Here is a 57,671-nt window from a genome sequence, read left to right as displayed (position 1 = left end):
AACTGCTCCAAAATGAAGAATCAAATTCTCTTGCGGAGATAACTCGGGAAGCTCAAATTCCCGTTTATACCAGATAATGTCATGTCGATCTTGACAGTTAATACCGCTTAGTTCACTCTCATACACAAAAGGTACATTTATTTTCCTATCAAAAGGCTGGTTTGAAAGATACCAGCGTTGCTGCAATCCTTTATCTTCGTCATCAAAGCAGAAGTTCCAAACACCATTTAGGTTTATCCAGTTTTCTCTTTCAAATTGCGGACGAGGGTATTCATTGCGTAAGTAGTTCAAGGGATTTCTCCTATTTATTTAATGCCGCTAGTCATATGCAGCGCTTCCATAAAATATTTCTGAGCAAAAATGAATATGCCTAGCATTGGTAGCAGGGCTACCAATGCTCCAGCAGTAGAGATTCCCGGATAGGTCTCATATTGTCCTTGCAATAGCTGTAACCCAGGGGTTATAGCCATACTCTCTACATCAGTAAGCACGATTGATGGCCATAAAAAGTCATTCCAAGCTGCCGTAAAAGTAAATAATGCCACTACTGTTAGCGCAGGTTTTAATAGCGGCATGATTACATGCCAATAAACTTGCAGATGATTTGCTCCATCTATCCTAGCGGCCTCATCGAGCTCATCAGGTATCGCTTTGGCAAACTGGTGAACAAGAAAAACGTTATATACGCCTGCTGCACCTGGCAATATCACGGCCAGAGGAGAATTCAACAGTCCTAAAGTGTCTACAATTTTATAATTGGGAATTAAGCTAAGGACGGACGGAAACATCATAGTCGATAGCAAGAATAAGAAAAGTACATCCCTACCTTTAAAATTAACTCGAGTATAACCGTAAGCAGCCAACGAAACTACTATTAATACCAAGAGAGTTTGACCCACTGAGATTATTAATGAATTGACGAACCAAGTTAATACAGGAGTCTGCTCATTGGAACCTAGTAGCTCGATATAGTTAGCAAGAGTAAATTTATTTGGAATCAGACTAAAACCACTAGAAATAATTTCATTTTTTGATTTAAATGAAGTAAAAAATGCCCAAACTACAGGAATAATCCATAGGACAGAAAGAGCTAGAAGCACAACTCCCGCGAAGAGTTTTTCAACGGTTTTAAACTTCATGATTTACCTACTTTTGACAGAGTCTTAAAATGATGAGCTCGACTGCGGAAACCAGGATAATAACTAGACCTAATATCGTTGCCATCGCTGATGCCATTCCTGCAACCGGCACTCCGGATCCAAACGCATTCTGTTGAATGCTCATAAGTAGAACCTTCGTGGATTCATTCGGACCACCATTTGTCAGCATTAGAGGTTGACCGTATACATTAAACTGCAGAACGGTGGTCGTGATAACTGTGAAAAGCATTGGTAGCTGGATACTGGGAAGTTGAATTTGGCGAAGTATACGTAGATTTGATGCTCCATCAATTCTAGCCGCATCAATTTGTTCTTGCGACACTCCACCTAGAGCAGCAATGTAAATTATCAGGTTTTGCCCTATACACCACCATACAGTAACTAATATCAATACAATCCAAGCGTAAGGCTGTGTTTGAGTAACATTAACATCAACACCAAACCATTGGGAGAGCGGGCCATAAGAACGACTTAACAAGAATGCAAAAATTAGCATGACAGCTGATACTGCAAACATGGAGGGAATATAGAAAACTGCTTGAAAAATCTTTTTTAATCTTTTTTGTGTTTGCAGCATAAACGCAAGCATCAGAGGAACTACTATGCAAAGCGGCACTGTAAATATAACGAAAACTAGCGTAGCGGATAGCCCCTTAACCAGTTGTTCGTGAAATATAGAATTACTATCGAATAGGAGCTCTTTATAGTTAGCAATTCCCGCCCAGCTGGGATTATCAAACAGAGACCAGTCAGTAAATGACGCGTAGATTCCATATAGGACCGGAATCAAAAAGAATAATATAAATAAAATGCTATGTGGTCCTACGAACAGAGCCGCCCATAGTCCATTAAGCATATTGCTCTTACACCTGCTTAGTTCGGATTTCATAAATATAAACCTATTTATCTATTGACCTGTTTTATTGCTTGTTTGTCGGGTGAGCTTACTTGAAGTCCACCCGACAAACAGGTATAAGCGTCATTTCTTCATCTTTTGCTCAGCAATTTTCTGTATTTGCTGCATTGTTTGTTTAATCTCGGCTTTACCGGTAATCATGTCCCATGCTCTCGCATCAATCTCGGTGTTTACGTAGCTGAGTCCAGGAGTATTGATTACCTGCACAGCTTTGGCAATTTTCTCCTGTTTTAGCAAGAAAGATTGCGGCATACTTGCATATTCCGGATTATCTAACATGGCTTTGGCCGAGGGATTGGCCCCTGACTTAAGCATTTCTAGTTGGTTAGACTGCAACCATTCCATAAAAGCGACCATGCCCTTTTGTTTCTGTTCTGATCGTCCATTTTTATTTTTAACGATCACGTATTGGTCAGCGCCTGAACATTGAACCAGGTTCTCTGGATTCCACTGGGGAACGGTTGTTTCTCCCCAATCGAAGCTAGCATCTTTAACTGTGGAGAGTTGCCATGTACCCTCTGGCATAAAAATCAGCTTACCGTTCATGAATAGCTTGATTGCTTCTTTACCGTTTGGAACCATATAACCCACTTCATTAAGCTTTTTTAGCTCCTCAAAAACTTTGGTGGAAGTCTGGTTATCAACCGAGATGCTGCCGCTACCATCTGTCCATTTACCGCCCATTTGGAGATAAAGATTGTCGTAGTTTTGGAATGGCCAGGAGTTAGAGTATGAATAAATACCATCCGCTTTTGCGGCAGCACCAGCTTTTTCAATTTCTTCAAAAGTGGCAATACCGTCATCCATTGCCCCTGGTACATATTTTTTAACTAAATCCTTGTTGTAATACATAACCCAGGTTCCCATGGTTCCCGGAATGCCATATTGGGAGTTCTCAACCTGACCTGCTTTCCAGGCGGCAGGCAAGTAAGCATCATTTCTTAGTTTTGTACCTTTAATGAGCTCATCCCAAGTTTCCAAAATACCCTGACTCTGCCAGGAAGGAACTTCCTCGGAAGCCACCCAAGCTATATCAGGAACATCCTTTCCGCTACGAGCGGTAGTAGCTAGCTTCGCGTTAAAGGTGTCTTTCTTCATCGTTAGCATCTTTACTTTTACGCGCGGATTAGTCTTGTTATAAGCGTCGAAAGTAGTTTTTGCCGCCTTCGCATCGGGGCCAGTAACCTGACTCCATACAAGTATCTCTGAATCATTGCCTTTTGAGGTACTACCCCCACTGCTACATCCACTTAACCCGCCTACGGTTAGAGCTAGTGCACAAACTGTTGCAAGTTTCGCTATCTTTTTCATCATCACTCCTTAGTGATTAGGTTTTTCCAATGCCACGTCGCATTCACCGTCATTTTCGCATCAATCTGCTAAGAAATAACTCAGTTTCGAGCCATATTAGGTGCGATTTTTTGCAATTATCTTTCTTAAAACACACAGATTTAATACGATAGTTTGCTTTTCATACAACTAGATAGAAGATAATTCTTGATTCTGAGACAATCGGAAGCTAATCGTGACGGCGCGAAATCTCTACCGGAAATCCTTAGGCTTTAAGATATAGAAGATTTCCTACCTGTTATCATCACTGAAAACACCAAAGAGATCGTTTAAGTAGTCGAGATTTAGAAAATTTGGGGCTAATACCCATTCTGACATTAGCCCCAAATCTGCAGTACCTTAGAATCCCAAATCATTGGTATCTTCAAACACTACAAGCGTAGAAGAAATAAATTTTTCCGGGGTTGATAGAAAGTATTCCTATCAACCCCGGAAAAGATAGAGAACGGGACTATATTTGCTGTTTATAGTCCTTCAATTTTATCTGGACCTGCCTGCCAAGCACTCCAGGCAGATTCAAGAATCTCCTTGACTCCGTATTCTGCTTTCCAATCCAAATCAACGCGAATCCGGGTAGTATCCCCGATTAGCTGAGCAGGATCCCCGGCGCGGCGAGGCTGCTCATCGGCTTGGAAATCAATCCCGGTAACCTGTCGCAATCCCTCTACAATTTCTTTTACGGAAGTACCTTGCCCAGTCCCCACATTGAAAGTATGGTGTTCCATCTCTTGACCGGAAGCGACATAATCAAGAGCATGTAAATGTGCTTCAGCCAGGTCTTTTACGTGGATATAGTCGCGCACGCACGTACCATCAGGAGTGTCATAATCACTACCAAAGATAGCTGGGTGTTTGCCCTTTGCCAGGCGTTCAAGCACCATCGGGATTAGGTTAAGTCGGGCAGGATCGCCCAAATCGTCCCAGCCAGATCCAGCAACATTAAAGTAACGCAAACCAATCCAACGCAGCCCCCAGGCGCGTTCACAGTCCGCCATCATCCATTCCCCAATCAATTTGGTTTCCCCATAGGGATTGATTGGTTTACCGGCAAGTTCTTCCGGTACCACTGGCACATCTGGCTGCCCATAGACTGCCGCTGAGGAGGAGAAAATCATTTGCCGAACTCCGGCATCACGCATAGCGGACATCATATTGGCCAGTCCCCCAACGTTCTGCTGGTAGTACCACATGGGTTTTTCTACCGATTCCCCCACCTGTTTACGCGCAGCAAAATGGATAACTGCCGTGACGTCCTCGTCAATGAGAGTTTGGAATAAAACCTTACGAGCCCCGGAACTGGCTACATCAAGTTGCACCAGTTTCGCGTCCCCAATCCGGGTAGGACTACCGTAGGAGAGGTCATCAACAACTACTACCTTTTCTCCACGTTGCTGTAAGAGACGAACCACATGGGCGCCAATATAACCGGCACCTCCCGTAACTAAAATACTCATAGCTACAGGTTACCGCAGATGACCTTAGCCGTTACCAAAACACAAAAGTTTGCCACAAACAAGAAAAGATTATCCAGATTTCAGACTTTAAAGTTCGTTAATAATAAGTTAGAATATACTCAGGTTAGTTGGATTATACCTGCGGTAGGGCAGGAGGTGATTTCGGATGCGCGATGCCACGTCTAAGCGCCGTATTGCAGTACAGGTAGCCTTAGCCGTACTGGCAGTGCTAATCATCCTGGGAGCATTAATTATTTCTCCCACCACCTCAATTGCGGGATCGACCAAACCTACCTATGAACTAACCTTGACACCGGTGAACCCGCAACCTACTACTACCACTACCACCACCGATTCCTCCTCCGAATATGAACCGTTAATGCCCGGTCCTTCTCCTACTCCTACCTTTAACGGACCGCGAATTATCCTTTCTCTCCGCCCGGTTCAACCCGGACCGTCCCCAGTTCCAACGTTTAACCCCACCCAATCCCCCTCCGACACCGTACAACCAGTGGGGGTTGCACAAGATTTACGGCGAGCCTCTGCTTCAGGTTCCTTTGCCTGCGGGCTGCGCACTGATGGCACGGCACGCTGTTGGGGGGTTAATGAATCTGGTCAGCTAGGTATTCCAATCACGCGCCAACCCGCTATTATTCCGCAAACAATAGCGAATCAGCCAGTGAAGTTCACGCAGATTGCCACGGGCAGGGAGCACACCTGTGCTCTTGGCACTGACAGCTATGTTTACTGCTGGGGCGATAATGCTTATGGACAACTAGGACAAGTTCGTCCCCGAAATGAACTTTCTGGTTCTTTTAATCCTCTCCGAGTTAGCTCCTTACCCGCAGATACGGCACAAATTTCTGTGGGAGGACGCCACACCTGCGCTCTTTCCAACTCCGGGGTACTGACCTGCTGGGGAGCTAATGACATGGCTCAGATTGGCAACAGTACCAACATCGGCAACCAGCTCAAACCGGTCGCGGTAATGACCGACGTGAAAGAGGTTGCTACCGGCAATGATCACACCTGCGCCCTCAGGCAAGATTCCACCGTGTATTGCTGGGGGGTCAATTCCCGTTTTGATGCTCGCAATGATCTCCTAACTCTTGGCTATCAGCTGCGCCCCACTCGGGTATCAGATATGAAGTTCACCTCCCTGCGGGCAGCCGGTGATTACTCCTGCGCTATCGCCGAGAGTAAACGGCTTTATTGTTGGGGGGTAAATACTGATGGACAGGCTGGCAAACCCGGAAACCTCATGGCGAGAGGTGCGGTTTCACAGCCGGAACTGGTAAGCGCTCTACCCCAGGTAGGACAAGTTTACTTAGGGAATTACGGGGCTTGTGCGGTTACTACCAGTGGCAGCACCTACTGTTGGGGACGCAACGATTTTGGGCAACTTGGGTCAAACATTCCGCTAACTTCCCGCGTAGGTCTAACTGACACTCAGCCCATTGGAGCTGCTCCTCGTATCAGCGGATTAGATTCTTATCTGAAACCGGGTGAGCGTTCCACCTTGTTTATGGGCAGCACTTTCACCTGTATGCTGAACAAACAAAACGATATGCGGTGTCTTGGCAACTGGGCGCAGGGTCAGTTAGCTGACGGTCGCCGCACAGACAGACTTTCAAACCAGCGTACCGCTCAGCTAACTCCGGTTTATTCCCGCCTGTAACTTTTAGTTGTGCAAAAAATAATAAGCTATTTTCGCGCCCCTGGTCGCCTGGTTCGTATTATTAAATTCTGCCTGGTTGGGGGAATGAACTATCTGGTGGATATTTCAATATTCAACCTGTTGATGCTAGGTATTTTTTCTTCCCATCCTCTCACCTCTAAAATTCTAGCTGCCGGTGCGGCTACCGTTTTCTCTTGGATAGTGAATCGGTACTGGACGTTCCGCCATAAACGCACAAAAAATCCGGTACAAGAGTTCATAGGTTTCTTAGTAGTGAACGGTTTAGGGATGCTTCCCGCCGTTATCTGCTTGGGGGTAAGCCACTATCTACTAGGCTTTACCTCTCTGTTGGCAGACAATATCTCTGCCAACATAATCGGTCTGGTGCTAGGCACAATCCTGCGTTTTTTCCTTTACGAACATACTGTTTTTACCGGCAGCAACAAGTAGGGTCATTTCCTACCGCGATAACTCCGCTAGACAGTTGAAACCACAAAACTACCGGGCTAATACCCGAACTATCGGTGTCCTAGCCCAAGGAATACCCACTACACCTTGCAATATTTAAGCGCGACACTATCTGCATCTTTGTTCTGACATTTATTCATTGATGGTGGCAGATAGCACCCTAAAGCGCTAGGGTGTAATCATAAGTCTACTTGGCTTGACCGACCGCGCGGTCGGTAGATAACAACCTCTCTTCAAAGGAGAATCACATGGCAGAATGTTGCTGCAAAAAACCTGTTACCGTAACCGTTACTGGTGCTGCCGGTAACATTGGCTACGCCCTCCTATTCCGTATTGCTTCTGGCGCGATGCTCGGCCCCGATCAGCCGGTAAAACTAAACCTGCTAGAAATCCCACAGGCAGTTAAAGCTGCCGAGGGAACCGCAATGGAACTAAACGATGCCGCCTTCCCGCTGCTTGCTGGGGTAGATATTTACGACGATGCCAATAAAGCTTTTGAGGGATGCTCCTATGGTTTGTTAGTTGGAGCTCGTCCGCGCGGTAAAGGTATGGAACGCGCTGACCTTTTGGCCGCTAATGGCGGTATTTTCGGTCCGCAAGGTAAAGCTATTAACGACCATGCAGCTGATGACATTCGGGTATTAGTAGTAGGAAATCCGGCGAACACCAACGCCTATATTGCTTGCAAATCCGCTCCGGACGTACCGGCAGAGCGTTTCACCGCTATGATGCGCCTAGATCACAACCGCGCTATCTCCCAGCTAGCCGAAAAGACTGGCGCGGCAGTCAAAAACATCAAGAAGATGATCGTGTGGGGTAATCACTCTGCTGACCAATACCCCGACCTCACATTCGCTACCGTTGATGGCAAGCCGGCTCCGGAACTGGTTGATGAGGCTTGGTTGGACGACTACTTCGTACCTACCGTAGCTAAGCGGGGTGCTGCCATTATCGAGGCGCGGGGTGCTTCTTCGGCGGCTTCGGCGGCTTCGGCGGCTATCGACCATATGCATTCTTGGGCTTTGGGAACGCCAGAGGGCGACTGGACCACTATTGCCGGTCCTTCTCACGGCGAATACGGGGTTCCTGAAGGCCTCATCTACGGTATGCCCGTCATTTGCAAAGACGGACAGTACCAGGTAGTGGAAGGTCTGGAGCTCCCCGAAAAGACCAAGCAGCATATCGTAGCAAACGCGAAGGCAGCTGAAGAGGAAATCGCTACCGTTAAGGAACTGGGAATCCTCTAGACCTCTTTTTGCTTACCAAACCCTTTGAGGTCGGGTAGAGCCAAAATAGTGGGGGGGTTGGGCACTTTGCCCAACCCCCCCACTATTATTTTTCAGGACAACTGATTAAGACCAGGAATAACCGCCCAGCTCCGGACGGCTAGATTTTCTCCATGGGCGCTAGACGCAGCAGTAACCGTTTAGTTACGCCCCCCGAAAACTCCACTTTTGCGCTCTTGGAACGCCCGCTTCCCTCAATCGAAATCACAACGCCTTCCCCAAACTTGTCATGGCGGACGCTATCTCCAGTGCTCACTCCCACAGCTTTCCCAATTGAGGCATTCGCATCGGTACGTGCCCCCAGCTCGGTTCCCAAGCGCTTCACCTTCCCCGTCTGCCTACGAGTAACCTTGCCGACACCTCCCGCTCCAAAAGCCGGGCTACTAGCTTCGTCCTCGCGATACCTGGAAGCTCCTTGCTGCTTAGCATAGTTGCTGCCACGATTGCCATAACTACCGCTGCGTCCTCGGGAAGTATTACCCCAACTATCACCCAACCCCCAGGCAGAACTGGCTGAGGAGAAATCAAACTGAGAATTGTTCTTAGTTAGCTGCTCCGGCTTATCTAGCAAATCGCTTGGCACATCGAGTAGGAACGGTGAAAGCGGCTGCCAGCGACTTTCACCCCACATTTGCCGGTTGTGGGCAGCAGTCAAATACACTTTCTGCTGCGCGCGGGTAATCGCCACATAGGCTAGGCGGCGCTCCTCCGCCATCTCCGCAACTTCCCCTAAAGCCCGAGAATGCGGGAAAGTTCCTTCCTCCAATCCCGTCACAAACACCACCGGGAACTCTAGACCCTTCGCCATATGTACGGTCATTAAAGTAACTTGTCCCCGCTGGTCACCGGGCAGTTGATCCGCATCGGCCACCAGGGCAATCCGCTCTAAGAAATCCACTAAAGTACCCTCAGGTTCGTCCTGACTGAATTGGGAAGCCACGTTATAGAACTCCGAGAGGTTATCTAGGCGTACCCCGTCCTGCGGATCTTTAGATGCTTGCAGCGAATCTAAATAACCGGAACCGGTGAGCACTTTTTGTAAAATATCCTTTAATGGTTCGCCCTCTACATATGCTTTTCGGGCTTGAACCAGGCAATCCCAAAACTTGGCAATATTTGTGCGTGCCCGCGCCGGTAAGCCGGTAACTTGCGTAGTTTTGGAAACAGTTTCGCTTAAACCAGACAGATTAGGGTCGAGGCTCAGCTCGGGATACTGCTCACCTAACTCTTGAAACCAAACCAAAGCGACAGCCCTACCAGGAGAAATATCATAAATATTCGCTGCGGCTTGGAGAGCGTCCTGTGCCTTGTCTCCCAATGAACGTTTCGGAGTGTTAATCACCCGGAAGAAAGAAACCGTATCGTCGGGGTTAGCCACCAACTGCAGATAAGCGATAGCGTCTTTGATTTCTTTTCGTTCATAGAACTTGGTGCCCCCAATAATCCGGTAAGGAATACCGGCGTGGGTCAAAGTTTCTTCCAAGAGGCGCGAATGGGCGTTAATCCGGTAAAAAATCGCAATATCTCCATAGGTATATTTACCGCTAACCAGTTTATTGATTTCTTCAACCACACCGAGAGCTTCTTCGCGGTCACCGGAGGATACCCTGACCCCCACTTTTTCGCCCTCACCTGAGGCAGTCCAGAGTCTCTTCTTGTGTCGAGTCTTATTATGGGAAATAACTGCGTTCGCCGCCGCTAAAATATTTCCACTGGAACGATAATTTTGTTCCAGGTAGACGGTGGTAGCTCCGGGGAAATCTTTCTCGAACTCTTCAATATTACGGACGGTTGCTCCGCGAAAAGCATATATAGACTGGTCAGAGTCTCCTACTACGGTCAGTTCTGCCGGAGTTACTTGCCCGATAGCGCTGGCGCTATTAACGTCTTGAACAGCGTTATCTACGGCTGCTCCGGACACTCCTGCCAGTAGCTTCACCAGAATATATTGGGCATGGTTAGTATCTTGATACTCATCTACCAGGACGTGACGGAAACGGTGACAAAAACTCGCCTGTACCAGGGAATTCGTCTGAAACAACTGTACCGTACGCATGATTAAATCATCGAAATCTAGGGCATTTGCGGCTTTAAGGCGACGCTGATAGATGGGGTAAACTTTCGCTACCACTTCTGCATCAGCACCTAGACCAGCAGAACTAACATAAGTGTCCGGATCAATGAGCGAGTTTTTCAAATCAGAGATTCTTCCTTGAATCTTTTTCGCCGGAAAACGCTTGGGGTCTAATTGTGCTTCTTTCAAAATCATGGACACTAGACGGGTTGCATCCGCCTGGTCATAAATAGTGAACGAGGATTTTAGACCAGCAGCATCCGCATATCGCCGTAAGATTCGCACGCAGGCAGAGTGAAAAGTTGATACCCACATTTTCCCGGCTTGCTCTCCTACTAGGGAGCTGACCCGTTCGCGCATTTCTGCGGCTGCCTTGTTAGTAAATGTAATCGCTAATATCTGTTCTGGACGTGCGCGGTCAGTAGCCAACAAATAGGCGATACGTCGAGTGAGTACCCGCGTTTTTCCTGAGCCTGCTCCTGCCATTACTAACAGGGGGCGACCATAGTGCTCTACCGCTTGGCGTTGGGGTTCATTTAACCCGCTCACTATGTCTTCGGGGCTGGAGGCAGGGGCGGGCGTAGCGTTGCCAGCAGCAAAAACCCCGCCGGGTAGCACGGTTTGGGACGTGGGAGTATCAGCAGAAAAAAGGGCGTTAAAATCTATCATTAAACCTGGTTATCGGAGAAAAGTTATCTAGTTAGCAGACCGGCGCGACGTAGAACCTGGTTTTGTTCTTCCTCGCGGGCATTCCAGCCGACTGCTAGATATTTAAGGGACAAAGTGTCGATACAGAGAACCGATACCGATATTCCGGAATCAGTCTCGTAGGCTACCGCAACGATACGAACATCTTCTAGGGAGACGATATCTATCGCGTTCACTGGATGGGAGGTAAAGGGCACGATTCCCAGCAGCTCAGAAGCATAATCTAGCATGGAGCGCACAGTACCCTGCCCGTTTTGGTTGCGCGCCACTGATAGCATGACTCGCGCCTGTTCTGTATGTTCAGGGGCAGAATAGAAAGCTCGTTCTACCGCTGCCGGAAGCGCACTGCCAAGCGCTTTTTGTTCAAGTTGGGTGGTGAAACTACGCCCGCCATCCTTGGAGCCGTAAGCGTTAAAGGTAAATCCACTTTCAGTTTCCTCTACACACCCCAATACCAGACTGCCGTCATTTAGCTCGGTAATAGTAGCTTGCACTACGGTTTCACCAGCTAGTTTACCGGCCCACCAGGAAATTCCCTGATCGTCAGAGCAAACTGCGACCGCTCCTCGCCTGCCATCACTATCGGTAGCTATCGCCACATAGGCGAGCCTGCCAGTCCAAACTCCGTTACGAACCTGCAAACCGTGACCATAGGCGGTACGCCGGGAAACCCAGTTTTGATCACCATCAACCAAGGTAGTCAAATCCCGGTAACGCCAGGTATCGCCCTCGTCATCGGTGAAAGCTACTGCAATCCGATTCTTGGAGTCATCTTTAGCGGTGCGCGTAGTTACCGCAACGAAAACCCGCCCGGTAACCTGGGAAATAATAATCTGCGGGGATGTGAAACACTCACCCGAATCCGTATATGTTTCCTGGTCAAATAGGACTCGCGGTTCTTCCCAGCTGATACCGTGGTCACTGCTGCGGGTGTACCACACTTCGCAGCGTTGATTGGGGATACGTTTTTCGAAAGCGAGAATTAGTTTTCTGCCCGGAGTGCGGTCAATCGCGGGAGACCCGTAGACAGCATCGGCACTAGCTGCGCAAATATCCGCAGTTTTCACCCCATGTACCGGGATTTTACGATTCGGCTCGCTGACCGATTCTGTCTGTGACTGGGAGCTTGAGTTTTCTGTGTCCGAGGAAGCGTGGGAGGATTCTTCCTGGGGCACCGCGGAATCAGTATCAGCGGATTTAGGGGTTTCTCCAGCCCCACCCTCTGACGTAGTTTCTGTAGGTTTTTCCTGAGCGGACGCGGAATCTGCGCCACTAGAGGAGAACGAAGAAACAGGTTTTGATTCCACGTCACTGACGCTGTTATCTTCTAAAATCACTACCCCGGAGGATTCATACACTTTGCGTTCCTGCTCCGGTTTATTTGTATCTTTAGTGGCGCTCTCTAGAGCCAGAGGCAAGGAGGAATTGGGCTCGCCATCACGAGCCGAAGACCCTCGAAAGAGCCTTTTTAAGCGTTGCCAAAACCCAGCCACGTCCCTCTCCTTTTACCCCTCAGTTATGCCAGTCTGGCTAGTTCCTCTTCTATAATCTCAGAATCTAGTTTCTCAAACACGGGTTTAGGTTTAGAAACTGTGTTTCCAATCTTAACCTCATGTCTACCCCACTGCGGAACATCACCGTAATCACCCGTAATAATGGGATAGTTGAAATCTGAGCCATCTTCTCTAGTTTGGTCTAAATCAGTTACTTCTTCAATACGAGGCATGGGGGCAATCTGCCCTTGCCCGCCAAATACCCGGTCGATAGCATTGGCCGAGGACGGCAAGAACGGTGAAAACATCAGGTTCAGGTCGGCAATAACCTGTGCCAACACCCATAATATCGTGTGTAGGCGCTCCTGAGTATCCGGGGTTTTCAATTTGAAGGGCTCGGTAGATGCCACATATTGGTTAGCTAAAGCAACCAGCCGCATAATCTGCTGCAATGCTGCCTTTTGCCGATGGGTTTCAATTAGCTGTCCTACCGCAGCAAACCCGGCTTCAACCTGGTCTAAGAGCTGTTTATCCTCGGGTTGTAACTGTCCAGGCTGCGGAATCGCTCCCACTCGTTTATGGATCATCGAAGCCACGCGGTTAACCAAGTTCCCCCAGGCAGCAACCAATTCGTCATTGGTGCGGCGCACGAACTCTGCCCAGGTAAAGTCAGCATCCTGGTTTTCGGGGCCAGCTGCGGAAATAAAGTAGCGCAAGGCATCGGCCTGGTAGCGCGAAAGCATATCCCGCACATATATCACCACGGATTTAGAGGTCGAGAATTTCTTGCCCTCCATAGTTAGGAATTCCGAGGAAACCACTTCGGTGGGCAGGTTGAGCCGCCCCATTTCACCGGGCTGACCGCCGCGCTCGCCCTCGCCGTTATATCCGAGTAGCTCCGCTGGCCAAACCTGGGAGTGGAAAACGATATTGTCTTTGCCCATAAAGTAATAGGAACGCGCCTGCGGGTCATTCCACCATTCCCGCCAACGTTCTGGCTGACCGATGCGCCGCGCCCACTCGATACTGGCAGATAGATATCCCACCACTGCGTCAAACCACACATATAGGCGCTTGCTGGGTTGGTCTTCCCAACCGGGAACCGGTATCCCCCAGTCAATATCGCGGGTCATAGCGCGGGGCTTAATTTCCGCCAGAATATTTTTGGAAAAGCGGATTACGTTGGGTCGCCAAGTTCCCGAGGCTTCGCGTTCATCGAGCCATTTTCCGAGGGCGTCCGCGAGCGCGGGCAGATCCAGGAAATAGTGGGAGGTTTCCTCAAACTTGGGAGTTTCTCCATTGATTTTTGAAACTGGGTCAATCAAATCGATGGGATCGAGCTGTTTACCGCAGTTGTCACATTGATCCCCGCGGGCTCCGCCAGCTCCGCACAGCGGGCAGGTGCCTTCGATATAGCGGTCCGGGAGCGCTCGGCCATTGGAGGGGCTAATCGCGGCCATAGCTCGTTTTTCAATCAGGTAACCATTGTCGCGTACCTGCGCAAACATAGCTTTGGTGACCGCAATATGATTGCCGGTAGTAGTGCGGGTGAACAGGTCATAGGATAGCCCCAGGTTCACCAAGTCTTCTACGATTAGCCGGTTGTTGCGGTCGGCTAGTTCTTGGGGCGAAATTCCCTCTGCCTCTGCCTGCACCAAAATCGGGGTACCGTGTTCATCGGTTCCCGACACCATTAGTACCTCATGTCCCGCCATTCGCATATAGCGGCTGAAAACATCGGAGGGGACGCCAAAACCGGCTACGTGTCCAATATGACGCGGACCGTTGGCGTAAGGCCAAGCAACAGCGGATAAAACATGAGTCATACCTCTATCCTAATGCCCCATTGCCGGAAGCAAAATATACCTAAAGACCTGGTTATTTTCGCTCCGCCAGCGCCTGGTTATAAAGCACCTTGGAACTGAGCCCGCTTTGGGCTGCTACCGCTTTAGCGGCATCTTTTAGTCTTTCGCCGTCCTCTACCCTGCCAAGGACGAGCCTGACTGCATCCGTAGGCGTCAAGGGAGTGCGCGGCGCGGCTCCTGCCACCACCAGCACGATTTCTCCGCGCACCTCTGTTGCTTTTTCTTTAAGTTCTCCGAGGGTGCCCCGCCACACGTCCTCGTGCATCTTGGTGAGTTCCCGGCAGACCGCAGCGGAGCGTTTTTCCCCAAAAAGCTGGGCCAGTGCCTCCAAAGTTACTTCCAAACGTCGAGGAGATTCCAAGAAAATCATGGTGCGTTCCTCGCTAGAAAGCTCCTCTAACCGCCGCCTTAGGGCAGTTTGTTTGCGTGGCAAAAACCCTTCAAAGCAAAAACGATCCGTAGGCAACCCGGAGAGGGCGAGGGCAAGCAACGGCGCAGACGGGCCAGGCAGGACTGTCAGCGGCACCCCGCGCGCTATCGCCACCTGCACAATCACATATCCGGGGTCAGAAACCGTAGGCATTCCCGCGTCCGTTACCAACAGAACTCGCTGACCATTTGCGGCGCGGGAAACTATTTGTTCGGCTTTGCCCTGTTCATTGTGTTCATGACAGGAAATTAGGGGGGCGTGCCGAGTTACTCCCAGACGCTCGCGCAGCAGCCCAGTGCGGCGGGTGTCTTCGGCTGCAATCAGGTCTGCCTGTTCAAAGGCGCTAATCAGGCGGGGGGTAGCATCGGCTAGATTACCAATTGGGGTGGCAGCTAAAACAATAGTGCCAGCGTTCCAGGATAAAGGTTGCACTCTCACAATTATGCCCTATCCGGTTAATATCTAGATATGCAAGCAATGCCCGGTCGTCCCGCTCCGCCCCCGCCAGTATCGGTGACAAAGGTTTTAGCTAACACCAACCGGGGACAAGATAAGAGTTCCAAAGCTCCCCTTTGGACTGCTATCACCTCACTGCCGGGACTTTACCTGCGAGGATGGCGTGGACAGCGAAAGAATGAAGAAATCGAGGCTCAGCGCGCCTGGATAGTTACGGTGATTGTTTGTGCAATAGGGGCAATTTTACGACTACTGCGTCTTGGTTCGACCCGCAAACTGATTTTCGATGAAACTTACTACGTTAAAGATGCCTATTCCCTGTGGCATTTTGGCTATGAAACTAACTGGCCTAAAGGGGCGGATACAAAGTTTATTGCCGGCGATTTTTCTTCCCTTTCCGCAGATCCCGCTTTCGTAGTCCACCCTCCCCTGGGTAAATGGATTATCGGGCTGGGGATGAAGATTTTTGGCTGGTCTAATCCCTTTGGTTGGCGGATTGCAGCCGCTATTTGCGGGATAATAGTGGTTTATCTGACGTGTCGCCTAGCTTGGGCATTATTTAACTCTTGGATTTTGACCGGGATTGCCGGAATGTTTGTCGCTACTGATGGGGTAGCAATTTCGCTTTCTCGGGTGGGTTTGCTAGACGGAATTCTTGCCGCATTTTGCCTGGCTGGGGTACTTTGTGTGGTCTACGATCAGCAACAGGTACGCGAGCGTTTGAGCCGTAATCTTTTAGGCGCAAACCTAGGTAATGACCGGGTAGGGGTGCGCTGGTGGTTAGTGCTGGCGGGAGTTTGGTTAGGGTATGCGTGCGCGGTGAAATGGTCCGGGCTTTACCTGCTGGCAGTGTGCGGGCTTTTCGTTTTCGCTCGAGATTTATCTTTAAGACTGTCTGCGCTGCGGTTAAACTCCCTGGCACTATCTAAGGATTACCCGGCAGTTACCGGGAAAAGTCGCGCTTGGTTGGGAGCTATTGTACGCGGAGGGCTTCCCGCCTTTGGGCAATTAGTTGTGGTAGCTATTGCTGTATATTTTGCGAACTGGTGGAACTGGTTTGCTCACCCCAAGGCTTGGGGACATGGAAAAACCGCGGCCGCTACTGGTCATTCTTCCTGGTTAGACCCTATTTCTGATTACTTCACCTATATGAGTGAAGTGATGAAGTTCCACACTGGGGTAACCAGTAAACACCCCTACCAGTCCTATCCGTGGCAATGGCTGATTAATCAGCGCCCTACCTCGATGCTGTTTGAAAAACCGCATGGCGATAATGGGGATTTCACGGTGGAAGCCATGTCCTCGCTGGGTAACCCGATGCTGTGGTGGGTGGGAGTAATCGCCCTGGCAGTGATTATTTACTGTACCTTCGTTCGCCGCGACTGGCGTGCGGGAGTGATCCTGGTCGGATACCTGGGTCTATGGGCTCCTTGGATGATTTACTGGTATCGCACCATTTTCATGTTCTATATGGTGGTATTAACCCCATTTGTAGCCCTCGCGGTTACCTATATGATTGGTTTGCTACTCGGTCAGCTGCGCGCCCTCCCCCAACCGGTTTTAGCTGCCCGCGACCGTTTAGTTGCCCCTAAGCTTCGCACTCCCGATATCGCGGTTTCGATGGGGATTGCCCTGGTTATCGTGATTTTACTGGTCGCCGCTTTCTTCTACCCGGTAGTTAGCGGGATGCCGATTCCCTATTCACATTGGGGTTGGCGTATGTGGTTTAGCTCCTGGATTTAGTGCCCCTACTCCCGTCTGTGCAGCCTTTATCTCGACTGCTTAATAGGAGGAGGCCAGCTAAAACCCTAGGGCAAGATTGACAGGGCGATACCGTCTAAAATATCGGTTTCTGAAGTTATTATTTCTTTCAAACCGCTGCCGTCAGGTTCGATTTCCCCGTTTACCCGTTCGATAATTCGTGACCACACCAGCGCACCTGCGCCAATAACATCGGCGCGTCCGGTGGGCATATACCCTAGGGCAGCGCGCGCGGTAACCGGCTGATTCATCATCCAGTTACAGGAACTCAACATTTGCGCGGGAGTTATCCGCGAGCCATGGATTTTTTCGGGCTGGTATTCTTCTAAGCCGAGGGCGTGGGCGGTAATGGTAGTGACCGTTCCGGCTACCCCGATCAGGGTACGGGCGCGGTCTAACCCTAGTTTCTGATCGGCCTCATCTATCAGCTCATCAATTGCGGAAGTGGCTTTTATTAGGGCTTTCGCCATGCCGGGAGTCTGGCGAGGATCCAGGGAGCCGTCCCCGCATTTAGCATCGGCAATCACCGGCTCCAGGTAGCGCTCAAAAACCCGCACCGAACCCATATTGGTGGAAATAGTGCCTATTACCCTCCCGCGCTGACCTAAAACAAACTCGGTAGACCCGCCCCCAATATCTATCAGCAGTACCGGCTCGTCCTCGTCTTTAAAGGAGGAGGTAGCACCAGAAAAAGATAGGGTTGCTTCTTCATCTCCGGAAATCACTTCGGGGATTACCCCTAGGCGTTCCTTAATCCCGGTGAAAAACTCCTCCCGGTTTTTCGCGTCTCGGCTGGCGGAGGTGGCAACAAAACGAATCTTGTCCACCCCGTATTTGGAGATAATCTGTGCGTATTCTTTTGTGGCTGCAAAGGTGCGTTCTAGGGCTGCCGGTGCGAACTGCCCGGTTTTATCGATTCCCTCCCCCAGGCGCACTATCCGCATTTCTCGAGCTAGAACCGTCAGCGGCTCGCTGGGATTCTCCCGGCGGGCAATGATTAAACGAATCGAGTTGGTGCCACAATCAATACCTGCAACTAATGCCATAGCCCTATATTTTCACGGATTCAGATTCCTGACTAACAGGAAAGTTTAACGAAAACCATGGGGCGAAAGTATTTCTTGCCGAGACCGTGACGCCTAAACGCACTCTATTTTCGATGGCAAAACCGGCGACTATTCACAGTAGCAGTGGTCGCTGTCCCAGAGGGCGGCGGCTTTCAGGTCAGCTAGCGCTAAATCACCGATGGGATTTACTTTTTTGCCGCAAGCGAGGGTTTGGGCAGCGAGGGCGTGTAGGCATTTGACCCGTTCGGGCATTCCGCCTGCGCTGATGCCTGCGATTTCAGAGACTTGTCCAATTCCAGTTTCTTCGCCTAGGGCGTTTCTAGCCTCAATATAGGAAACATGAGCGCGGCGATACGCCTGAGCTACATCTTCGTCCTCGGACAGCAAATGCTGATAGTCAGCCATTTTACCGGAAGCTTCCAAGGTGGAGAGGGCGCGCACCAAGCTGGGGAGGGTCAAATACAGGGTCGTAGGGAAAGGGGAACCATCCTCTAGGCGCGGAGCGGTCGCCACTACCGCGGGTCGGCCGCACACGCAGCGCGCAGCGACTCCCACCACCCCGCGAGGAATCCTCCCTAACTGGGAAGATAGAGTTTCCAGGTCAGCGGGGGTAGCTTCGTCAAGTTCAAAACTCACTTCTTTTTTGCCTTTTCTTGTTCAGGGGTAGCTCCCGGGGCAGGTTGCGGACGAGTTTGAGTCGAGGATTCTTTAGAGGCTGTGCTTTGCCCCGCCATTTTCACCGAATGGGTAATTTCCAGATACCAGGGGCGAGCCGGAAGCTTCTCTAGTTTTGCCTCCTGGCGTGCCTGATAGTCTTTACCGGGATCCACCACCGCATAGCGAGTTTCACCCGGTTTTACGTATCCTAGCCTTTCACGCGCCTGTTGGGTTAGATAGTCCGAGTTATTCCACAGCTGCAATTCTCGGCGAAGCTCACGGTTTTCTTGCTGAGCCGCTACCAACTGGGCGTGTACTTTGTTACGCTGCTCCATCTGGGTAACCAGGTCGAACAGAGGAGCCCCCACCAAAAGCAGAAACAGTGAAGCAACCACCAGGATGGTACCCACAGTTACCGAAAAGCGTGAACCTACCTTGACCCGCCGGTTAGCCGCTTTAACCACCGGGGAACGTCCCCGATTGCGCCTAGCGGTGCGCACCAAAGGAGAAACTGACCGGAAAGCAGAGCCCTGCTTACGGGTATTCTCTCTTTGCACACTTTTAGGCGGTTGCGGAGACTTCACGCCTTCATTATTTCATCATTATTGACAAATAGCGCTCCGGCATTCTGAGAGGTCGAGTATTCAGCGCGATTGCTGTTACTCCCGAGCACGTCGCCGAACAATCGCCATTCCCGCAGCCCCAAGCGTTAAAGCTGCGATAGCTGCAATACCTGCCAGGCTACCAGTAGTAACCAGTGAACCCCGATTCTGTCTGACCGCTGCAGCCGGTTTGTTGGGGTTCTTTTGCTTCCCATCAGCGACCGGTCCGTTGTCAGGCCGAGTCGGATTGTCAGAGGGCACTGTTCCCGGTTTCTCGGGGTCAGTACCCGGCTTATCTGGGTCAGTACCGGGTTTCTCTGGGTCAGTCCCGGGCTGAGGATCGTCCTTCTGGTCGGCGGTAAATGTCCATTTCACAGCGCGGGTAGCCGCAAATGAATAATCATCACTAGCGGTAGCGGTTACTGTCACCGATTTACCGGGAGCCACGCTCTGATTTTGCGCGTCATAGCTCACGCCGGTAGTGGTGGGAATCTGAAGATTTCCAGTGTCACTGGCAAATTCAGGGGTGGCAGGCACCGTGAATTTCCATTCAGTGGTGGCACTTTCTCCCAGTTTGTAACCGGCTTTCGCTTTTAGGGTCACAACCACGGGGCCGGCCGGGTAACTATCAGCTAAGGCGGCTCCATTAACCAGATATTCGATCCCTTCCACCTGTGGCAAAGTCACTTTACCGCTAACTTCGTTTCCGGTAAGGCTCAGGGAAAATCCTGGAACTTTACCTTCTACGTATCCTTTATCGGTTTGCGGATTTTGACCCGGAGTTGGAGTATCGGGTTCGCCGGTAGCAGTTCCCGGTTTCACGGGGATAACTTCCGTATCTACTGTGCGATCAATATAGGTGATAGTGGGGCTGACGAACATCGATGGTTGGGCGGGATTGCCGGTAGATTCGGCAACTACCCGTACAAAGTCCCCTTTAGAAACCTGTAAAGCATTCGCGTCATCGGCGGTGAAATTAAATTCTCCATTCGGGCGAATCTCTTTCTTTTCTAAAGTTAAAGAACGTTTTTCACTTCCATTAACCAGCAGTTTCACGGTAACTGTCCCGCCGGTAGCATCCCCTTGACGCAAGAATGGTTCCGCAGGTTTGCCTGCCGCCGCGTCCTTAAGTTTGAAAGTAATATAACCGGTCTTGGGAGCCCGCCACGCCATTGCGGTTGCGCCCGCAGACGTCGGGGAATCAGAAAGCAAACCGTGAAGAGCGCTCCGGTCGGTGGGAGTTAGTTGAGCGCCGTTAATACCCGGCCCGTAATACTCGTCTACCTGCCAGTTCGGGTATTTTGGGTCAACTTTATCGATATTTACCCATTTGCCATTAGCGCCTGTCTGCTTCTGCCCAAACCAAACATTGCCTTGCACGCTATGGGTGTAGTCATCCAGCCAGCTATACACGTTATCTATAGACAGCGGAAACTCGCTGGTAACTTTGCCATCTATAGAGGTAATTTTTAGCTTCATTCCCGCTGCCACCAGGGCGTCCTCTGCCTGAGCGTTACCGGAAGCATCAACTATTTGCGCTTTACCCTCTACAGTCAGGTTAGAGAGCACTTCCGCGATGCTGCTGGGACTCTTTTCAGTTGAGGGAACGTGGATAGTATTTCCAGCTTTATATACACCATTCTTGCTGGGTACGGTTTGTCCGTCAGTTACCTGATAGGTGGTGCTAACCAGTTTTGCGCTATCGGTAACGGTTGCTGGCGGGAGGGGTTTTTGATTGGTAGAGACTGCCCCAATATCAAAGGTGTTAGCAGTGCGTCCAAAGAAATCAGTACCTAAAGCAAAGCCGTTATCATCAACTATTTCTTTACCTTTCCCAATTGCTGGCGAGTTAGCGGCTAGCTTGTAACCATCAAAGACCGTGGTCTTGGCATCCGCTTCGGCGTAACTTAACCCGGGGAAATAGTGGGGGCGTGCTTTCATGTCAGTGGCAGCATCACTGGGAGCTTTCCCCGGATCTGCCAGGACTGCGCTGCCTTTACTTACTTTTACGGGATTCTGGTCGCTAGCGGGATAGTTAGCGTAGTTGTAGTAAAGGTTATGGGAGTAAGTTACCTTGGCATTGCCATCAATATCTTTTGGATCCCAGGTGATATGCCCTAGGGGATTCCAAGATTCAGTGCGGGCTTGGTCACTCATATTGTAGAAAATATTATTTTCTACTTTCATTGTTCCTTGCTGAGCTTGCGCAGGGTGCAAAATCGAGGAGCCTGCTTTCAAATAGAAAGTATTGTTATAAACATGCGCATTCGGATACTTTCCGCTATAGCCTCCATCCCAAAAAGTTGGTGAAAGCGCCCCGAGGGAATCGTTTTGCGCAATATTGAAACGGAACGTGGAGTTTGCTGCCTGATCTCCGCAGAACATCACCGTTCCGCCAGAGTTATTAGCAGAATAGTTGTACTCGTAGACAGTACCGTCACCTGAGTCCGCATCCCAGGGCATTCCGTCACCGTTACCTTTATCGGCATTTTGGGTATTGAAACCCTCGTTGAAGCGGAATACGGCATCTTTTGATTTCCACGGCCAAATGGAGGCGGCTACGCGCCCTCCCGTCTTAGCAAATTTTCCGGGAGTATCTTTCGCAAAAAGATAATCGGTAGTGTTCATCTGGGTAGCAATCTCGGTGGCTACATTGCTTTCGACTACCGGCTTATACCCGTACATGGCGGTAATCGCGTCACCACCAATATTCTTAATAAAGTTATTGCTGATTACCACATTTGTGGAACCATACTTGGTGATTACCTCATCAGGAATCTGGATACGACCATCAACGGCAACGCTGGCGTAAGCACTGTAAACAGCGGCTATCCCCCAGCGTCCGGAGTTTTCTACCCGGTTATTGATAATCTGTAAGTCATTAAACCGGGGATATCCTCTCTCCGGTTTGTCCAAGGCAGGCTTAAATCCCGGAGTCTTACGTTCAGCCGCCGGTTTCATCTGGTCGCTGGCGATTAGGGAACTGAAATAAATCGCACCATTAACACTGTGTTTATTGTAGATATTACCTTTCACATCATGGACGTAAAGGTTCTTTAACACCACATGATCTAAGGTTCCCTGGTTTTGAGCGATCCCGGCAATCCCGGTGCGGTCAAGGGCGCAGTTATCGTTATAGGCGCACCCATTTTCTTTTCCGCTGCCATCTTCAAGCCGTTTATTGGTGATTTCTAGGTCGCTAAGCTCGATATTTTCAGTATCTTTTAGCATTACGGTAGAAGAAACTGCATCCTTAGCCAGATAATGCTGACTGTGCCCCAAGGTCAAACCATAGTCCAGTTTCCACTTTCCCTGGCCATTAGCGGCAATTACCGGTTTATCGCCCTCGCCATATGCCGAAATCACCAGGGGCGCTCCATCACTATCTGCCTGGTAGGCACAGGTAGTGCCGTCATTAAACTTGAAGGATTTATCGCCACTGATACACAGATGCTGGTTGTTAAAGACGTCCCCACGTTTTAACAGAATCTTGTCACCGGCATGCAGCGTCAGTTTATTGACAGCCTCCAAGGTCTTAAGGGGTTTAGCCTCAGATTTTCCATCATTAGCGTCATTACCCGCTGCACTCACGTAATAGGTGGTGGCAGGAATAATTTCCGCCTGCACCGGGGCAGCTACTGCCGGCAACTGAGACAGAGCAACCAAACTGGTGGCAAGCACGGTGATACCGGTAGCTTTAGCAAGTTTCTTCAGGTTCATCTTTCCCCTATCGCCTGCTGGGTAACCAGCTCTATTTGCTGAAAGTGTCTTTAACGAAAGCAACTACGCTTTCTTGATTTATCACCGTATCCATACCCTGAACCTGCTGAGCCAACAAGTCGTAATAAATTTGGGTACGAAGATCAACTTTGACGCTGGGTGAGATAATCTTCCACTTTTCTTCTTCCGAGGAAAGCTTAGCAATTTCTTCACCAAAATCCCAGGCGTTAGCCAAATAGTGATCTTTAACCTGGCGGTCACTAACCCTCATCCCTGGGGCTTGTTCAGCATTGATATATTGGTCGCGCAAACCGCTGACGTATTTCGAAAGATAAACCGCTAAATCAGTTTGCTCGCCTTCGAAACTCTGATTCCTCCCGGCGGTTGCGGCCTCGCTTGCTGAGCTCCCCTCTCGCCAAGACTGCAGTGCCTCTTCCCAGGTGGGGGTGTTCATTTGTCCCCCTAGCACCGCCTGTTTATAGGCAGCGTGCTGCCCTTCTAGTAAATGCACAGCCAGGCAAGCAGCATATTCAGCCGGTTTGCTGGCGCTCGCGCAAAACTTTTTACTGACAGGTGAATACGCTTTTTGCACTACCAGCTGTTTACGTTCGTTCTCGGAGCTAGCCGTGGGGGCAGCGGTTAGACGGTTACATTTAGCTTGATTTTTTTGCCAAAAGTCAGCGCCAATAGAGTTTTCTTCGCTACCGCAAGCCGCTACCGCCTGGGATTTAACCTCTGAGAGGGCGTATTTAAACTCGGCAGCGCTCACCTTTTGCCCGGCGATAGTTACCCCTGGCAGTTGAGGTTTTTCTTTGGTCGCTTCGGTATCTGAGCGCAGCATCCCCACAGCCCAGATAACAGTCCCCACTAGAACACAAAGCGCTATCCCGATAAGTAAAGCGGCAGACGCCAACCTCCCCCCAGGAAACCTAGTGAGCCGTTTACGCTGATCCTTTAACTGATTTTTGGCTAACGCAGATTTGCCGGCACGCGATTTCATAGGCGCTTAAAACGTAGCGCTACCCCCGCACCCGCAAATAACGCGGCCGCCAACAGATACTCCCAGGGGGAAGAACCGGTGCGGGCAAGATTACCTGCGGTAACTTCGCTAGCGGAGAATTGCTGCTGAGGGCGATTCTTCGAGTTATCTAAAGAACCCGGCGTAGTCGGGTTAGCCTTTCCGGGATTACCGGTAGGTTTATCCGTTGGTTTATCACTAGCTTCCGGTTTAGGAGTATCAGTCCCTGGCTTAGGAGTGTCACCACCGGGATCTGGAGTTTCGCCCTCACCAGGTTTATCGGGCTGGCTGGGATCTACTACCGGAGGTTTAGGTTTATCGCAATCCAACTTTTCCCGAGTCGGAGCAGTCCAGCTCCAGATTGTTTGCGCCCCGGTCCGAATGACATATCCTGCTTCCGCTTCGGCTTTGATACGCAGAGTTTGTCCGTAATCATAGGTGAACATCCCACCAGCTTGGGGAGTTATTTCTTTACCATTTACAGTAACTGTATAGCGCACGCCCTCTTGTAGTTTTACCATCCCGGAGGGCTTTACGCTGCAGCTAACCGGGTCTTGAGCTGCACCATCAACATTTGAGGAAGCCGCCGGGGTTACCAGTTTGGCTGTGGGATCATAGTAGTTCAAAGCAGCGATTCTCCGCCCCTTGGGAGCGGGAATTCCCGATTCTTTGAGCAAGAACTTGCCTAGCAGCAACTGTCCTTTGTGATTCAAGCTACCCTGGCTATCAACAATGTCACCATAGTTAGTGTTCTTTGCTTGCAGCTTTTGGAAGTATTGGTGGGCGTCAATTGCCGGTACTTCCTGGTCAGCAGCTAACTGCAGCATCGCCTCGGAGTATTTGTCGGCCTCGGCGCTAGCTTCAGCAGGCGTAACTAGCACCACGCGGATTCCGTCTGTCTTCGCCTGGGCAACCAGCTGCTTGATATTGCTCTTAAAACTGTCAAGGGTTTCATAGGGCTGCCCGGCGGGATTTAGCGCATCGGGCATCAGGTATAGCACCTGCGGCTTATGCCGTTTTACCTGGCTGTCATAGGCGGCTCGCATTTTGGCAGTGGTCTGCCCCGGATAGGACGAATTCACTACGAAACGCGAGCGGGCGGCAAGCTGCAGCCCATTAGGGTTATTGTCACAACTATTACCGTTGCATTCCCAGCTCACCACTTCGTCAAAAACTTCGGTGGCGGATTTAGCGGAAATATTGCCCTCGCCCCCATAGATAGTGTCCGAACCTAAAAATACCCAGGTGTTGGGGGCACCCTTACCATTATGGATAAAGGGAGAAATCACCGAATTAACCGTCGGGGCACCGACCTGTTCGGCTATTTGCTGTTCGCTCAATACCTGATCCGAAACCGCTACGTAATCTAATACCCCGGAAAATGGGCTCTCGGGAGTGGGATTTGCCCCCACCCGCGCTGCGCACAAGGTTACATAATCTACCGAGAAGTTATTTAAGGTGAGGGCGTTAGCACCGGCAACTCCCGCACCTTTCAACGGCAGTACCTTTACTCCATCAAGATAATAGTCGGCAGTACCGTCAGTAATGTTTACGCTGACAGTATGGAATTTTCCGTCAGCGACGAGGGGCTTTTGTAAAGTGAAACCGTCAAGATTACCGGTTTTGAATTGACGCTGAACTTTGAACTTTCCCCCCTCCGCAATATCTAGGCGCAGCTGCAGATTAGAATCCTTGTCAGCAAAGGAAATAAGGGTTCCGGTCTGAGCAGAGGCGGCTTTGAAACGCACCGTAAAGTTCTGTTTCCCAAAGGATGCTACCTGAGCGGCTTGGTCATCTTTTATCTGCGGGGAGCAAGATTCGCTGGTGGTCTGGGCGTGATTGAACACCAGGTTTGCCTGATGTGGGGGCTGTTTCTTTAACACTTCGGGTACGTTTTGCATCACTGGTACCTCGGTGAGGGGACTTCCATAACGCTCGACAGATGCTTTGGAAGTATTGGCTAGCGCTGAATCTTCATTCCAAATATTCAACTGCTTTACCAGGAATTTTGCCCACTCCAGATAGCCTTGCGCACTGGGATGTACCCCATCGGCTTGCATCCAGCCGTCAGAGTTATCTGGCGCGTGCTCGGTTTGCCAGAACTTTTGGACATCCAGCAGAATCACTTTCTTTTCTGCTGCCACCTCCCGGACAGTGTCCATCCACGCATCGAAAGAGGCATGTCGCCCATCAGTAGGATAGTTTTGGGTTTGCAAAACCGGAATTGCCCCGGAGGCGCGAATCTGGTCAATAAAGTATTCGAGATTATGTCGGTAAGTTTTTTGTTCAACCCGTTCCTTGGCAGGGGCATTTACCGAATCATTCATCCCCAGAGCCAAAAAGACTACGTCAGCGCCTTTATCAAGGACAGATTGTTGGAAAGCTTGACGCAAATACCGGGTAGTCGAGTTAGCCACCCCGGTGTTCATCACTAAATCGTTAGTGCGTCCTATTCCATTAATGGGGGTCGAATGTAGATAAGAGTTGAAATACTCGCTGAAGCGCCGCAGCCCTTCACTGGTATTAGCGCCATGAGTTATGGAATCACCGGTAAATAGCCAGGAAATAGGGTTTTCTTCCCTCAGTTTGGCCTGTAGTTTTTCCCAATCAGCTAAGGACTGGTTAGCTGTAGAAGCGGTATTTTCAGGAGTATTAGCTTTAACCTGTGTGGGCATTACCCAGTTCGCAGCGGAAACAGTAGCAGCCCCGGCTGGGGTAGAAGACCCCACCCCGATACCAGAAAAAAGCATCGCTAAAGTTACGCTAGCTGCCGCTAAAGACTTCTTCATCTTCATATGTCCCCAGTATGCTTCGTTACCCGCTACTCGTTTAGATTAATCGCGAAAAATACTTACGCCCTAAAGCGTCTATCCTGCGAGATTCGGTAGCGAGTTAGTTGATCTTCGGCTTCCTTGCTTATTACTTGTCTAACTCTAACCTCACTTTTGGGGTAAGCCCCAAAAGCGCATGGTTACCCCATAATGCTATCAATACTTTTTACCCGCAGGAATGACCGATACCGGCGCGCACCCCGGGGTAGACCAACAGGAAGCTATCCCCAATACCGAACCAGACCAGGACGATAAGCCAGACTAATTTTCTTGTTCCCCACAGGGAGAGACCGGTTGCACTCCGGGAGCGACCGCGTTCCATTCTTGCCTGGTAATTTCCTTTCCCACCGTCTTGCAAACCTGTTTACGTGCCTCCGAAATGGAATGAGGGTACAAATTAGCCATCCCTTTATCCCCGCCAATCAGGTAACCAGCGGGGGTATCCGCGATAGCGTAGGGAATCTGGTTTATCTGAACTGAAAGATAAAGATTCTTTTCAGGAGAATCAATACTCCAAACCCAAAGTTTTTTATCCGAGGAAATACCAAATAGATATTTTTCGTCCAGGGTAATATCCAGTTCATTAACGGAAGCCTGTAAACCTCGTATCTGCGCTACCAGCCGCGGTTTCCCCGGATCTTTTACATCATTAACCGTAATTCGTCCTCCGGATTCACCCACATATAAATACTGACGTTTAGCGTCGTAGTAGAAGGCAGAAGCCAAGGATTCGGTCTTGATAGTACCTACCCTTTTAGGGGTGGCATCCATAGTAAATATCGCTACGGAAGCGTCCTCGGCAGCGGTAGCCAGCAGTCCCGTATTACCTAAAATCCGCATTAAATAATGCTGTCCTGGCAGTTCTCCGTACTGTTTCCAGCCGGCACCCTCCCAGTTAAGCAGGTAAACACCCAGCTCATCTGCTTTGGCGACCGCTGCGGTTTTATGATCACTAGACAGGCGGATTTCCCCAAGGAATTCATCACCAATTTTGGAAACAATAGGGCTTCCAGCACCGTCTTTACCTAATGGCCAAGTTAATAGTTCCCCAGATTGGGTACCGGTAACTAGAAACTGACCGTCCTCGGCTATCTCGGTGCGAGTAGCCGATTTTAATCCGGAGGGCATAACCGGATCTTTCATGCGCCGTAACCCATCTTTTTCGGTTTTGAAAAGGGCGGGAGTTTTTAAACGCCGAGAAACAAATACCCAGTTTTTTCGGTCAGTGTGAGAATCGATTAAATATCCGCCTTCATTAATAAGCGGCAGAACTGATTCGGGCCAATGCCGGAGCTGACCGTCTACGCTGCCAGTAATAATGCGTCCTCCAACTTTAGTGGCAGCAGTAACTATTTCTCGTCCTGGCAGGGAGGTGAGTTTACGCCCGGAACGATTCCAAATGGTGGTGGTAGTATCCGAGCAGCCGACGATTATCTTATCTTCGTCATATTCCAGGGTGTTCACAAAAGAATAGAATCCGTCCAGGCTGGCTAGGCTGTCGTTGTTTCCTTTGGCTTGCCAACGGCGAACTTGACGGCTGGTGAGCGCCACCCCGAGTTCTTCTCCGTCCGGAGAGAACTTTATATCTAGGGCGGAGCCTTCGCCAACAGCAAGCTGTTTGCTGTTTTGACCATTCATGTCACGCAGATAGATTTTCCCGGCTTGACCGCCGTAAGCGATTTGCTGCTGATCCGGTGAAATAGCCAGGGCGGTCACGGAGGTTGGGGTATCTAATTGGAATGAGGACGCCGGTTTGGGTTTATCAATCTGGTCTAGTTCCCACAAATTTACTTTTCCATTTAAAAAACCAAACCCTAAATACCGATTGGTTATAGCGGTCGAGTAGGCTACGTCCTCTGCCCCAAATTCGGCGATTCGGCGGGGCTTGGCAGTTATATCCCATAGGGAGGCAGTTTTTTGCCCCCCGACTGCCAGTAGGTTTCTACCTGCTATTTCTTTTAGCGCTAGGGTAAAAAGCTGTCCGGTACTTGCCGAGAAAGTTTCGGGTTTTGTTTTTATGTCTCCGCCGCGCCAGAGGCTAACTATCCCTTTGGAATCGGCACGCGCGATTACTTTGCCGTCCGCGCTACCGGCAACTCGCACTGTCCCGCCTTCGCCGAAGATACGTTCGGGGATGGGGACGGCGGTGGTTTCTATGAGGGCGGATCGGGCTTCTCTAGTGTTGGCGATATTTAGACCTGAGAGAGCGAATTGTGCCGCTAGATTGGTGTCGGAGGCTCCTAGCTCCCGCGAAATTAGCGCCATTTGCCGAGATTCTGCGTCTTTTTTGGAGGCGATTGCTTGTTTTTGATAGTGGGATGCTTGGAAAAATCCAGCTACGGTGGCTACTAATAGCACCCCGGCAACTGCGGCAATAACGGTAACCACTTGATTGCGGTGTCGCAGGGTTTTGATTCGTTTTTTCTGTTCTTCTTTTTGGCGGTTGGCTTCATGGCTGCAGGCAGCCAGGAATTGTTCTTCCTGATTGGTGAACGCAACATCATCAGGGACTTCTCGGTTTTCCCAAGCGTAATATAGGGAGGGGCGTAAAGCTTCGGGTGAGTTGTCGGATTCTACCCACAGCTGGGAGGCAATCTGAATTTGACGAACTAAACCTAGATTAATCCGCGACTCTTCAATCCACCCTTTTAGTTTTCCCCAGTTCGACAGCAGGGTGTCGTGGCTTATTTGAGTGGTGGCAGCATCAATTACTACTAAACGTTCACGACTTAAGCGTTCCAGGAGGTCAAGATAGTCTTGCGGTATATCTTTGAGCGCGATTACCCGCCGGGTAACCTGTCGCTGCCCAACAGCGACCATTGATAGCAGCAAGGAACGGAGCTGTCGGCGTTCCTGGGTAGATAGTTTTTCGTAAAACTCATCCGCGAGTTTTTCTAAGCTCCCTGCTAATCCTCCTACTGATAGGTAATCACTAACGGTTAGCACCGAGTTGTTAGTCGATTTCCAAATCATTAGCAGCAGGTTTGATAGCTGGGGAAGCACGCTTGCTTCCTCGGAGGTAGATTCTTGAATTTGCCGCAGTAACAGCTCTTTTAGCTCGGGAGCAATTTTTCGACCGGCATCGAGGGCGGGTCTAGAGATTATTTCTCCGTATTCGAGGACGCTGGGTGGGGTAACTATCAGCGGATTGGAGAGGGCGGGGGCAAAGCGGGCATCTTGTAAAAGTACTTCTAGGGCATCTGAACGCACTCCCAGTACCAGGATTTGGGTTTTTGCCACTTCGTTCAGGATGTCTAATGCGACTTTGACTTGATCGGGGTGAGCATTAGTGAAGTCCTCAAGTTGGTCTACTATTAATAACGAATTTGCAGGTAGATTGGAGGCTTTAGAATCTAACAGTGTTTGTTGCTTTTCAATAACTTCCCCCATTGACAGTAGACAGGGGTAATAATTCGCTAAGCGCCCTGAAGATTCGCACGATTTACCTACTAGACCAGCTGAGAGGAGCGAGGTTTTCCCAGACCCAGAGGCTCCTAATACCACCACCAGTTTGTTTCGCTTGCTTTGTACCGTAATAATCGCATTTTCTAAATCTGTCAGAAGTTTATCGCGACCATAAAACACGCTTTCGGTAAGGGCAATGTAAGGTGATAGTCCCTGGTAGGGGCAGCCAATCCATCCCTGTTTCGAGTGGGAGAGGGTTTCTAGGGTACGCTGCCAAAACTCGGTGTCTTCACTCGGGGTTAGCAAATCGAGGTCTTGTACCAGTCGCATGAAGCTGCTACGCAAAGCGGGAGTGGGAAGATGCGCTCCCTGGAGCCAGCCCTGCAAAGTGCTGGGTGCTAGGTCTAGTCGTTTCGCAAGGTCGCGAATGGAATATCCTTTTTCACCCGCTGCCGACTTTGCCTGACGGGCTTGATTCAAAATGGTTGCTAATTCCTGGGAAGAATATATTTCGAGCATCACTACACTTGTTACTAGTTTCCTACGGCGTCTATTGATTCTAGTTGATTCTGGTTAACAAACAGTCGTATTTTCCTAGGGTTTTAGTCCTAGATATTTTTGCGGAGCGCAAAGTTCAATCAGGTTCGGTCATGTACGAACCTGGAGATAAAAATAGGCCGCACAATGCTTCTACCTGCCCGTACATCATCTCACTTATCAGTCTGAACCAAAGGACACTAAGCATAAAAAATATTTATTCTAACGAATATCCCCCCCCCCGACAGAGGGTGTCTAATTTCTAAGACTGGAGAGGAAAATGGTTTTCGACATAGCGGTATTAGATGAACAACCCGCGATTGCCTTGGGGATAAGTGAGGTAGTTTCTTCCCGAAACGACTTGCGCTTTCTGGGAGGTTTTAGCACCGTAAGCGACTTCTTAGCTAAGTATCCCGAGCCTACTAACAAACAGAATCAGCAAATCACGGTAGTTTTAGCTACTCACTTAGCGGACAGTTCTAATCCCCTAGAGAATCTAGATAGCCTTTGTACCCTGGGATTTCGGGTTATATCTTATCTGCAACCCGCAGAGAGCTCTTTAGCCTCTCAGATTGGGAAGCGTCAGTGCTGCAACCAGGCTATATATAAAACCGAGCCGCTAACCAGTTTACTTAGCGTTTTACCCCATGATAGACAGTCTCCTCTTCACTCCTCGGAAAACAGGTTTTCCGATTCTGCTCGCCACCCGCACTCTAACCACCTAATCCTCAGTCCCAATGAGCGACGAGTTTTAGAACTATATGGAGCCAAAGGACTACCCGCTAAAATAGTTGCCCGCCAACTGGGTCTAACCAGGAATACCGTAAATACTTACGTCCAACGGATTCGTCGCGCCTACGCCGCCCAAGGACGTGCCGCAACATCTCGTATGGATTTGTTTCACCGCTTCCACGAGGACTTTCCCGACTATGAAGATACTGATGTAAATCTGGGCTAAACCAAAACATCAAAAAAAAGGGGTGGGTCGAAAGATATTTCTTTCGACCCACCCCGGATGTTTTAAGCTAATCGCCTATTAGCTGTATAGGTATTGCAAACTAGGCTTTAAAACGCGGGAATGCGTTCCGCCCAGCATATACAGCGGCCTCGCCCAGCTCGTCCTCGATACGGAGTAGCTGATTGTACTTCGCTACCCGCTCGCTGCGTGCCGGAGCACCGGTCTTAATCTGACCGGAGTTAGTGGCTACCGCCAGGTCAGCGATAGTTACGTCCTCCGTCTCGCCACTGCGGTGAGAAGTCATGGACTTGTAACCGGCGCGGTGAGCATCCTCAACCGCCTGTAGGGTTTCAGTCAGGCTGCCGATCTGGTTTACCTTAACCAGCAGAGCGTTAGCTACGCCCTCTTTAATGCCGCGAGCCAGACGCTCCGGGTTGGTTACGAACAGGTCATCGCCGACCAACTGAACCTTGTCACCGATGTGCTCGGTCAAAGCTTTCCAAGCATCCCATTCGTCCTCCGATAGCGGATCCTCGATAGAAACAATCGGGTACTTGGCGACTAGTTCGTCATAGTACTTCACCATGTAATCAGTGTCGCGAGGCTCGCCCTCGAACAGGTACTTGCCATCTTTGAAGAACTCGGAAGAAGCCACGTCGAGAGCCAAAGCCACATCTTTACCCGGCTCGTATCCGGCTTTCTTGATCGCCTCACAAATCAGGTCGAGAGCTTCCGCATTGGAGTCCAGATTGGGGGCGAAACCGCCCTCGTCACCCAGGCCAGTCGATAGACCACGATCTTTAATAACGCCCTTCAAAGTGTGGTAGACCTCGGCGCCCATACGGAGAGCTTCCGCGAAAGAGTCAGCACCAATAGGGGCAATCATGAACTCTTGAATATCCACATTGGAGTCAGCGTGAGAACCACCGTTCAAAATGTTCATCATCGGAACCGGCAGCACGTGGGCATTAGGACCACCCAGATACTTGAAGAGGGACACCCCTGCTTCCTCCGCGGCGGCATGAGCAACAGCCAAAGAAACACCCAAAATAGCGTTAGCGCCCAATTTGCCTTTGTTGGCAGTGCCGTCCAAATCCATCATCATCTGGTCGATCGCGCGCTGATCAAAAGCATCTTCACCGATTAGCTCCGGGGCAATATCATCCATTACCGCGTTAACCGCATCCTGAACGCCTTTACCCAGGTAACGACCTTTATCGCCATCCCGGCGTTCTACGGCTTCAAAAGCGCCGGTAGAAGCCCCGGAAGGAACGGAAGCACGGGCTGAAGCACCCGAATCCAACAGTACTTCCACCTCAACGGTGGGATTTCCCCGAGAATCAAGAATTTCACGGGCATTAATAGCAACGATTAGTGACACGGTCACGCTCCTTATAGATTTTGTTGATCACTTAACTACAGTCTACTGGAAGTAAAGGACGTCAGCAGGTTGCAAAAGTCCCTTTTTTAGGTGCTGACAGAAAACTTAGTTTCCACCTTGATTCGCCTGAGGAACCTGGTTACGCAAAGTCTGTTCGGCGTTAGCAATTCCTTGCAGATTAACTCCCGCTGTTACATCTGGCTCCACCACCGGTATCCCGGTTTGCCCCGCTAAAACCTGGGTTAGCACTTTGCTGGTTTTCATGCCCTGTGTCTGTTTACCAGCCTGTTCATAGGCAGCCGAGAACTTTGATTCCAGCCGCTTAAGTAGTTCGGGAGAAACAGCGCCCTGCTGGGCATCAACCGAAAACTTTTGCAAGCGCAAAAAATCAATCGTAGAGGCAGAAAAATCCCCATCTAGTAAAGCGCCTTGTTTTACCTGTCCCTCTACCCATTTGCGAATATCGCTCTCGGTATAACCAGCCTGGTTACTAAGTTCCTGCTTGGCAACTTTAACTACCGGCGCCGAGGACGCAAGATTAACCGGTAACACTTTTCCGCCCTCTAAAGCCGTCCAAACCGCTTGCGGATAAACGTCAGTTCCAAGGGCATTATTAACCTGTGAACGTAGCTGACTCACCTGGCTGACCTGCCCAGATTGTTGCGCAGCTGTCGGGCGCGCCGCGTTCAGTTCCGCAGCGACCTTATCTGCCGAAAAATCATCACCAGCTTTCCCAGAGCTAGCTCCACAAGCACTAAGCCCCATTCCCAGTAAAGCAACGCCAGCGCCTATGCCGACAGCTCGAATCAACTTGTTGTACATAAATCTATCCTTCTTCAGCAGATTCCTACTTTTAGCTTACCAATAGCGAGGACGTACCGGCATTTTCGGTGTCCTAGCGCCTATCTGAAAAGCTTTACCCAATTTCAGCACTGTTACCTGAAGCTTTCCCAAAAGGAGTAATCACATTGTCTAATAGTTTCTCTACCCACTGCGCTAAAGGTTCATCATGCAGCGCCCCCTGTCCCATTTTTTCTCCCTTAGGAGCTGGCACCAAAATCTGTCTAACTGCCGGTTTAATCACCGTTCCCGGATGCAGCCGCTTTATCCGCAGCATTTGTGAATCTGCTAGCTGCACGGGAGCCAAACGCACAAAACGTCCCTGTGCCACAATTTCTTTAATCCCTAGGGCGCGCGCAGCCATCCGCAGCCTAGCCACCCTAAACAGTAGCTGAACATTTGCGGGCGGCGCTCCGTAGCGGTCAGTCATTTCTTCTTTAACCGCCTTTAACTCACTTGGCTGGCGCACATTAGAGAGTTTTTGATACATCTCTAGGCGCAAACGTTCTGACTCCACATATTCGGGGGGAATATGGGCATCAATTGGCAGTTCAATCCGTACCTCAGATTCGTCCTCATTATCGTTAGGTTCATCTTTAAACCCTTGCACCGCCTCGGAAACCATCCGGATATACAGGTCAAAACCAACCCCGGCGATATGTCCGGACTGTTGTCCACCGAGCAGGTTTCCGGCTCCGCGAATCTCCAAATCCTTTTGGGCAACCGCTGTCCCCGCCCCTAAATCAGTATTAGCGGCTATGGTTTGCAGACGTTCTTGTGCGGTTTCAGTTAGCGGTTTATCGCCCGGATAGAAGAAATAGGCATAAGCGCGTTCCCGCCCGCGCCCTACTCGTCCTCGTAACTGGTGTAGTTGGGAAAGCCCCATCCGATGTGCCCCGGAAACAATCAAGGTATTAGCGTTGGAAATATCTAGCCCAGTTTCCACAATCGTGGTGCAAACTAGCACATCAGCCTGGTGGTTCCAGAAATCAACCATTACTTGTTCCAGTTGCTTTTCATGCATTTTGCCGTGCGCCACCACCACTCGCGCCTCCGGAACAAGCTCACTGATGTGGGCAGCTACGCGGTCGATGGATTCGACTCGATTGTGGACATAAAACACTTGCCCATCTCGCAAAAGTTCCCGCCGAATCGCTGCTTTCACCTGTTTATCATGGTGGATACCAACAAAAGTTAATACCGGATGGCGTTCTTCAGGCGGGGTTGAAAGGGTCGAAAGTTCGCGAATCCCAGTCACCGCCATTTCTAAGGTACGCGGAATCGGGGTGGCCGACATAGAGAGCACATCCACATTAGTGCGCAGAGCCTTCAAGGTTTCTTTATGTTCCACCCCGAAACGCTGCTCTTCGTCAATAATCACCAGTCCCAGGTTTTTGAACGCCACTTCCCCAGTTATCAGGGAATGTGTGCCAATCACCATCTCAATTTCGCCATTGCGCAGCGCGGTTTTAACTTCCCGGGATTCTTTGGGGGTAGAAAATCGCGACAGCTGCCCCAGTCGGATAGGAAAGGGGGCAAAACGGTCACTAAAGGTCTCAAAATGTTGTTTTACCAGCAGTGTGGTCGGCACTAGCAGCGCAACCTGAAATCCCTCTTGGATAGCTTTGAAGGCCGCGCGCACCGCCACCTCGGTTTTACCGAATCCTACATCTCCGCTGAGCAGCCTATCCATGGGAATCGGTTTTTCCATATCTGCTTTAACTTCATCAATGGTGGCCAGCTGATCAGGAGTTTCGTTATATTCAAATGCGTCCTCGAGTTCCTTTTGCCAGGGAGTATCGGGACCAAAAGCGTGTCCTTTAGTGGCTTGGCGAGCAGCGTAGAGCCTAACAAGTTCCGCCGCGATTTCCCGGGTGGCTTTACGGGCGCGATTCTTGGTTTTCGCCCAATCCGCTCCCCCCATTTTGTTTAGCTGCGGGGTATCAGAGCCGGCATAGCGGGAAACCAAATCCAGTGAGTCGGTGGGTACATAGAGCCGGTCACCAGCTTGTCCGCGCCGCGAAGGGGCATACTCCAACACGAGATATTCACGGGTAACTGCGTCTTGACCTTTACCGATAGTTCGTTTAATCATCTGCACGAAGCGTCCCACCCCGTGTTGGGTGTGCACCACATAGTCTCCTGGTTTTAGGGATAAAGGATCGACTATGGTGCGCCTGGCACGACTGGCAAGTTTGCGGGGAGCTTGCGCCGAGCGCGGGGAGCGACCGGTCAGGTCAGCTTCGGTCAGCAACAACAGTCGCGAAGATTTTAAGGTAAATCCACTGGCGATTCTGCCGGTAGTAACTTTGACACTGCCTTTTTCGATTTCTAAGGACGTATCTAGGGTTTCTACTGTTTTAGCCCTTAGCCCCGCCTCGGTTAGGTTAGTGGCAAATCGGCTGGCCAGTCCCCGGCCCGAACAAGACAAAACCACCTGCCAACCGGCATTTAGATATTGATTTAGGTCTTTTACTGCCTGGTCGATATGTCCGCGATAGCCTTTCGAGGCTCGTGCCCCCAAATCGCTTTGTCCGCTATATACATAGGTAGGGCGGGTAGTTTCACTTAAACCATCTGCTTGCGGAGCGGTGTCGATTTCTGTCTTACCGGTTAGCTCTGTTGCTTCCTCGCCTGTAGGGTTGGCACTGTTTTCCTCCCCGGATTCGCTGGCTATTATTTCGGCACTGGGCAGTCCAGTTAGCTCCCACCAGCCTAAACCTTTCTCACGTGCCTCTTGGTTGAAATCGTTGAGGCTTTGCAGCGCCCGGGAAGCGTGGATAGGGATTTTTCCTCCGCCAGCGGCGGCTTGCCAAGCTGCTTGCTCGAATTCTTGGGAGGTTTCCAAAAGATCGGCGGCTCTACGAGCTACTTTGCCCGGTTCGTCAATCACGATGGTGGTGTCGTTTGAAAGCAGTGAGTTCACAGTCTGTAACCCACCGACCAGTACCGGAGCTAGGGATTCCATGCCTTGTACCGGGATTCCCTGGCTGATTAGCTCTAACATATCGGCTACTCCCGGCAGGGAGGATTGCAGCTCACTAGCGCGTTGCTTTACCTGGTCGGTTAGCAGCAGTTCCCGGCAGGCGGGAGCCCACACTCCACTGGTGCTTTCTTCGATAGTTCGCTGGTCAGAGAGGGAAAAGTAGTTTACTTCCTCTAGGGTGTCACCGAAGAAATCTAGACGTTGCGGGTGGGGTTCACCGGGAACAAATACATCTAGGATTCCTCCTCGCAGTGCGAATTGTCCACGGGAAGCGACTAAATCGGTTTTTTCATATCCCAGTTCCAGTAGCCGCGTTGCCAGCTCCTCTAGAGGATAGTCTTCACCCTCGGATATTTTTAGGGGTTCAATTTCGGATAGCCCGGCTATTACCGGTTGTAGTAATGCCCGGATGGGGGCGATGAGGACGCGGATTGCTTCTGCGCGTTCTCCCGGTTTTTCGGGGTGGACGAGACGGCGTAACACTGCGATCCGCTGCGCCATAGTGTCGGCGCGGGGAGACAGACGTTCGTGGGGCAAGGTTTCCCAGGAAGGAAAACGTGCCACTTGCGGCATATATCCTGATATTTCTGCTTCTGCTTGTTCGGCTGCTCTGCCCGATGCGGTTACGTACAAGATTAGTCCCCGCGAGTTTGGCGTTTTGGTTTGCGCTGCGGCCGCGGCTAGAGCCGGTCTAAGTCCGGGGGGACAGTATAGAGATTTAGCGCTAGTGGGCTGGGAAAAGAACTCTTTAGCTACCGGTTCGTTAGCTATTTTTTCGACAATGGCTTGCAGACTCATCGTTACTATCCTAGATGAGAGCGCTGCCGAGTTCCCTATCGCCTCTAATACGTACAGTTGAAACTGTTAGCGACCATGACCTGATAAATGGGCTGGGAGATGTTTAGGAAGTGTAAACGTCGAAGTGGTTGCCCCGGGTACCCCGGTCATAGACTTTTCCCGGCCCGCCAAAGGGAGTGTTTATAACGGTGCCTTTCGGGGCATCATTGGCGAGCACAATATAGCCGTCGGCGTCAGCTACATATCCGTTAGCATTCACGTGGCGACCGGGAATCCGCAGTCCCCCACCGGGGAGGACTTTTTGGGAATAATAGGTGAATTTGTATCCACCCCAGTGAACTACGCCGGCTCTGCGTAAGGCTGCCAGGGAATATTGCGCGCTGGAAGCACTGGCTCCGCCGGTGTTTGCCCGGGTAGTAGTTTGCGGGGTTTCGCTGCTTACCGTGCTGGTAGTATCGGTTTTTTCGGTTTTGGGGGATTCGTCTATGACTTTAGCGCTAACTTTTTCAAAACCGTATTCTCCGCTTGCCTGGGCTACCGGGTTGGTATCGGTGATGGTTTGCGCTGTTGTTTCCGGTACTGGCTGTCCGGCCGGTAGCGAGGAGGCGTGAATAGCCACTGCACCGGAGGTACCGAGTGCTCCCGCAATAACAGCGGTAGCCAGTCCCACTTGCCAGAGTAGATGTCGGAATGGTTTTTCCTTTTGGCTGTGACGTCCCACGATTATCCCATTCAGTAGACAAATCACCTGACCGGTTCGACCAGGCGAAAATCAGTCTAAACCAATATGCAACCATTTCGCTACCAAATCGTTATATTCGTAGCGACTGCCACAGTTTTAAGCTATAAACCCCTATCTAAAACTTTGTGCCCCGCCGGGATTCCGGCGGGGCACAAAGGTGAGCTAGTAAACGAATTCCCAGAAAAGAATTCGCTTGAAACTGTCAGTTAAACTTGGGTGCTCATCTTGGCAATCATCATCAAGAACTCCGCATTAGAATTGGTGCTCTTGAGTTTAGAAAGCACAAATTCGCTGGCTTGCTGCGGCTCTAAGGCGCTGAGCATTCTCCGCAGCTTCCAGGTAACTTGCAGTTCTTCCTTATTAAGCAGCAGTTCTTCGCGGCGAGTACCCGAGGCGTTCACATCGACCGCGGGGAATAGGCGTTTATCAGCCAGCTGGCGCGACAGGCGCAGTTCCATATTGCCGGTGCCTTTAAACTCTTCGAAAATAACTTCGTCCATCTTGGAGTTAGTTTCCACCAAGGCGGTAGCCAAAATAGTCAGCGAACCACCGTTTTCGACGTTACGCGCTGCCCCAAAGAATTTCTTGGGTGGGTAAAGCGCAGAAGCGTCCACACCACCGGACAGGATTCGTCCCGAGGGCGGAGCCGCCAAGTTATAGGCACGCCCCAAGCGAGTAATTGAATCCAGCAGTACCACCACATCTTTACCTAGCTCCACCAGGCGTTTTGCCCGTTCAATTGCCAGTTCGGCTACCGAAGCATGATCAGAGGCAGGACGGTCAAAGGTCGAAGCAATAACCTCACCCTTTACCGTACGCTGCATATCGGTGACCTCTTCGGGTCGCTCATCAACCAGCACCACCATCAGGTGACATTCCGGATTATTAGTGGTGATAGCGTTGGCAATCTGCTGCAAAATAATAGTTTTACCGGCTTTAGGAGGAGAAACAATCAACCCGCGCTGCCCCTTACCAATCGGGGCAATCAGGTCAATAATCCGCTGGGTGGGATTCTTGGGATTGTTCTCTAGACGCAGCTGCTCATTCGGGTACAGCGGCACCAAATCTTTGAACTGAGTACGCGCCCGCGCGTCCTCGACACTCATTCCATTAACGGCATCCAACCGTACCAGGGCATTGTATTTTTGTCGCCGATTATTATCGCCCTCTTTCGGAGGACGAACTGCGCCCTGTACCGCATCGCCGGAACGCAATCCCCAACGGCGTACTTGCCCCAAGGTGACATAAACATCGTTAGGACCGGCTACATAGCCGGAAGTACGCACAAAGGCATGGTTACTTTGGACATCCAGAACCCCCGCGATTGGCAGCAATTCTTCATCATTTTCTTCGCTGTCCTCTTCGCGGTTATCAATTTTAACGCGACCAGCACGCTCGGTACGATTATTTTCATTCCAATTATCGTCACGATGCCGGTTGCGGTCACGGCGCCGGTTCCGTCGTCCGCGCCCCCGACCGTCACCACGGTCTTCATCATCAGCATTAGGTAAAGCAATTTCGTCTACTGAACGCGGTGCGTCCTCGCCAGATTGGGCAGACTTGTCTTGATTACGAGACTTGCGGTTGGCTTGCTGTGCCAAATCCTGTTTTAACTGTTCTTTCGCGTCTTCTTTTGCATCTAAATCTTGACGCACAGCACCGTGACGGCGCGGTTTACGCCCTCGCATCTGTCTTGGCTGACCGGACAGTGTCTCTTTATTTTCAGATGCCGATTCCCCTGATTGGGTAGCTCCAGCATTTGCGGACTGAGCGGATTGAGCCGCGGTAATTTTTTCGATTAGCTCATTTTTACGCAGCCTAGAAGTCCCACGAATCTGCAGTTTTGTTGCTAATGCTTTTAGCTGATCTAGTTTCATAGCACCAAGCTCATTAGCATTCTCGTTTGTGCTCACAAACTTTCCTTTTGAATGTAGGTATGACGCAAACGCGTCTGGATAATTTTTACCGAGAAAAATCGGCGTGAGTTTTGAAGACTAGAACTAAGCTTTTCAATCGGTATTCCGCTGATTGCTTTCGCCTTCGTGCATTTAGCCTACCAGGATTTTGCAGCAGTAGGTAACTGCGACACAGTGAGCCTGACCATTCCCCTATTTACAGGGATTTTAGTTATAGTTCCCGCACCCCGCGCATGTCTAACTCTAGGGTGCGCACTCTCCAACCCGCTTTCTCAGCTTGCGATTTCACCTGGTCATTTACATTCGCTAGCACCAATACACACGGCCCTGCCCCAGAAATAACCGCCGGTAACTGCTGAGCACGCAACCAATACATTAAATCAACCGAAGCGGGCATAGCGGCACGACGATAGTTTTGATGTAAATAGTCCGTGGTGGCAGCCATTAACAGCTCAGGATGATTTTCCAGGGCGCACACCAGCAGCGCCGCGTTAGCCACATTTTTGGCGGCATCCACATGAGGAACTTGTTCCGGAAGCAAAGAGCGCGCCTGGGAAGTATCCAACTCGAAATCCGGGATAAACACGGTAGGTCGCAAATCGTATTGATTCTTGATTTTCAGTGCCCAGGTTTTTGGAAACTCACTTGCCAGAACCGGTTTATTCCCCTCAGATTGCCCTGCAATTTCTTCCTGTTCACCTGCCCCCATTTCTAAAAATGGGGAGCTAAGTTGCCGGGTAGTGGCAGTTTCCTCGCTAGAAGTACCCTCGATTCCGGATACGGTAATCCCCCCATAAATCGCCGGTGCCAAGTTATCGGGATGCCCCTCTAGATAGGTCGCAATTCGCAACATAGTATCGTTATCAAGCGCTTCCGGTTCGGCAATAATTGCCCGCACCAGGGCAAGACCACTAACGATTGCAGACGCTGATGAACCAAGACCGCGCGATTGGGGAATCTGATTTTCTTGCCACAGGGACACCCCCACTTGGGATGCCCCTACCGCATCTAGCCCCAAGCGGATAGCCCGCACTACCAGGTGATTTTCGTCCTCCGGCAGTTTGTCTTTGCCTTGACCCCGCACGTGCACCTGGGTGGCTCCGGCAGTAGCGCGAAAACGTACTCGATCATGCAGGGAAAGCGCTAGTCCCATACAGTCATATCCGGGTCCCAGATTAGCCGAGGTGGCAGGAACTTTTACTTCCGCCTCGTCCTTAACAATCCGCATCTTGCTTGGTTCCTGTTATTTCAAGTCGAGGGCGGTGAGGGCGGCCTCCAAGGTGGGCGCGATTACCTGCGGGTTAATATCGCAATCCCCCAAAGCAGTCGCGGTATCTTTCAAACCGTTTCCAGTCACCGTACACACAATAGTCGCATCCTCGGGTACTTTACCTGCGCCAGCAGCCCACAGCAGTCCCGCAACCGAGGCCGCGGAAGCTGGTTCCACAAAAATGCCGGTATCGGTTGCTAACCGTGCCTGGGCAGCTAAAATATCTTCATCACTGACCGCAGTAATAAAACCGTGGGAATCGTCCCGCGCTGCCGATGCATAATCCCAGGAAGCCGGGTTGCCGATTCGGATGGCGGTCGCCACGGTTTCCGGGTTGTCAATCGGGTGTCCAGCAACGAAAGGCGCAGCCCCTTTAGCCTGGATACCCCACATTTGCGGAACTTTACTGGCGCGCGCCTGCCCTAGTTTAGTTTCTTTTTCCAAGGAGGCGTCGGTGCGCCGACCAGCGTATTCGTTATATCCCATCCAGTAGGCGGAAATGTTTCCGGCATTTCCAACCGGGAGAACATGAATATCGGGAGCATCCCCCAAGAAATCAACAATTTCAAAAGCCGCAGTTTTTTGTCCTTGCAGGCGGTAGGGGTTAATCGAGTTTACTAGAGCTACCGGATAGGATTCGGTGAGCTGGCGGGTAATAGTCAGGCATTGGTCAAAGTTTCCATCCACTGCCACCAGTCGCGCCCCATGCACAATTGCTTGCGCGAGTTTTCCGGCAGCAATCTTCCCGGCAGGCAGGATTACCGCGCATTCCAGACCAGCCTTTGCAGAATAGGCAGCGGCCGAAGCCGAAGTATTGCCGGTAGAGGCACAAGCCACCATTTTTTGCCCACTAGAGAGCACCTTGGTAATGGCCATGGTCATACCACGATCTTTAAAAGAGCCGGTAGGGTTCATGCCCTCGACCTTGATATATACCCGTGCCCCCACCTCGTTAGACAAATCATCGGAGTAGACCAGCGGAGTGCCGCCCTCTTGTAAGGTGACGATTGCTTCCTCCTCGCTAATGGGGAGCCAATCGCGATATTCGTTGATTATTCCCTGCCACAGATGCGCCATCTTGCTAGCCCTCCATACTGATTACTTGAATTACTTGGCTCACCGGCTCGGCGGCTTCCAAATCTTTCACCGTCAAGTCTATGTCTCCCGCACTAGCCCAGTCACTCGACAAAGAAACAATCGCTTTCCCGGATTTAGCGTCACTGCGTTGACGCACCTGTTCGATAGAAATCCCGCGGCGAGCAAAAATCCCTGCTACCTCGGCTAATACCCCGGTTACGTCCTCGACCTGCAGACGGATACTGTACTTGGAACTCACCTGCTCAGCTGGCATTTGTGGCAAATCAGCATAGGCGGACTCGCGCGGGGCGCTGCCGCCGGAAACTAGGTGGAAGGCAGCGGCCACCACATCGGAGAGCACGGCGGAAGCGGTTTGTACCCCGCCGGCGCCTTGACCGTAGAACATTAGCCTGCCCGCGGCCTCGGCATCAATCACAATCGCGTTGAAGGCTCCTGCGATGCTTGCGAGCGGATTCTCTGGTTTCACCAATACCGGCTCCACCCGGCAGGATACGCATTCGCGTCCTTGTTCATCTTGCGCGAGCTGGGCAATCGCCAACAGCTTAATGGTGCGTCCCGACTCTTTGGCGTCAGCAATATCGTCCGCGGTAATACTGCGAATCCCTTTCACCGCTACCTGATCTAGGGAAACCCGGGTGTGGAAAGCTAGCTGCGCGAGTAGGGCGCATTTGGCGGCGGCATCTAACCCATCAATATCGGCGGTCGGGTCAGCTTCGGCGTATCCGAGTTCTTGGGCAGTAGTAAGCGCTTGTTCGAATGACCAGCCTTTCTTTTCCATCTGGTCAAGCATGTAGTTGGTGGTGCCATTAACGATGCCTTGCACCACTTGGACGCGATCGCCAGCTAAGGATTCGCGCAGGCCGTAAACCACGGGAATGGCTCCGGCAACTGCGGCCTCATAGTAAAGGTCGGCTTCACGCTCACGGGAGAGGTCAAACAGTTCCGGACCGTGTTGGGCGAGGAGGGCTTTATTCCCGGTTACCACGGATTTTCCAGCTTCGAGGGCGCGGGTAATGTAGGTGCGCGCTGGCTCAATTCCCCCGATTAGCTCGATTACCAGGTCAGCCTGGTCAATCAAAGGCTCTGCCTGGTCGGTAAGTAGGTCGCGACTAATAAAATCGGGGCGGGGAGCAGCCATATTATTTACACAAATACCGATAATCTCCAGGTTGGCTCCACACCTCGCCTGATAATCAGCGGCGCGTTCTTGCAGTAGACGCACTACTTGCGCCCCCACAGTTCCGCACCCAAGTACTGCTATTTTCACCGCTTGCTTCATGTTCACCCTCTTTTCACCACTTTCGACGAAGCTTTTACCCGCCGGGGTTTTCTACTCTAACGGTTATTGGAGTTCGAGCGCTCCGAAGATTTGTCACTGAGATAAACCGGTGGCTCCGGTATCCAGACGCAGTAGGTCATCCACGGTTTCTCGGGCAACGATATAGCGCGGAGCCGCTTTACGGCTCAGCCCGATTACCCCGGGACGGGGAACCAGATTGTAGTTCGAGGCCATTGCCCGCCCATAGGCTCCAGTAGCCGGGATTACCAGTAAATCACCAGCGCGAATATCAGCAGGCAGGGCAATCTCGGGCACTAAAATATCCCCGGATTCGCAATGCATACCCACTATGCGGCAGCTAGCAGCAGGGGCATCAGAAAGGCGCGAAGCTAGGGTCGCTACATATCCGGCATCGTAGAGGGCGGGGCGAATATTGTCGCTCATGCCCCCGTCTACGCTCACGTATTTGCGGATGCTACCGTCCTCTAGCTGCACATCCTTGACCGTTCCCACCTGGTAGAGGCTCACGCATACCGGACCGGCTAACCAGCGCCCCGGTTCAATCGAAATATGGGGAATGTCGGTGCCTGCCTGCTCGCAGGCTTTCTTTACCGAGGCCGCCAGGGAGAGCGCATATTCACTGGCGCTGGGCACGTCCTCGCCCTGATAGGAGATAGCTAGCCCCCCACCCAAATCCACTTCGGGGACGGCTTCACCCAGCTTTTGCACCTGCGCGCGGAAAGCCAGCAATCGGTCGGCTGCTACTTGGAAAGATTCTAGATCTTTGATTTGGGAACCGATATGGGAATGCAGCCCTACTAGCTTTAGATTGGGGGCGGCAATAATCTTTTTAACTGCCTGGAGGGCGGCTCCCGATGCCAGGGAGAGGCCGAATTTTTGATCCTCGTGGGCGGTGGCGATAAAGCTGTGCCCTCCGGCGTGTACCCCGGTGGTTACCCGCACCATCACCGGCGCGGTGGTGTTTTCGCTCTCACTTAGGGACTGTAATAGGTCAATTTCGCCCAGGGAATCTACGATAATCCGCCCAATACCGCGGCGCAGCGCCAGGCGCAGAGATTCGAGGGATTTATTGTTGCCGTGTAGCCCGATTTTCTTGGGGTCAGCTCCCATCGCGGGATGGAGCGCTACCGAAAGTTCCCCCAGACTGGCGGTATCTATCCCCATCCCCGCCCTGGTGAGGGCATCCCCTAAAGCGGTACACAGGAAGGCTTTGCCCGCATAATAGACGCTGGCACCGGAAAATCCGTAGCCTTCCCAGAACTCTTCCGCCATCGCCGAAGAAATGGTTTCGGCGCGAGCCGCGAAATCATCCAGGTCAAACAGGTAGGAGGGGGTGGCGAAACTTTGCGCCAGGTCAGTTACTTTTTGTCCGGCAAAAGATAACTGTCCGTCCTCTTCCCGCCGGGTTCCCCACGGCCAGAGCACCGGATTGTCGGCAGGTTCAGGGCAAGTGAGCATCGGGAGCACCTTTCAAGGATTCTGATTGGTAGGAAACCGAGGTTACATTCGCTAAATTATTGCCCAGCTGGCAACTCTTTCAAAACCGTCCATTAAGAAAGACACTCCTTATGGAGGCGATATTCTTTGCTGGTGCTACCCTCACTTCCCCGCTGCCGGTCAAACGCTAAATCTAGCAACCGGGGCGGTATCGCCTCTCTTCTTATCGGGTTGCGTTGTAAATCGTTTTAAGCATACGGATGCGCTGTTCAAGAGGCGCATCCTTAGGCACACAGATCTTTGCCCCTAGGTAACTCGCTCCCCCTTGTATTGCCGCCTTTGAACATCTAGAAATTTCTTCTTCACTCATGAGTGAGCTGGGTTCATCCGGTTGTGCAGGAAGATGACCATCAATCCAGGCATACCCGTAAACGCACTCTTGAGAACCGGCACCTGAGAAACAGACTCCGGCAAGTACTCCAGCCTGTCCGGTTTCTAGAATGTGCTCGTAAGGAGTTGCGGCACTTCTACCTTCTACGGCAGATCGACCCCAGTTAATGTGAATTTTAAGTCCCAGGGTTCGGCAAATATCGATTTCTTCCTTAAGCGATAAAAACCCTTTTTCGGGAGGCTGTTCCTTGATGAAACGGTCACAGTGCTCCACCACGATCGTTGCTCCGCCCCAGTCCAGTTCTTTTAGCTCTTCAAGGGAGGTGCGAAAAGCGTTTGCATCCGCTAGACGGGTAGGGGCGGAATGCACTTGCACCTTACTCACTGCGGCACGCCCTAAATAATCGGAAAGCTCTCTGGCTACCTCGGAAATTTGCTTAGCCTGGGCAATAGCGAGTTCGCGTCCTTCCTCATCCGCACTGGCGAGACCGAATAAAGGATTTTTTCCAACATTTTGCATGGTGCCGGGAATCGCGGTGATTGTGTTCGAATCCCATTGCGGGCACAGTCTCTCTGCCAGCCAAGTAGCACTATCGGCAAGATCACCAGGATAAGGAATTTCAATTCCGTTTACCCAATCAAGTTGTCCAAGTAAGCGATAGTACTCATCTTGTTGATTTGTATCCGGCATGGAGGCATATGCACCGACTATGAATTTCTGACTCATAGTTATCTCTTTTCTTAAGGAAGCTACCTTGCTTCCAACTATAAAATTTGTCTGACAAGATGAAATATTAGTTGACAAGCATCGGATCAGCAACAGCGGTGGTATCGTACACTTCAAATGGATTGTCAGCAAACAGGGAGTAGCGATCTTCCTAGCACCTTATTAGTTTCAGCACCCAGATAAGCTCCGCCCACGGCAGCTAGCTGCGACTGTTGCATTCACACTGATTTTTGGGATTTTATTCCGGGTAGCTGCAAGATGAAGCAGCAATTGGGGAACGTGTAAAAAATTTCGCGATTTTTTACACGTTTTTTCGATATGTAAAACTGCTTTACATATAAACCCCGCCCACGGCGCAAGCCCAGTGCGCCGTCCTAGCGGTAGATTTCCCCACGATGCCCCAGGTCGATAAGGATAATCACCAATTCTCGGTCACGGATTTCGCAAATAAGTCGGTAGTTGCCGACACGATAACGCCAGTATCCAGAGTATTTCCCTTTTAGAGCCTTGCCATATCTTCTGGGGTCATCAGTGTTGGTCAAGTTCTTTTCTATCCAGGCTTTAACCATAACCAATATCGGCTTATCCAACTTTTTGAGAGCCTTCTTAGCTTCCTTGGTGTAGTAGAGGCTATAGCGTTTCATACGCCCATTTCCGCCCACACATCATCGTGAGCATATAGCTCTACCTTGTCAGCAGCTTTTTGCGCCTCATAGTTTTCGATAACTTTAAGGTCGTATTCTTCTTCAATCCGCTCCATCATGGTAGCGCGAATAACTGCTGATAAACTCTGGTTTTGGATACGTGCATAGTCTTTATAACGAGCGAGTTCCTCCTCTGGAACCCGCAAACTAATAACCCCCATCAACTCCCCCTATCTTCAAGTAATACTATTGTATTACTTTTTGGAGGCGGAAACAGGATTACTCAGATACTCGTATTGACCGAAACTGCAGTCAGGGCGTGGTGGCGGCTTGGTAAAGGCACGGCAGCTAGCGGCGACGGTTGCATTCACACTGATTTTTAGGATTTTATTCCGGGTAGCTGCAACATGAAGCACCAATTAGGGAACGTGTAAAAGTTTTTGCGATTTTTTTACACGTCTTTTCGATACATAAAACTGCTTTACATATTTGAGCGAACTAGCGTCTTGTTAGAGTTGGCACAGATAGACAAGCTCACGAGCTTCACCAAATATACGATTCTAATTGCTGGGCTTGGTCGCGTCTGACATAGATTACGGCAATGATATTGACTTCCTTAGTATCATCATTAACCCAGAAGTAAATGTAATAGTTTTTCACCCGAATTTTACGAAAACCCATCTCACGCCAAGGCTGCTCCTCGATTAGTTTCACCCGATAGGGCATAAATGACAGCGTGGATATTTCTTTTTGCAACAGTTCCAATAGTTTTTTCGCGATTTCAGGCTCTCGCAGGTCTACCGCAATATAGTCTCTGATAAGCCTCAGGTGTTGTCGAGCCTGGGCGGTAACGCGGATTGCATACTGATCCATCACAGATTTTTACCCAAATCGTCGAATACTTCGTCAATACCGTAGGAGTCACCTGATAGAGCTTGGGAATATCCCGCGCTCATGAGGGCGTTAAACTGTCTTTTATCCAAAGTGTCACGCGCAGGAAGCTCACTGGGGATAGTTACGGGAAAAGGAATCCCATTGTGCATGATGATTTGCCGATAAAACATATCAATCGCGGTCGCGCGAGAAACCCCCATGGTATCCAAGATTTCTTCGGCCTTAGCCTTCACATTTTCCTGAATACGAACATTCACACTTGCGGTTTTCACTACTGCCACTCCCCTTCCTTACCTATACCATCAAGATAAGTATATGTGTCGCATATTGCAACATTTATGCAGGGATTTTTAATCCTCAAAACAGGAGACAAGCCGACACTGTTGGAACCAGATAAACAAACTACCTGTTTTCAGGTTATAAGGGACTTCATGTCAGCCTATTCGTTTTCGCGATATGTAAGCAGCTTTACATATAAACCTCGCCCGCGGCAGCTGCGGGAAGCGCTGCTTGCAAGCCAGGGTTATCAGCAGCTACTAGCTTCTCCGCCAGATTTGTAGCTTACCCCGGTCAGGGAGTGGTGGCAGCTTGGTAGAGGGTGAACAGGTGGGAGGTGATTTTGGCTTCGTCACCGGAAAAATCCACCCCGTAGGCAGCTTCCACTGCCCGATCGAGCTGGGCATGCGCCCGGATTAGCTCGGGATAGAGGAAATCATTATCCGGGTCATATAGCTCCGCCAAGATAGCTGGGGCATAGGCTTTTCTTTTCTCGAGGACGAGGGCGGCGGCCTCCTAGATTGCTCGCTTTTGCTCCGGGGTGGGGTCAGGCCAAATAAAGGTGTTATAGACGGTAGTATTCCCGTAGTTGTAGCGCATTTCTAGGCGACCTGCGACTGCCCGCATCCAGGCATTATGAAACTGGGAGGTGAGGACACCGAACTCATATAGCCCCGCATTTGGGATAAAAAATAGTTTATTACCTGGAATCATGCCATTATCAACAAACCCAATGGGCACATACTTGCGGCGTTCAGAAGAAACTGCAGGTACTGCAATATAATTATCTCCTTGCGGGGGGCGGATTTCATCGAACAACCAGGGGGTATCTGCCTTTTTGCGGGTCGCTGCCTTAGCCGAGGATTGCCGCATTTCTTTTACCCGGCGTACCCGTTCCAGCACCAGCGGCAGGTGAGCTAACTCTGGCGGCGGGCAATCAACCAGCCACAAGCAGTAACGCGGTTTACCATTAATGAACTCCGCTCCCATAGAGAAAGGGCGAATCCATTTTTCGGCTGCTGGTTCTTTCGCTACTAGCTCGTCCTTTTCTTCCTGCCACAGCAGCAAGTTTCCACCCTCGGTAGGTTTACCACCCGCAACCATCGGAACAACTTCACATAGCGGTTTAGCTCGTTTTTCCACAAACACATCCGGAGCAGCTGTTAGATAACCGTTAATATGTTCCACCTGGTAGCGGCGAGACTCCCCCTCTTTAGGATGCTCAAAAAGATACTTCGGACGCTCATCCTGATAAGAAAATCCGATAATCACCACATGTACATGGGCTTGATTCTCCGCTTCGTTACCTGGAGTGGCCTAAGAATTAGATCCACGTGGTTTAAGCGTTGACCGTGTTTTCTTGTCTCCATTGTTCCGCATATTGTCGTGGGCTGAGGTAGCCCAGCGAGGAATGCGGATGGAAGTCATTGTAACGCCGTGACCACAGATTTACGAGCAGGCGAGCGTGCTCCAGGTTCTCGATACTGTTGTCCTCTAACAGCTCGTCTCTCATCCGGTTGTGGAACGATTCAACGAACCCGTTATGCCATGGCTGACCGGGCGGGATAAACGCTTGGATTGTCCCATCCTCGGTTGCCCACTCTTGCAGTGCGTGAGAGATGAATTCGGGGCCGTTATCCATCCGGATCACCCTGGGACGTCCACCATGCTCGAGGCAGGCAAGGTCGAGCAGTTCAATCACCGAAGCAGCATCAAGCTTCCTATCAACTACGAAAGCGACGTGTTCGCGGGTTTCAGACACTCCCAGATTATCCCGCAGACGATCCTCAACAAGCCTGACAGCCCGCTCCCCAAAAACTTTTATATAGTTCCTTGGCATGCGAAATCCTCTCACAAAAACCTCGGAACAAAACCCGGGATGCTTCACACCCCAGCAGACGAAGCGTCTGTTGGGGTGCATTAGTTTGTGCGAAAACCATTTACTCTTTAATCTGGTTTTCTTCTACACACGAATAACCTGAATTCAAGAAAGCACGTGCTGCCCGAGAGTCCCCTTTCTCTAAAGGTGTAATATTTTCTGATAGAAATGTGTCGTAGTCAGGGAACATTGAAATCTCTGGTCTATTTTTAAATCCTCGCAATTGGGCTATGGCGTCAGCAAAACGTGCAGTATTTTGTGATTCCTGAGCAAGAACTGCTTCCTTCATCCATGCGCATTGCCATTGCACCAGCGCATCTGATTTAAAATATCCTGGCTCATACCAAACCTCATGTACTTGAAATTCTGATTCTTCCGAAGAACGTTGCGTCGTTTGAGCTTGGACTTGATCGAGTTGGTCGTTAATCTCAGGGAAAGTGTATTCTATTTCAAACGTTCCACCAGGGGGAAGATTATAGGATTCTTGTACCTCTTTTAGTTCGTCTTCTTTCTGTGATTGCGCTTCAGAAAGGTTAGCATCAAGAACTTTGGTCGCTTCTGAGACGCTATAGATGTTACTAGCGGGTTCAATATTGGTAGCGTCTGATGGAGAGCTGAAATGTATAGTTGCACCTATGCTGGCAATCGCTGCAATTATGGATAAACCACCAGCAATATATTTGGAAGGCATGTTGATTCGCATGATAAGTACTTTCAGTAAGTCAATGTTCCACTAAATGGCATAACGATAGGACTTTCACAATGGGACCCCAAAGTATTAATTTTGAACCACGTTGCATAGTCTCCTTTAGCTCCTCCAGTATTCGGGAACGTTCCCGAACCTTTCTGACCACTAAACTGCAGACGAGTAAACTGAACATCATTTTTTGCGTAACGCAATCCGAGGCTCCAAGAACCATATGGAAGTACAACAATATCAGTATTCCATAGCTTAGGGTTATCCCAGTTACGATAAGTACATTTACCTTTGGCTAAGCTACCTTTAAAAGCCACGCCCACTCGCATACGTTTGTAACGTTGAGTGTTATACCTTCGAAATTGTTCTGAAACCTCACCGTGTATCTTCGCGCTTGCAGCAGAAGCTACGGTCGGGACTTCAATCAAGCCTATACATAACAGTACTGCCAAGACTGCAACCAGTCGATTCTTTCTAGCCATCACTCCTCCTCGAGCTGACTGACTTGTTGAATCTATCACAAAGAACAGTTGGAATCTAGTTTTTGCCAAAAATTAAAGGGGTCAATCGTGGGGGTATTCCAGGCGAGTAGCAGGCAGACCCTTAGCGAGTTTCTCGTTCAAAGCATCCGGCTTCGCGCCAGCACGCACCCGCCGGTCACCACGGTTCGTTCCATCTTTCGCCATCAGACCGACCTTTCTCGTTTGATCCCTTCTGTGTGTCCGTGTTGCAATTGAGACGTGGCTCGAGCAAAAACGAAAACAGAACTCTTAGATGCAACCACCACACAGTGGAGCAAGCTGCAAGCACTCATTGACTCCATGCGCCCCAATATCGAAACCGCCGGCCTGTTTTTCGGCAACGATTTCGACCGACCAGAAGCCCACTAGATGCGAGATAAGAACTTGCGCGATGTACTAGCCCACCTGCACGAGTGGCAGCGCATGCTGTTTGGCTTCGTCGACGCCAACCTCCACGGTCAGTCTCGGCCGTTTCTTCCGTTTCCTCACACCTGGCGAACCACGCCAGCTTTGAACCAGGAAATCTGGGAGCACTACCATGATGTGTCGCTAGATGAAATCCAAGCGTTACTCATGGCGAGCCGCACTCAGACCGTCGAACTCATTGAGAGTTTCAGCGACGAGGAGCTGTTCACTAAGAAGTATTTTCCCTGGACGGGAACCACGTCGTTGGGCTCCTACTTTGTCTCGGCTGCGCCCAGCCATTACGACTGGGCAATCAGAAGGCTGCGCACCCACTACAAAGCAACCAAGACAAATCTCTGCCTCAGGATAGCGCCCAGCGCTTTCCCACCACGTTGCGGTTTAGACAGACATTGGGACGGTTCCAACATCGATGAGCTTTCAGTCAATAGTGAAGTTGGCTTATCTCTGACTAGGTATGGTGAGGGAAAGGGCACTGATGCGTGATATCGTCAAAATCGCTCTGGTCTATGCCGTATGTGTTCTGCTATTCCAGACTGTTTTTCTCAGCGACCTGGTGTGGGTGCTGTACCCTGCGGCAGTCATTGAACCGATTCTCATACCTGTAGTCGCATTATTAATCACCCGGAAAATCCAGGTAGCAGACTGGCAGCTAAACTTTTTTGTTTTGCCACTCTTGCTTTACTGCTTTGGCTTGGTTGCTGACAGTATGGCATTTTGGATTTCAACTGGAGGAAGCGTGTTTGCAACCGGAAATCACATTTGGTATCAAGTAGCTCCAGATTCTCCTTCGGATGTTAAATGGTGCGGACTTTACGGAATCCCAGCTGTCATTTTCATGGCAGGCTACCTGATTCGTTTAGTGATACGAAAACGGGTAGCCTGCCATGTTTCTGAACCTAATAATCCGTCAGAAAATGAAGTCCGCTAGTTTCTCGCAGGCTTTATTATTTACCTCTGAGGAAATTGAACCAGCTAGCTTTCGCCTTAGAACCCCACCTGGAACTCCTAACATGACTGAAGTGAATGCTGTCAACGCTTTCGGTCTGTCTGCTTAGGGGTATCGGATTGTTTCTTCTGGATGTACCGCAACGTACTAAAGCCGACCTATTGATAGTGAAGAACGTCGTCAACTCCGTACCCTAAAAGCTTGTAGCTTAGTTTGTATCAGTGCTACGGGATATGAACACTGCAGGTACTAGCGCGCCAAGAAGTCCAATCACAATAGCTAGGAATCCAAAAACGTTAATCGTTGTGGGGTCAGTAAATATGTAGAACGAGCCGATGCCGGCGAGGTTAAGTGTCATAAAAGTCGAGTAGAGGAAACTCTCGACACGTACACCTGACACTTTGAAAGCACACACGATACCAACAACAGTGAGCAAAAGATAGAACGCTAGCGGCAAGACCGCCAGGTAGTCGACCGCATTCAAAGGTGCATCAACGCTCAACGCAAACCACGACAGCAGGACACCACCCATGATCCCTGTCGCGGTTGTAGCGAGTGGAATATACCTCATTACGCACCCGTGCTCGCTATGCGCATGAACTGAACATATGAGCACCACGGACGACACCCCAATACACTTCAGCGGTTGCTAAACATGATGCGAGAGTGGGTCCATTCGAGTATGTTGCGCGACAATTGTTCTTCAAATTACTTTTCAACGATGCATCACATGATCTTGAGGCGCAACCTTTACGCTCGTAGCACATGTCATGAAGTGCGCATGGCCCTCTAAAATCCGCGTTCTTGCCAAAAGGATTAGGGAATTCATCGGGCGATTTAGTGCAGTAATCGTGCAGAGAGCCAAGCTTGGGATTGTAAACATAGTTTCGCGGAACTCCGATAAGGGATGCTCGATACCCGAAGTCGTTTTCGTCTGCATCTGCCGCAGTAGCACCCACGTACTCGATTCGGTAATAACGAATCCCGCTTTCCTCGCTAGAGAAGGTAACTACGTTATTGGAGACACTCATGGTTGCTGCCCAGGTCGCACCATCCGTGTCGACTGCGGATACGGAATCAATGAGGCCAACGAGCTCATGCTCGGCGTTTGATATGAAAAGTGATTCGCCGTCATTTGTTGTCGCGTATGAATATCCGAAGTCTGAAGGGAAAGAATACTTTGCCACTCCGTTAATGACCTCGATCTTCTTGGGAACAGACAGTGGTTGATTGGTTGATGCGGTAACGACACGATTCTCTTCAAGCTTCACATTGAGGATTTCAGCGTACTCTCCGTGCGATTGCGACTGCGAAGAGCCTAAAGGCGTTACACACGTCGAGGCGGTAGAAGAGTCGTTTTTTGGTGAAGCTTGAGCTGCTGACGCCCCCGGCAGACTTAATACAAGGCTACTAGCTACAACTACCGCACTGCCAAGACTCTTAGTAAGTGAAGCTCTCATAATGACACTCCTCAGGGGGGTCTCAGGTATCTGACTACTTCCAATGTTAACAAACACTGGTGAGGTAGCTCTCCATTCGAGCACGAAAAGGTCGCCGAGCTAATAACTGTAGACCCTTGGAGTTTGTCTCCATCTGTCGCCGTCTAACGCGCTCTGCTTGGAGTGGCAGGGTTTGCACAGGCTGTGCAGGTTAGAAAAGTCGTGGCTGCCGCCATGGTCTAAGGGGAGGACGTGGTGGACTTCGGCAACTGGGGTGGTTAGTCCTTTTTCCAGGCAGTCTTCGCACAAAGGATGCTGCGCGATGTAAGCAGCACGAATCTTGCGCCAGCGAGCACCGTAATGCTTGTTGATTCTCTGGTCACGTTGAAACTTACGGTAGTTCTTGTCTGCCTTTTTGGCGTGGAGCTGGCAGAACCTTTCGCGGGTTAGTTCGGGACAGCCAGGAGCAGAGCAGAGACATTTTGGTTTGCTTGGCACCAGCCTCACCGTCCTTTGCTAGGCAAGACGAACCACTCCGGGCAGTGATCACTGTTTGCCGGAGGGCTCGTTCCTATATTTTGGGTTAATACCCAAAAAACAATCCGCACCCTCAAATGTGTGTTTTTTTAGGGCGTGTTGGGGTGGTTTAGTGTCCTGCCGAGTCTTTGCGGATGTGTAGGAATCTGCCTTGTGATTGGGCTAGTTCTTCTTGCTTTGCATTCACGGCAAGCTAGTCCAGTGCCGGATTCTCCAACCTCAACGCAAGCACCTGTAGGTGATAGTAATTACTGGAACAAAGAGCGAATAGAGTCTGCTATTCCTGCTCCCATGCCATCGCCGTAAAACAGCGTTATTTCACAGTAATGTTTCCCCAGTTCAAGCTCGCTCACTTTATCTTTTATACGATACTGAGGCGGGGCTTGCCGCAGCGTTCGTCCTCACCAGCTGGCTGAGACTACGCCGATAGGTTAATAGGGCAGATAATCTGGCATGGGGTCAGCCGGTGAAACAGGGAAAACGTCACCAAGCTCAGAGGCCAAAACTGTAGACAGTCTGTCCTCGCACGAAACGTAAAGTCGATCTCCGTAGATTGGTTGAGTCACCACACAGGAAACCGAGTCATCAAAAAGTATTGAAGGTAAACGCGCTTGCAATAAAGCTCCCAATTGCCCTGTCGGAAGCTGAATCATGGAATATGGTTCGGGCCTAAGGAATGAAGATTCTTCTGGACCGATAATATTTGCTCGACATTGCTGTTCAGCATATCCGCCCCAAAAAATTCCAGTCCAAGAAGAACTTTCAGAAGAATTTGATAGTGCAGCTGCTAGCTTAGAGGCATATTCTCTATCAGGAATCTCTCCTTCTGGATAGTAAATACCTTCAGCACCACAATTTTGGAATGTTTTTCGAGTCCAGTAATGACTAGGGACAGAAATTTTGTGTTTAGAGGCTAGAGCTGTCCAAGTGGTCTCTCCATGGTCGGTTGCTAGGGGCAATAAGAGAACTATTCGTTCACTAAACCCGTTAAAAACTAGATCTGAAACTAGTCCGGGGCTATGCTCATTTACTCTGGATGCCAGTTTTGGGTTAAATTTCTGTAAAAATAAACGCGTAGTTTGCATGATTCACAGGATTCCCTTCAGTAGTGCGATCCCAGCCATTAGCATTAGGGTACTGGATTGTCACGGTGACATATTTTGATTTTTCCGAGACAAGGACAGCTGGCTCCAAACCTGAATTAACCCTCTCCCAATCAACCTGAAATTGTGCCCCGTACTCCAGATAAGTACATCCTTTAAGCTCGCCCGTTTCGCTGTCATTAATTCCAGTACATTCCCGAACCAAGGTGCAATAAGGAGAGGGATGCATCCATTCGAATCAATAGCTTATCTGCTCCTTCAGTGCGTTTTATACTCCGAATACCTTCACTGGTTGGCGGCGCATCGGCTGTGTGCAACTGCCCCCCAGATACCCAATAAAACTCAATAGGAAACAATACGCTTCCACTAACCAACAGTTCTGGTGGATCTTTAGGGCCTTCGGTTACCTGATTCAGCACCGCAGAATTAGCTCCTCCTTCTGGAGGGGTATTTTCGTCTACGGTACATGCCGAGATTGCGAAAACAGTAACGACCATTAAGCCAAAAACACGTAGCCTAATCAACATTTAAACCTGCTAACGTGATTATTTCCACCGTTACCTGTTCTGGCGTAGAATCTCTTCCCACCTTCCAAGGTATAATGGTTTGAAAATCCCCAGTAGGTGTATGTGCCTGTCCCACTACACGTCCAGTGAGGATGGGCATCGTAGCTAGTGTACTTGTTTGTCGTAGTTGAACTGTCGCTTGCAAGTGCCTGATACCCGTACCACCTCTCCCGGTACAGCGTGGTTACAGTTTTGAGTTGCTGAACATTCCGTTTACATTTAATGCGAGCATGAACTGATGCCATTCTCCCGCTCTTGTGAGGAAAACTAGTACTACCAATACAGCTAGCAGGAGAAGGAATTTTCCTTGTGGGTAATAGCGCCACTCTAGGTGAAACAGAATCACCGTCTGTGGCGGACAAATCTGGCATTTCTAAAGCAGCTTCTGCTGGTGCAACTTCCATTAAATCACTAACTGGTGCAACCGAATCATTATCGTTTAAGGGGGTCTACGCCCTCATTTGTTATTCCAGAAATACCTATCGCTGCTGATAGTGTAGCCACAAGGATAGACTTTGATACAAACATTTCTAACTCCTTTGTAAGAATTTAAAATCAACAAACATCTCGTGACAGAAAGAGCTCTACAAATCAATGATTTTCCTAGTTTTTCACAAATGAATTAGAGTTTCCGTGCATTCATATGCGTGCTAGGAGAAAAAAGCAGACACAGTAGCACGGGAAAGAAAACTTCTTTATGTCGGTTCGAGCCTTTGAGATGGGTAACATATTTTCAACGATGTACACATTGAACTTAGCAGAGCCGTCGAAATCCCTGCTTTAGGTAAGCGCGCTAGTAGAGAGCGGTTTCGCTCAATGTCGGCTATCTGTACTTTTTGATGCACAGGAGTACTTTTTGACGGCAAAGACAATGACTTTCTAAGTGGGTGCAAATGGCTGCCAAGTAGAAAGTGTGATGTCCCGCGACATATGTCCGCATATGTCGCGGGATTTTTTGGGTTTT

Annotated in this window: 46 protein-coding genes and 2 pseudogenes (1 of these 48 running past the window's edge); 7 read left to right on the top strand and 41 right to left on the bottom strand. The window is 50.2% G+C overall.

Annotation, left to right across the window (positions count from 1 at the left end):
- From PG728_RS05300 to galE, 5 genes are all read right to left on the bottom strand, one after another.
- Positions 1 to 291 carry the beginning of a glycoside hydrolase family 2 protein gene (locus PG728_RS05300; protein WP_072510636.1) on the bottom strand. The gene continues 1,515 nt to the left of window position 1, outside the view, so only the first 291 of its 1,806 coding nucleotides appear in the window; its start codon is at positions 289 to 291; the stop codon falls past the left edge of the window.
- A 14-nt stretch (positions 292 to 305) separates the two neighbouring features.
- Positions 306 to 1,139 carry a carbohydrate ABC transporter permease gene (locus PG728_RS05295; protein WP_072510635.1) on the bottom strand — a complete coding sequence of 278 codons (834 nt, stop codon included), beginning with the start codon at positions 1,137 to 1,139 and terminating at the stop codon, positions 306 to 308.
- Between the two features lie 7 nt (positions 1,140 to 1,146).
- On the bottom strand, positions 1,147 to 2,016 hold the full coding sequence (locus PG728_RS05290; RefSeq protein WP_270626196.1) for a carbohydrate ABC transporter permease: 870 nt from the start codon (positions 2,014 to 2,016) through the stop codon (positions 1,147 to 1,149).
- Between the two features lie 123 nt (positions 2,017 to 2,139).
- Positions 2,140 to 3,390, bottom strand: coding sequence for an extracellular solute-binding protein (locus PG728_RS05285; protein WP_270626195.1), 1,251 nt, complete (start codon positions 3,388 to 3,390; stop codon positions 2,140 to 2,142).
- Between the two features lie 500 nt (positions 3,391 to 3,890).
- Positions 3,891 to 4,880, bottom strand: a complete 990-nt coding sequence (gene galE / locus PG728_RS05280; RefSeq protein WP_270626194.1) for a UDP-glucose 4-epimerase GalE — start codon at positions 4,878 to 4,880, stop codon at positions 3,891 to 3,893.
- 166 nt (positions 4,881 to 5,046) lie between these two features.
- On the opposite strand from galE, the gene PG728_RS05275 reads away from it, so the two are divergent.
- From PG728_RS05275 to PG728_RS05265, 3 genes are all read left to right on the top strand, one after another.
- A complete protein-coding gene (locus tag PG728_RS05275; RefSeq protein WP_270626193.1) occupies positions 5,047 to 6,558 on the top strand; it encodes an RCC1 domain-containing protein in 1,512 nt (503 codons plus the stop codon).
- A 9-nt stretch (positions 6,559 to 6,567) separates the two neighbouring features.
- A complete protein-coding gene (locus tag PG728_RS05270) occupies positions 6,568 to 7,008 on the top strand; it encodes a GtrA family protein (RefSeq protein WP_270626192.1) in 441 nt (146 codons plus the stop codon).
- 266 nt (positions 7,009 to 7,274) lie between these two features.
- Positions 7,275 to 8,273: a malate dehydrogenase gene (locus PG728_RS05265; RefSeq protein ID WP_270626191.1), complete on the top strand. Its 999-nt coding sequence runs from the start codon at positions 7,275 to 7,277 to the stop codon at positions 8,271 to 8,273.
- A gap of 139 nt (positions 8,274 to 8,412) precedes the next feature.
- Here the strand turns inward: PG728_RS05265 and PG728_RS05260 are convergent, their stop codons facing one another.
- The 4 genes from PG728_RS05260 to rsmI are packed head-to-tail and all read right to left on the bottom strand — an operon-like array spanning position 8,413 to position 15,314.
- Positions 8,413 to 11,055 carry an ATP-dependent helicase gene (locus PG728_RS05260; RefSeq protein ID WP_270626190.1) on the bottom strand — a complete coding sequence of 881 codons (2,643 nt, stop codon included), beginning with the start codon at positions 11,053 to 11,055 and terminating at the stop codon, positions 8,413 to 8,415.
- A gap of 23 nt (positions 11,056 to 11,078) precedes the next feature.
- The gene (locus PG728_RS05255; protein ID WP_270626189.1) at positions 11,079 to 12,587 is read right to left on the bottom strand and encodes a sialidase family protein; all 1,509 of its coding nucleotides are present in this window, start codon (positions 12,585 to 12,587) and stop codon (positions 11,079 to 11,081) included.
- A gap of 23 nt (positions 12,588 to 12,610) precedes the next feature.
- Positions 12,611 to 14,413: a methionine--tRNA ligase gene (metG, locus tag PG728_RS05250; RefSeq protein ID WP_270626188.1), complete on the bottom strand. Its 1,803-nt coding sequence runs from the start codon at positions 14,411 to 14,413 to the stop codon at positions 12,611 to 12,613.
- Between the two features lie 52 nt (positions 14,414 to 14,465).
- On the bottom strand, positions 14,466 to 15,314 hold the full coding sequence (gene rsmI, locus PG728_RS05245) for a 16S rRNA (cytidine(1402)-2'-O)-methyltransferase (RefSeq protein ID WP_270626187.1): 849 nt from the start codon (positions 15,312 to 15,314) through the stop codon (positions 14,466 to 14,468).
- A 36-nt stretch (positions 15,315 to 15,350) separates the two neighbouring features.
- On the opposite strand from rsmI, the gene PG728_RS05240 reads away from it, so the two are divergent.
- Positions 15,351 to 17,081, top strand: coding sequence for a dolichyl-phosphate-mannose--protein mannosyltransferase (locus tag PG728_RS05240; protein ID WP_270626186.1), 1,731 nt, complete (start codon positions 15,351 to 15,353; stop codon positions 17,079 to 17,081).
- A 65-nt stretch (positions 17,082 to 17,146) separates the two neighbouring features.
- On the opposite strand, the gene PG728_RS05235 is transcribed toward PG728_RS05240, so the two are convergent.
- From PG728_RS05235 to PG728_RS05205, 7 genes are all read right to left on the bottom strand, one after another.
- Positions 17,147 to 18,145: a Ppx/GppA phosphatase family protein gene (locus PG728_RS05235; RefSeq protein ID WP_270626185.1), complete on the bottom strand. Its 999-nt coding sequence runs from the start codon at positions 18,143 to 18,145 to the stop codon at positions 17,147 to 17,149.
- Positions 18,146 to 18,274: 129 nt separating this feature from the next.
- Complete coding sequence (locus PG728_RS05230) at positions 18,275 to 18,802, bottom strand: DUF501 domain-containing protein (RefSeq protein WP_270626184.1); 528 nt, start codon at positions 18,800 to 18,802, stop codon at positions 18,275 to 18,277.
- Positions 18,799 to 19,407 (bottom strand): FtsB family cell division protein, encoded by a 609-nt coding sequence (locus PG728_RS05225; RefSeq protein WP_270626183.1) that lies wholly within the window; start codon positions 19,405 to 19,407, stop codon positions 18,799 to 18,801. The genes PG728_RS05230 and PG728_RS05225 overlap by 4 nt, the downstream gene beginning before the upstream one ends.
- Before the next feature lie 75 nt (positions 19,408 to 19,482).
- The gene (locus PG728_RS05220) at positions 19,483 to 23,145 is read right to left on the bottom strand and encodes a hypothetical protein (protein ID WP_270626182.1); all 3,663 of its coding nucleotides are present in this window, start codon (positions 23,143 to 23,145) and stop codon (positions 19,483 to 19,485) included.
- 31 nt (positions 23,146 to 23,176) lie between these two features.
- Entirely contained in the window at positions 23,177 to 24,145 is a 969-nt protein-coding gene (locus PG728_RS05215) for a hypothetical protein (RefSeq protein WP_270626181.1), read from the bottom strand.
- A complete protein-coding gene (locus PG728_RS05210) occupies positions 24,142 to 26,958 on the bottom strand; it encodes a GDSL-type esterase/lipase family protein (protein ID WP_270626180.1) in 2,817 nt (938 codons plus the stop codon). Before PG728_RS05210 ends, PG728_RS05215 begins: the two co-directional genes overlap by 4 nt.
- Positions 26,959 to 27,255: 297 nt before the next feature.
- Positions 27,256 to 30,918 (bottom strand): nSTAND1 domain-containing NTPase, encoded by a 3,663-nt coding sequence (locus PG728_RS05205; protein ID WP_270626179.1) that lies wholly within the window; start codon positions 30,916 to 30,918, stop codon positions 27,256 to 27,258.
- A 298-nt stretch (positions 30,919 to 31,216) separates the two neighbouring features.
- On the opposite strand from PG728_RS05205, the gene PG728_RS05200 reads away from it, so the two are divergent.
- On the top strand, positions 31,217 to 31,894 hold the full coding sequence (locus PG728_RS05200; RefSeq protein ID WP_270626178.1) for a sigma factor-like helix-turn-helix DNA-binding protein: 678 nt from the start codon (positions 31,217 to 31,219) through the stop codon (positions 31,892 to 31,894).
- Positions 31,895 to 31,994: 100 nt separating this feature from the next.
- Here the strand turns inward: PG728_RS05200 and eno are convergent, their stop codons facing one another.
- The 20 genes and pseudogenes from eno to PG728_RS05100 form a co-directional block, all read right to left on the bottom strand.
- On the bottom strand, positions 31,995 to 33,275 hold the full coding sequence (gene eno / locus PG728_RS05195) for a phosphopyruvate hydratase (RefSeq protein WP_270626177.1): 1,281 nt from the start codon (positions 33,273 to 33,275) through the stop codon (positions 31,995 to 31,997).
- Between the two features lie 105 nt (positions 33,276 to 33,380).
- The gene (locus tag PG728_RS05190; protein WP_270626176.1) at positions 33,381 to 34,097 is read right to left on the bottom strand and encodes a hypothetical protein; all 717 of its coding nucleotides are present in this window, start codon (positions 34,095 to 34,097) and stop codon (positions 33,381 to 33,383) included.
- 94 nt (positions 34,098 to 34,191) lie between these two features.
- Positions 34,192 to 37,899 carry a transcription-repair coupling factor gene (mfd, locus tag PG728_RS05185; RefSeq protein ID WP_270626175.1) on the bottom strand — a complete coding sequence of 1,236 codons (3,708 nt, stop codon included), beginning with the start codon at positions 37,897 to 37,899 and terminating at the stop codon, positions 34,192 to 34,194.
- A 103-nt stretch (positions 37,900 to 38,002) separates the two neighbouring features.
- Positions 38,003 to 38,620 (bottom strand): hypothetical protein, encoded by a 618-nt coding sequence (locus tag PG728_RS05180; RefSeq protein WP_270626174.1) that lies wholly within the window; start codon positions 38,618 to 38,620, stop codon positions 38,003 to 38,005.
- A 227-nt stretch (positions 38,621 to 38,847) separates the two neighbouring features.
- Positions 38,848 to 40,554 carry a transcription termination factor Rho gene (gene rho / locus PG728_RS05175; RefSeq protein ID WP_270626173.1) on the bottom strand — a complete coding sequence of 569 codons (1,707 nt, stop codon included), beginning with the start codon at positions 40,552 to 40,554 and terminating at the stop codon, positions 38,848 to 38,850.
- 214 nt (positions 40,555 to 40,768) lie between these two features.
- The gene (gene thrB / locus PG728_RS05170; RefSeq protein WP_072510611.1) at positions 40,769 to 41,785 is read right to left on the bottom strand and encodes a homoserine kinase; all 1,017 of its coding nucleotides are present in this window, start codon (positions 41,783 to 41,785) and stop codon (positions 40,769 to 40,771) included.
- 15 nt (positions 41,786 to 41,800) lie between these two features.
- Complete coding sequence (thrC, locus tag PG728_RS05165) at positions 41,801 to 42,904, bottom strand: threonine synthase (protein ID WP_270626172.1); 1,104 nt, start codon at positions 42,902 to 42,904, stop codon at positions 41,801 to 41,803.
- 4 nt (positions 42,905 to 42,908) lie between these two features.
- A complete protein-coding gene (locus PG728_RS05160; protein ID WP_270626171.1) occupies positions 42,909 to 44,204 on the bottom strand; it encodes a homoserine dehydrogenase in 1,296 nt (431 codons plus the stop codon).
- Between the two features lie 93 nt (positions 44,205 to 44,297).
- Positions 44,298 to 45,683 carry a diaminopimelate decarboxylase gene (gene lysA, locus PG728_RS05155; protein ID WP_270626170.1) on the bottom strand — a complete coding sequence of 462 codons (1,386 nt, stop codon included), beginning with the start codon at positions 45,681 to 45,683 and terminating at the stop codon, positions 44,298 to 44,300.
- A 202-nt stretch (positions 45,684 to 45,885) separates the two neighbouring features.
- The gene (locus tag PG728_RS05150) at positions 45,886 to 46,779 is read right to left on the bottom strand and encodes a DUF4862 family protein (RefSeq protein ID WP_270626169.1); all 894 of its coding nucleotides are present in this window, start codon (positions 46,777 to 46,779) and stop codon (positions 45,886 to 45,888) included.
- Positions 46,780 to 47,153: 374 nt separating this feature from the next.
- Entirely contained in the window at positions 47,154 to 47,423 is a 270-nt protein-coding gene (locus PG728_RS05145) for a type II toxin-antitoxin system RelE family toxin (RefSeq protein WP_270626168.1), read from the bottom strand.
- A complete protein-coding gene (relB, locus tag PG728_RS05140) occupies positions 47,420 to 47,644 on the bottom strand; it encodes a type II toxin-antitoxin system RelB family antitoxin (protein ID WP_270626167.1) in 225 nt (74 codons plus the stop codon). Before relB ends, PG728_RS05145 begins: the two co-directional genes overlap by 4 nt.
- A gap of 322 nt (positions 47,645 to 47,966) precedes the next feature.
- On the bottom strand, positions 47,967 to 48,296 hold the full coding sequence (locus PG728_RS05135; protein WP_270626166.1) for a type II toxin-antitoxin system RelE/ParE family toxin: 330 nt from the start codon (positions 48,294 to 48,296) through the stop codon (positions 47,967 to 47,969).
- On the bottom strand, positions 48,296 to 48,598 hold the full coding sequence (locus PG728_RS05130) for a type II toxin-antitoxin system RelB/DinJ family antitoxin (protein WP_270626165.1): 303 nt from the start codon (positions 48,596 to 48,598) through the stop codon (positions 48,296 to 48,298). Before PG728_RS05130 ends, PG728_RS05135 begins: the two co-directional genes overlap by 1 nt.
- Before the next feature lie 289 nt (positions 48,599 to 48,887).
- Positions 48,888 to 49,094 (bottom strand): annotated as a pseudogene (locus PG728_RS05125) (type IIL restriction-modification enzyme MmeI); the annotation flags it as partial.
- Positions 49,095 to 49,109: 15 nt separating this feature from the next.
- Positions 49,110 to 49,865 carry a type IIL restriction-modification enzyme MmeI gene (locus PG728_RS05120; protein ID WP_270626163.1) on the bottom strand — a complete coding sequence of 252 codons (756 nt, stop codon included), beginning with the start codon at positions 49,863 to 49,865 and terminating at the stop codon, positions 49,110 to 49,112.
- Positions 49,866 to 49,932: 67 nt separating this feature from the next.
- A complete protein-coding gene (locus PG728_RS05115) occupies positions 49,933 to 50,433 on the bottom strand; it encodes an integrase core domain-containing protein (RefSeq protein ID WP_270626162.1) in 501 nt (166 codons plus the stop codon).
- 100 nt (positions 50,434 to 50,533) lie between these two features.
- Complete coding sequence (locus PG728_RS05110) at positions 50,534 to 51,175, bottom strand: hypothetical protein (protein ID WP_270626161.1); 642 nt, start codon at positions 51,173 to 51,175, stop codon at positions 50,534 to 50,536.
- 11 nt (positions 51,176 to 51,186) lie between these two features.
- The gene (locus tag PG728_RS05105) at positions 51,187 to 51,651 is read right to left on the bottom strand and encodes a hypothetical protein (protein WP_072510600.1); all 465 of its coding nucleotides are present in this window, start codon (positions 51,649 to 51,651) and stop codon (positions 51,187 to 51,189) included.
- 90 nt (positions 51,652 to 51,741) lie between these two features.
- Positions 51,742 to 51,855 (bottom strand): annotated as a pseudogene (locus PG728_RS05100) (terminase); the annotation flags it as partial.
- Between the two features lie 204 nt (positions 51,856 to 52,059).
- Here PG728_RS05100 and PG728_RS05095 point away from each other — a divergent pair.
- A complete protein-coding gene (locus tag PG728_RS05095; protein ID WP_270626159.1) occupies positions 52,060 to 52,599 on the top strand; it encodes a ClbS/DfsB family four-helix bundle protein in 540 nt (179 codons plus the stop codon).
- Positions 52,592 to 53,044, top strand: a complete 453-nt coding sequence (locus PG728_RS05090; protein WP_270626158.1) for a hypothetical protein — start codon at positions 52,592 to 52,594, stop codon at positions 53,042 to 53,044. Before PG728_RS05095 ends, PG728_RS05090 begins: the two co-directional genes overlap by 8 nt.
- 226 nt (positions 53,045 to 53,270) lie before the next feature.
- On the opposite strand, the gene PG728_RS05085 is transcribed toward PG728_RS05090, so the two are convergent.
- From PG728_RS05085 to PG728_RS05065, 5 genes are all read right to left on the bottom strand, one after another.
- Positions 53,271 to 53,633, bottom strand: coding sequence for a hypothetical protein (locus PG728_RS05085; RefSeq protein ID WP_270626157.1), 363 nt, complete (start codon positions 53,631 to 53,633; stop codon positions 53,271 to 53,273).
- Between the two features lie 16 nt (positions 53,634 to 53,649).
- A complete protein-coding gene (locus PG728_RS05080) occupies positions 53,650 to 54,522 on the bottom strand; it encodes a hypothetical protein (RefSeq protein ID WP_270626156.1) in 873 nt (290 codons plus the stop codon).
- A gap of 99 nt (positions 54,523 to 54,621) precedes the next feature.
- Positions 54,622 to 54,999: an HNH endonuclease gene (locus tag PG728_RS05075; protein WP_270626155.1), complete on the bottom strand. Its 378-nt coding sequence runs from the start codon at positions 54,997 to 54,999 to the stop codon at positions 54,622 to 54,624.
- A gap of 470 nt (positions 55,000 to 55,469) precedes the next feature.
- Positions 55,470 to 56,123, bottom strand: a complete 654-nt coding sequence (locus PG728_RS05070; RefSeq protein WP_270626154.1) for a hypothetical protein — start codon at positions 56,121 to 56,123, stop codon at positions 55,470 to 55,472.
- A gap of 197 nt (positions 56,124 to 56,320) precedes the next feature.
- Positions 56,321 to 56,668, bottom strand: a complete 348-nt coding sequence (locus PG728_RS05065) for a hypothetical protein (RefSeq protein ID WP_270626153.1) — start codon at positions 56,666 to 56,668, stop codon at positions 56,321 to 56,323.
- Between the last annotated feature and the right edge of the window lie 1,003 nt (positions 56,669 to 57,671).

This window comes from Varibaculum timonense (assembly GCF_027694345.1).
GTDB lineage: Bacteria > Actinomycetota > Actinomycetes > Actinomycetales > Actinomycetaceae > Varibaculum > Varibaculum timonense_A.
Note: the sequence above shows the minus strand (reverse complement) of the source record. Positions and strands in the feature narration are given on the sequence as shown.

Coding starts and splice junctions, on each gene's coding strand:
- PG728_RS05070 (WP_270626154.1), bottom strand. CDS start 56,123: ATGCAAACTACGCGTTTATTTTTACAGAAATTTAACCCAAAACTGGCA.
- PG728_RS05080 (WP_270626156.1), bottom strand. CDS start 54,522: ATGAGAGCTTCACTTACTAAGAGTCTTGGCAGTGCGGTAGTTGTAGCT.
- PG728_RS05235 (WP_270626185.1), bottom strand. CDS start 18,145: ATGGCATTAGTTGCAGGTATTGATTGTGGCACCAACTCGATTCGTTTA.
- PG728_RS05105 (WP_072510600.1), bottom strand. CDS start 51,651: ATGGCTAGAAAGAATCGACTGGTTGCAGTCTTGGCAGTACTGTTATGT.
- PG728_RS05205 (WP_270626179.1), bottom strand. CDS start 30,918: ATGCTCGAAATATATTCTTCCCAGGAATTAGCAACCATTTTGAATCAA.
- PG728_RS05110 (WP_270626161.1), bottom strand. CDS start 51,175: ATGCGAATCAACATGCCTTCCAAATATATTGCTGGTGGTTTATCCATA.
- mfd (WP_270626175.1), bottom strand. CDS start 37,899: ATGAGTCTGCAAGCCATTGTCGAAAAAATAGCTAACGAACCGGTAGCT.
- galE (WP_270626194.1), bottom strand. CDS start 4,880: ATGAGTATTTTAGTTACGGGAGGTGCCGGTTATATTGGCGCCCATGTG.
- PG728_RS05275 (WP_270626193.1), top strand. CDS start 5,047: ATGCGCGATGCCACGTCTAAGCGCCGTATTGCAGTACAGGTAGCCTTA.
- PG728_RS05090 (WP_270626158.1), top strand. CDS start 52,592: ATGCGTGATATCGTCAAAATCGCTCTGGTCTATGCCGTATGTGTTCTG.
- PG728_RS05220 (WP_270626182.1), bottom strand. CDS start 23,145: ATGAACCTGAAGAAACTTGCTAAAGCTACCGGTATCACCGTGCTTGCC.
- PG728_RS05265 (WP_270626191.1), top strand. CDS start 7,275: ATGGCAGAATGTTGCTGCAAAAAACCTGTTACCGTAACCGTTACTGGT.
- PG728_RS05135 (WP_270626166.1), bottom strand. CDS start 48,296: ATGGATCAGTATGCAATCCGCGTTACCGCCCAGGCTCGACAACACCTG.
- PG728_RS05085 (WP_270626157.1), bottom strand. CDS start 53,633: ATGAGGTATATTCCACTCGCTACAACCGCGACAGGGATCATGGGTGGT.
- PG728_RS05200 (WP_270626178.1), top strand. CDS start 31,217: ATGGTTTTCGACATAGCGGTATTAGATGAACAACCCGCGATTGCCTTG.
- PG728_RS05260 (WP_270626190.1), bottom strand. CDS start 11,055: ATGATAGATTTTAACGCCCTTTTTTCTGCTGATACTCCCACGTCCCAA.
- PG728_RS05115 (WP_270626162.1), bottom strand. CDS start 50,433: ATGCCAAGGAACTATATAAAAGTTTTTGGGGAGCGGGCTGTCAGGCTT.
- PG728_RS05190 (WP_270626176.1), bottom strand. CDS start 34,097: ATGTACAACAAGTTGATTCGAGCTGTCGGCATAGGCGCTGGCGTTGCT.
- PG728_RS05240 (WP_270626186.1), top strand. CDS start 15,351: ATGCAAGCAATGCCCGGTCGTCCCGCTCCGCCCCCGCCAGTATCGGTG.
- PG728_RS05285 (WP_270626195.1), bottom strand. CDS start 3,390: ATGATGAAAAAGATAGCGAAACTTGCAACAGTTTGTGCACTAGCTCTA.
- PG728_RS05160 (WP_270626171.1), bottom strand. CDS start 44,204: ATGAAGCAAGCGGTGAAAATAGCAGTACTTGGGTGCGGAACTGTGGGG.
- PG728_RS05290 (WP_270626196.1), bottom strand. CDS start 2,016: ATGCTTAATGGACTATGGGCGGCTCTGTTCGTAGGACCACATAGCATT.
- PG728_RS05150 (WP_270626169.1), bottom strand. CDS start 46,779: ATGAGTCAGAAATTCATAGTCGGTGCATATGCCTCCATGCCGGATACA.
- metG (WP_270626188.1), bottom strand. CDS start 14,413: ATGACTCATGTTTTATCCGCTGTTGCTTGGCCTTACGCCAACGGTCCG.
- thrC (WP_270626172.1), bottom strand. CDS start 42,904: ATGGCGCATCTGTGGCAGGGAATAATCAACGAATATCGCGATTGGCTC.
- PG728_RS05295 (WP_072510635.1), bottom strand. CDS start 1,139: ATGAAGTTTAAAACCGTTGAAAAACTCTTCGCGGGAGTTGTGCTTCTA.
- thrB (WP_072510611.1), bottom strand. CDS start 41,785: ATGCGGATTGTTAAGGACGAGGCGGAAGTAAAAGTTCCTGCCACCTCG.
- lysA (WP_270626170.1), bottom strand. CDS start 45,683: ATGCTCACTTGCCCTGAACCTGCCGACAATCCGGTGCTCTGGCCGTGG.
- PG728_RS05210 (WP_270626180.1), bottom strand. CDS start 26,958: ATGAAGATGAAGAAGTCTTTAGCGGCAGCTAGCGTAACTTTAGCGATG.
- PG728_RS05095 (WP_270626159.1), top strand. CDS start 52,060: ATGCGAGATAAGAACTTGCGCGATGTACTAGCCCACCTGCACGAGTGG.
- PG728_RS05145 (WP_270626168.1), bottom strand. CDS start 47,423: ATGAAACGCTATAGCCTCTACTACACCAAGGAAGCTAAGAAGGCTCTC.
- PG728_RS05065 (WP_270626153.1), bottom strand. CDS start 56,668: ATGTTGATTAGGCTACGTGTTTTTGGCTTAATGGTCGTTACTGTTTTC.
- relB (WP_270626167.1), bottom strand. CDS start 47,644: ATGGGGGTTATTAGTTTGCGGGTTCCAGAGGAGGAACTCGCTCGTTAT.
- PG728_RS05215 (WP_270626181.1), bottom strand. CDS start 24,145: ATGAAATCGCGTGCCGGCAAATCTGCGTTAGCCAAAAATCAGTTAAAG.